We start from the raw sequence: 57671 nt of genomic DNA, 5'->3' as shown, positions 1-57671 counted from the left end.
AATAAAAATGGCACATGGTACACCCCTTTTGATCCTACCGAAATTAATAAAAATTATACCGAAGGTAATGCCTGGCAATACACGTTTGCAGTACCACACGATATACAAGAGTTGATCATGAACATGGGTGGAAAAGCCAATTTTGAAAATAAACTAAATGAGCTATTTACCACTACCGCCAAAGTGTCTGGAAAAAAAATTGAAGATGTAGCAGGATTGATTGGTCAGTATGCACATGGTAATGAACCCAGCCACCACATGGCGTACCTGTTTAATTTCACAGACGAGCCTGATAAAACCCAATATTATATTCATAAGATAAGGAATGAAATGTACAGTGCTAACCCCGATGGTTTATCAGGTAATGAAGACTGCGGGCAAATGTCGGCATGGTATGTGATGAGCGCGTTGGGTATATATAATATCGCACCAGGTCAGCAGCAATATTTAATTGGGCTACCTCAATTCGCAAAAGCAGTAGTTAATTTAGAGAACGGTAAGAAATTTACCATCCTTAATTCGGGTGCCACAATAAGCCGTGATAATATTTATCTACAAGGCATCAACCTTAATAAAAAGGCTTACAATAAACTTTATATCAACCATAACAACATTGAAAATGGCGGCGAATTTGAAGTATTTACAGGTAGGTTAGCTAATAAATTATTCACCCAGGAATTGGAAAAACCCACATCAGAAATTACCGATAACTTAATAGTAGCTAATCCTTATTTTACAGTACTGCAAACCTTTGCACCTCCGGTGGCGGTAGAGATACATAGCAGTGATGCCGAAGCCAAAATTTATTATACTACAGATGGCTCTACTCCTACAAAGGCATCAGCAGTTTATACAAAGCCTGTCTCCACACCGGCTAATACAATTATTAAAGCTATTGCTGTTAAAGGTGGTAAAAGTAGTTTTGTGACCGAACATAAACCTTAATTGATATGACATACAACGAAAAACTTGCAGAAAGAATACGTGAGGCTTTGGTTGATCAGCCCGATGTTGAAGAAAAGAAAATGTTTAAAGGCCTTTGCTTTATGGTAAATGGCAAAATGTGCCTTTGTGCCAGCGGTGATGAAATGTTATGCCGGATAGGCCCAGATAACTTTGAACAGGCTTTAGAGACCAATGGTTGCCGTGGTATGATACGCAATGGCAAACCCTTAAAAGATTTTGTATTTGTAGGTCCGGAAGCTATGCGCACCCAACAGCAATTTGACTATTGGATAAATGCTGCGCTGGCTTTTAACCCGCGTGCCAAGGCAACCAAAAAGAAATAGTAAAGGCGACCTATGTAATTAAATTGTTAAAACTGCGTTGATACGTAATTGTAATATGGTTTTACTTTTGAGCCAATAATTCACATCTTTACCGCATGTTCAGACGTCTGCAAAACAAGTACCTAAGATTCCTGGTCTTCTTTATATATGGTGTAATCATTCTTTTTTGTGCTATTGAATTAAACTTTTTATGGTTGTTTGGTTATTCTCCCGATATGCAGGATATTAAAAATCCACCTTTAGCTGTAGGTTCGCAGGTATATTATGCTGATGGTAAATTACTTGGCCAATACTATCGCGAAAATCGCTCACCGGTTGATTATAAAGAGATATCTCCTAACCTGATAAATGCTTTAGTAGCTACAGAAGATGTGCGTTTTTACAAGCACGGCGGGGTTGATTACCTGGGTTTTGTAGGCAGTATGATCTCTACTGCTACAGGAGATAGACGCGGAGGCAGCACTATTACCCAGCAATTGGCTAAAAATATGTTCAGCACCCGCAAGAAAAAATCGCAGGGATTGATCAGGTTTATACCATTGATACGTACCCTAATTTTTAAATGTAAAGAATGGATAACCGCCTATAAAATTGAACATGTTTATAATAAAAATGAGATACTGACCTTGTACTTTAATACTGTTCCATTTGGCAATAATACCTTCGGTATCAAAATAGCTTCGCTTAAACTTTTTAATAAAACACCTGATAAGGTTAATCCTGCCGAGGCGGCAACCTTAGTTGGTATGTTAAAGGCAACATCAACTTATAATCCTATCAATAACCCTGATAAAGCTGTTGAGCGAAGGAATGTAGTATTAGGACAAATGGAGAAGTACGAATACATCACCAAAGCCCAATTTGATGTTTATAGTAAAAAACCTATCGGACTTAATTTAGCTTATGTTGAAAAAGATTACCACGGCGATTCATATTTGCGCCAGGCAGTTGAGCGTTGGCTGAAGCAATGGTGTACAGATAATAATTATGACCTGTATGAAGATGGATTAAAAATATACACCACCATTGACTCGCGACTACAGCAATATGCCGAAGAGGCCGTTGCCGAAAAAATGAAGATGCTGCAAAAGCGCTTTAATAATCTTTGGGGTGACAAAAATCCATGGCGTGATTCAAAAGGCAATGAGATAGTAAACTTTATACAAAAAGCCGAGCAACGCTTACCTATTTATAAGTTGCTGAAAAAGAAATACAATGGCGATACTACATTAATAAACGCTTATTTTGAAAAGCCGAAAAGAATGAAGGTATTTACCTGGAATGGCGAAAAAGACACCACATTCTCCAGCGTTGATTCAATAAAATACTACGCCGGAATATTAAATACCGGTATGATGACCATTGAGCCTTCAAGCGGGAAAATTAAGGTTTGGGTAGGCGGTATTGATCATAAGTACTTTAATTATGACCATGTTAACCAATCTAAACGCCAGGCAGGCTCTACTTTTAAACCCTTTGCTTACGTAACAGCATTGGATAATGGCTACACCCCTTGTGATAAGTTTACAGATAAACGGGTAACTATTAAATATACCGATGGCGGCCGCGAACAGGTTTGGGAGCCTAACAATGCCGATTGGAATTTTACGGGTTATGAAATGTCCTTACGCTGGGCAATGGGTAAATCAGTAAATTCCATTACAGCTCAAGTAACAGAGAAAGTGGGCTGGGATAAGGTAGTTGAATATGCACATAAAATAGGCATTGAAAGTCCGCTCAAAGCAGTGCCTTCTGTGTCATTAGGTTCAAATGATGTATCGGTTTATGAAATGGTGCGCGCCTATAGTACGTTTTTAAATAAAGGCGAAAAAATAGACCCATTACTGGTTACTAAAATAACCGATCAGGATGGCAACATCTTGGAAGAATTTAGTTTGAAAACCGAGCGTGTACTAAGTGAGGAAACCGCATGGCTAATGCTTTATATGTTTAGAGGCGGTATGGAAGAACCGGGTGGTACATCACAAGCTTTATGGGAATATGATCTGTGGAAAAAAAACAACCAGATAGGTGGCAAAACAGGTACATCATCTGATTATGTGGATGGCTGGTATATGGGCATTACTAAAGATTTGGTAACAGGCGTTTGGGTTGGTGCCGATGACCGGAGTGTACACTTTACTACGTCCGAAACCGGCGAAGGCTCACATACCGCATTGCCCATATTTGGCAGGTTTATGGAAAAAGTTTATAACGACCCTAAATCCGGTTATACGTATGGGCCTTTCCCTAAACCGTGGTCAAAAATAACTAAGCAATATGATTGCCCAACGCCACGATTAGCAAGAGATACGCTGGAAAACGATAGTTTGTATCTGATAGAAAATGATAGTTTAATGATATCGCCGCCTCCGTTGGGCACAGAGCCTAAAATTGCACCACAGTTATAGCATAATAGGTTATTATAAAGGTATTTTTATAAATTAGCTTTCTAATCTTCTTATCACCCAAATATGAGTAAACTCTACCCTATTATTACTAAAGCCATAAAAAGCGTTGTCTTTTTTATAGGTGTTTTAATAATATTTAGTCTGTCTGCACAGGCGCAATATTTTGGGCAAAATAAGGTAAGGTATAAAAAACTTGATTTTAAGGTTTACAAAACTCCACACTTTGAAATATATCATTACCTGAAGAATGACAGCGCTATAAAACGCTTCGCACAGGAAAGCGAGCTTTGGTACACCCTGCATCAGCAGGTTTTTCAAGATACTTTTAGTAAGCCTAATCCTATTATTTTATATGCCAATCATCCCGATTTTCAGCAAACTACGGTATTGGATGGCAGCATTGAAGTAGGTACAGGCGGCGTAACCGAAGGTATGAAAAACCGGGTTATTATGCCATTTATGGAAAATAACCAAATGACCCGACACGTATTGGGACATGAATTGGTACACGCTTTTCAATACCATATATTGTTGGGTAATGCTGATAATCCATATGAAAATATAAATAACCTACCCTTATGGATGATTGAGGGTATGGCCGAATACCTATCATTAGGAAAAAAAGACGCGTACACCGCCATGTGGATAAGGGATGCTTATTTAAATAATGATATACCTACAGTTAAGGAGTTGAGCGAAAGTAATAAATACTTTCCTTATCGTTATGGGCAGGCATTTTGGTCGTTCATTGGTTCAACATATGGCGATACGGTTATTATGCCTTTCTTTAAAAATACCGCGCGTTTTGGTTTACAATACGGCACAAGGCGTACATTTGGCTATGATGATAAAACCTTATCAACCTTATGGAAAAACTCTATTGAAGCCACTTATAAACCATTTTTAAAAGATACTGTACAAAAACCAATAGGACAAGTTATTATAAATGATAAAAACTCGGGTAAAATGAATTTGGCGCCATCATTAAGCCCTGATGGTAAATACCTGGCTTTTTTATCCGAAAAGAGTTTATTCGCTATAGACTTATTCCTTGCAGATGCCAAAACGGGGAAAATACTCAAGAAGCTTACGAGTAAAATATCCAATACACATATTGACGAGTTTAACTTCCTTGAATCGGCGGGTGCATGGTCGCCGGATGGAAAGCGGTTTGCCTTTAGTGTATTTAACAAAGGCCGCAACCGTATGGTGGTGGTTGATGTAGCCAGCAGCCGCGTAGTTGATGATGTATCTATGGGTAAAGCCGAGCAGTTCAGTAATTTATCGTGGTCACCTAACGGGAAGGATATCGTTTTTCAGGGCTTGGCAGAGGGACAAGGCGATCTGTATTTATACAACTTCGATACTAAAAAGGTTACCCAATTAACTAATGACAAGTTTTCTGATTATCAGCCCAGCTTTTCAAGAGATGGTAAAAAGATAATCTTTACAAGTGACCGCACTACCTATGATACTAAACTTTCACAGGATATCACTTTTAACTTAGCCGAGTATGATTTAGTAACAAAAAAGATAACAGATATTAAAATATTCAATGGTGCTAATAACTTAAACCCTCAGTACTCATCAGATGGTAAACAGGTATATTTTTTATCCAATCGCGATGGGTTCCGTAATATGTACCGTTACACACTAAGCGATGGTAAGGTTGAACAAATGACCGACTTTTTTACCGGAATTTGCGGTATCACCGAGTTTTCTCCCGCTATAAGCATATCAAATAATGATGATATTGCTTATTCCTATTATCGCGCACAAAAATATTCCTTATATAATGCCAAGGCAAGCGAGTTTACCCCCATTGTTGTTGATGCACAGGTAACCAATTTTGATGCGGCTATGCTGCCGCCGGCTAAGGCTACCGGTGTTGACCTGATCAACTCTAACCTGAATAACTTCCTGGCGTATAAAAAAATACCAACCTCATCCATAACCGAGATACCTTATAAACCCCAATTTAAAATGGACTATTTATCAAGCACCGGGGTTGGCGTGGGTGTAAACAGCACTTTTGGTGCCGGTTTAGCCAGCGGTGTACAGGGTATATTTAGCGATATTTTGGGCCGTAACCAGATAATTGGCGGGTTAGCAGTAAATGGGCAGATATATGATTTTGGCGGACAAATACAATATATTAAACAGGAAAGCCGATGGAACTTTGGCGCAGGTATATCACATATCCCCTACCAGTTTGCTACCTATAAAAATGTACCGGCTACATTTACTAACAGTAGTAATCAAAACATCCCGGCTATAGAAACGCGGCTTGATCTGATACGAATATTTCAGGATCAGGTGGCTTTGTTTACCTCCTATCCTATCTCGCGTACTACACGCCTGCAATTTGGTGGTGGCGCGGCTATGTATTATTACCGTATAGATCGTTATAGCACTTATTATGATAGTAGTGGTAACCTATTATCATACCAACGGAATAATATTAAAAATGATGCCTATAACAATGATCCGTACAATGCAGGTACGTTATTAAGGCCTTTTACTATTTACCAGGGCAGCGCTGCCTTAGTTGGTGACGATTCTTTTTCGGGAGTGGCTGCCCCATTGGGTGGTTACCGCTACCGTTTACAGGCAGAGTATAATTTCGGCTCCTATAATTTTTTTGCCCCAACAGTTGATGTACGTAAATATGTGCGCGCAGCTCCGGTTACTTTCGCGGCACGTATATACGGATATGGCCGTTTTGGAAATGCAAGCGGGTTATATCCAATATTCTTAGGCTATCCTTTTTTAATACGCGGTTATGAAGCACAAACGTTTTATAACAATACAACTAAACCCGGTAATGGATTCACTATAGATCAATTATCAGGCAGCCGTACCGCGGTAGCTAATTTTGAGGTGCGTTTACCTTTTACCGGCCCCGAAAAATTATCTCAAATTAAATCAGGCTTTCTTTTCTCAGACCTGAACTTGTTTTTTGATGCTGGCTTAGCCTGGAGCGGTGGTAATCAGGTGAAATTCCAATCGGCCCCCGACCGTATTGGTACTGATTCAAACGGAAATGCTATATATAATACCAACCAGCGTGTGCCTGCTTTGAGTGCGGGTATATCCCTACGAGTAAATTTGTTTGGATATTTTGTATTGGAACCTTACTTCGCTATTCCGTTTAACCGTACTGATGTTAATAAACCTGTATTTGGTTTAGGGTTTACGCCTGGATGGTAATATTACTAAAACTATTGCTTTATATGATAGTTATAGGTTCTATATAACAACATGAACAAACTGCTTTTAATTATATTTATATTTTTTTCTGGTAATTTGCTAGCTCAATCGCCCAACGCCCCTATTACGCCGTTGGATACCACCAAAAGAGATCCTATAAAACCACCGCAATCAAAAGATATTGACCCGGCTACGGGCTTAAACACCGGGTATTATATTGCCGATAACCTAACCATGGTTAAAAATTTTAGCAAATTTTATAAATTAATGGATGCTGCCGGTTTAACAGAAACTTTCAGGAGTCGTGGGCCTATAACTGTTTTTGTACCGGATAACCAGGCATTTACTAAACTATCAGCAGGCAGGATCGATAGTTTATTAATGAAAGATAATTTACCACAACTAATTGCGTTGGTAACCTACCATGCTATACCCGGCAAACTAACTGTAGGAGACATGGCTAAGCAGATTGATGATAAAACAGGTTTGGCCACTTTTACCACCTTATCCGGCGGTAGGTTATATGCCAAATATGATAATAATAGATTAGTATTGCTTGATGAAACAGGCCACCAAATTATAATAACCAGGGATGGAATTAAACAAAACAATGGTTTATTTAACATTATAGATACGGTATTGCAACCTAAAAAACGGCTGTAAAGCAGACTGATTGATGACAAACCAATAACATATTATTTACGTAATTTGAGTTATAATAATAATGGTATAAAAATGAAAAGATCAATTTTAGCAATAATAGTACTATGTACAATTACCTTTTTGGGTTGCGAAAACAGTAACGGGCAAGCCAACGAAAAAAGGTTAAGTAAACCCGCTAAGGAGTGGAAAAAAATATTAAGTGCTAATGCCTACCATATAATGGTAGAAAGTGGCACCGAACCACCGTTCCAGAATGCATATTATGACAACCACCAAAAAGGTGTATATGTAAGCGCAGCCACCGGCGAGGTGTTGTTTAGCTCGGAAGATAAATTTGATAGCGGTACGGGATGGCCAAGCTTTGTTAAACCCGTAGACATGAAAAAAATAAAAATAGTAAAAGACTATAGCTACGGTGTGCGCGACGAAGTAATCGAGGCCAGTACAGGCTTACACCTGGGCCATGTATTTGATGACGGCCCTGAAAACCGGGGCGGCAAACGATACTGCATGAATTCGGGCGCGTTAAAATTTATTAAGCAGCCTTAACTGCCCTGCGCATAGTAGCTATTGATGGCCTTAATTGCGGGCGCATCCTTACGTTACTTTCATAATTTAAGCCAATGGTCAGGTCTACCCAATCAGGGTTAACAGATCTGATCATTTTTTCTTTTTGGGGACGTGTGTAAGTACTCACCATTTTAAAACGCTCCATAGCCTGCTCCTCGGTATTTATCTCTTCAAAATAAACCAAACGGTTTAATTGTTGCGCGCTGTCAAAAAATAAGGTTGGCATTTCGCTATAAAATTTTAAGGTTTTTAATAGGTCCGAGCATAATCCCACATGTAGGGTATTCCTGTTTCTGTCTGTAATTAAGTATATAAAGCGTTTCATTTTAAATAAATTTCGTTGGTTAAAAAATAATTACTAATTTTATGAGCATAAAAATACTAATAATTTTAGCAATTCCAAATTTTTATGTCAAAAATTCCATCAAATATTAAATATCTTCGAAAAAAGAAGGGTTTAACCCAGCAACAGTTTGCTGATCAATTAGGTATAAAAAGGTCGCTTGTAGGGGCTTATGAAGAAGAACGTGCTGACCCCAAATACGATTTGCTAAAAAAAATAGCAGCCTTTTTTGATGTATCTGTTGATGATTTTATTAACGAGAACATTAACGATAAATGGGTACCGAAGCCAAAAGGAAGCGGTGATAACCTGCGTATCTTATCTATATCTGTAGATAAAGACGATAACGAGAATATTGAGTTAGTACCAATGAAGGCCAGTGCGGGTTACTTAAATGGTTATGCCGACCCTGAATTTGTGGCACAGTTACCCAAGTTTTATTTACCCATGTTTAAACAAGGTACCTACCGTGCTTTTGAAATAAAAGGCGATTCGATGCTGCCGCTGGTATCGGGCACTACTATAATAGCAGAATATGTAGAGAACTGGGCAGATATTAAACAAAACGAAACCTATGTAATATTATCACAAAGCGAGGGCGTAGTATATAAGCGTATTGGTAATAAATATAAGGACAACAAAAAGCTTAAACTGGTATCAGATAACCCCATATATGATGCTTATGAAATAGATGGAACTGATATTTTAGAGGTATGGAAAGCCAAAGCTTACATATCTACCAACCTGCCTACACCGCCACCCGAGCCAACCATGGAAAGTTTAACTGCTATGATGACACAAATGCAGCGATCAATAGCCAATTTGCAGCAAGGCAACAATTAAGTTACATGTTACCTAGTTAAACCTTTAGCATATATCTTTATCCTACTTAAAAAACACCAAACAAATAACTTAAGATGAAAAAATTATTATTAGTGTGCTTGTTCGTAGTTGGAGCAAGTGCAATTAGTTTTGCTCAAGGTGGCCCGGGTGGCGGCGGTATGCGCGGCGGCGGTACTCCTGAGCAACAAATTGAGCGTTTAAAAACTCAAGTAACCGGCATTACTGATGCACAGTCTGCAAAGTTGAAAACTATTTACGAAGCTCAAGCAAAAAGCAGAGACAGTTTGATGACAGCCTTAGGTGACGATCGTGGCGCTATGAGAGAAAAAATGGCCCCTATTACTGCTGCATACCAGGCAAAAATTAAAGCAGTTTTAACAGCTGAACAAGCAACAGCTTGGCAAAAAGCATTAGATGAGCAACGTGCAAGATTTGGTGGTGGCCCAGGTGGTGGTGCTCCACGTAACTAATTTTTAATAAAAACCCTGAATAATCAGGGTTTTTATTGTTATCTTCATCATACATATTATAAAACCAAACATAAATTTAAAACAATGAAAAAAATTTTACTAGTGTGCTTATTAGCACTTGGCACAAGTGCAATGAGCTTTGCTCAAGGTGGCCCGGGCGGCGGTGGCGCAGGAAGAACTCCTGAAGCTCAATTAGAGCGTTTAAAAGGTGCTGTTACAGGTATCACTGCTGACCAGGAAACTAAAATTAAAGCTATTTATGCTGTACAGGCTAAAAAACAAGATAGCTTAAGGACTGCAGCTAATGGCGATTTTCAAGCAATGGGTCCGGCAATGCAAACCATGAGAACTGAAACCAGTGCGAAAATAAAAGCATTATTAACTGCTGACCAACAAAAACAATTTGATGCAATCCCACAACGGGGCTTTGGTGGCGGTGGTCCTGGTGGTCCAGGCGGTGGCGCTCCTCGTAACTAATTAAATTTTTACAAAAAAGAACCCCGATTTATCGGGGTTTCTTTTTTTATTTAATTTTTTTTTATAATTTCAAGCTATAAACTTAATAACCCCTAAAAACAATCTTAAAAAAATGAAAAAAGTATTATTAGTAGCCTTATTGGCTATCGGCGTAAGCGCAGCAAGTTATGCACAAGGTGGCCCGGGTGGTTTTGGCAGAACTCCGGCTGAACAAGCAGAGGCTTTAAAAACCTCATTATCATTATCAGCTGACCAGGTAACAAAAGTTACAGCTATTTTTGCTGCTCAAGCTAAAACCAGAGATAGCTTAATGGCTGCCGGTGGCGGTATGCAAGGTGGTGGCGATATGTCTGCTATGATGGCCTCATTTACTAAAATGCAAAACGATCAAGCCACTAAAATTAAAGCAATATTAACTGCTGATCAGGCTAAAATTTATCAAAAACAATTGGATGAAAGAGCCGAGAGAATGAAACAATTCCAACAAGGTCAGAATTAATATTTTAAAATCATGAAAAAAATATTAATAGCAGCCTTATTGACTATTGGCGTAAGCACTGTAACCTTAGCACAAGGCCCTCCGAGCCCTGAAGAACAAGTAGCGGCATTAAAAACGTCATTAACTTTAACTGATGCACAAGTAGCTAAGGTAAAAACAATTATTACTGCTCAGTCAAAAAGTGCAGATAGTTTATTTCAGTCAGGAGACATGCAAAATGCATTTCCTAAATTTATGGCTTTAAGAACTGCAAATAATGCAAAAATCAAAGCATTATTAACTGCTGATCAAGCTAAAATTTATCAAAAGCAATTGGATGAAGAGGCAGAAAGAATGAAACAATTTATGCCACAGAATTAATAAAAATTCTACTTTTTAAAAAAAGCCTCCCGAAACCGGGAGGCTTTTTTTTGTATATATAATTAATAATTGCTAACTTAAAAAATAAACCAACTAAATACCGCCAGATTATGAAAAGATTAATATTAATAGCCTTATTGGCTATAGGCGTAAGTGCAGTTAGCTTTGCGCAAGGCCCTATGAAAACCCCCGAAGAACAAGTAGCGGCTTTAAAAACCCAATTAACTTTAAATGATGACCAGGCTGCTAAGGTTACAGTTATATACCAGGCTCGTGCTAAAACAATTGATAGCATAAGGATGAATGCGAAAAGTACCGATAGGCTAGCCCTATTAAAAAAGATAATACCTATTTACACAATAGCTAATGATAAAATTAAAAAAGTATTAACCCCTGAACAGGCTGCTATTTTTCAAAAAGACGTTGATGCACAGAACGAGAGATTTAAGCAAATTCAACAGGCACAGAATTAATAAAATTCCACTTTCATTAAAAGCCTCCCAAAATCCGGGAGGCTTTTTTTATTTTAGCCAAAATTGATGAGTTCAGCAAAAACATATATCGAAAAAAAACTGGCAGAACGACAAGCATCTGGTGCCTACCGTACGCTAAAGCCGGAGAATAACCTAGTGGATCTCTGTTCAAATGATTATTTGGGTTTTGCACGATCAATCAATTTAAAAAACACTACAGATAAGGAAATTTTAAGATATCATCAAGTTTTAAATGGCTCAACAGGTTCAAGGTTGATATCGGGTAATTTAGCTTATACCGAAGATCTGGAAAAACAAATAGCTGCCTATCATAATAGCGAAGCCGGGTTAATTTTCAACTCGGGCTATGATGCCAATTTGGGTTTATTTTCTTCCTTACCCCAACGTGGGGATACAATAATTACCGACGAGCTGATACATGCCTCAATAATTGACGGTACCCGCTTAAGCTATGCTAACCGATATACTTTTAGGCATAATGATTTGGCGAGCTTAGAAGCCAAATTAATGCAGGCTAAAGGCATTTGTTATGTAGCCGTAGAGAGTATTTACTCTATGGATGGGGACACACCTTCCCTTTTAGATATAATTACCCTGACTGAAAAATATAACGCTCACTTAATAGTAGATGAGGCACATGCTGTGGGTTTATATAAACACGGGTTAATTAATCGTTTGAACTTACAGGAAAGAGTATTTGCCCGGGTTGTCACTTTTGGCAAAGCTTTAGGCTGTCACGGTGCTATAGTTTTAGGTAGTAATTTGTTAAGGGAATATTTGATCAATTTTTCAAGATCGTTTATTTATACCACGGCCGCTCCTTTTCATCAACTGGCTTCGGTAAAAATGGCTTATGAACTGTTAAAGCACTCTGATAAAGTAATAGAGCAATTAAAAAGCAATATCAGCTTGTTTAAAATCTTAATAGCTAATAATGTTGAGTTGATAGGAAGTGATAGCTCTATCCAGTGCATCCTGCTAAAAAGCAATGAAAAAGCCCGGGGAATGGCTGCAGAATTGCAAAACAAAGGATTAGATGTGCGCGCTATACTAAGCCCTACCGTTCCGCAGGGATTGGAAAGGATAAGGATTTGCCTGCATGCTTATAACACAGCTGAAGAAATAGCGTTGTTAGCTAGTACCATCAATCAATATCATAATGGCTAAAAGAAATTTATTTGTTACAGGAATTGGTACAGGGATTGGTAAAACCATAGTATCGGCTATTTTAACCGAAAAACTAAAAGCCGATTACTGGAAACCGGTGCAGTCTGGTGAATTGGATAATAGCGATACCTTAAAAGTAAAAAACCTGGTAAGCAATACGGTTTCTGTATTTCATGCCGAAACCTACAAGCTAACCCAACCTTATTCGCCCCATAAATCTGCTGCGTTGGATGAATTAGAGATACATCCGACGCAATTTGTATTACCACAAACAAATAATAACTTAATTATTGAAGGTGCAGGCGGCTTAATGGTTCCCTTAAATAATAGCTTTTTGATAATAGACCTTATAAAACAATTAAATGCCGAAGTGGTGCTGGTATCACAAAACTACTTAGGTAGCATAAATCACACGCTACTTTCGGCACAAGCATTAAAACAGTACCAAATACCAGTAGCGGGTATTATTTTTAATGGCGATAAGGATGCTTATTCAGAAGATTTTATTTTACAGTATACCGGATTTAAGCTTTTAGGTCATATTCCACAATATACTGCGCTTAATAAAGTAAGTATAATAACTGCGGGCGATTATATAACGCTTTAAAGCTTACATTCTCTCCGGCACATTAATCCCTAATAAACCCATACCATTGCTGATAACTTTTGCTGCTGCCGCAGATAGTTGTAACCTGAATTGTTTGGTCTGTTCATCCTCAGCCTGAAGGATAGATTTTTCGTGATAAAACTTGTTATAAACCTTGGCTACCTCATATACATAATTGGCGATAATGCCAGGGTTATGCCCTTCAGCCGCTTGTGTTATTGTACCCGGATATTGAGTTAAAGTAACGATCAGATCGCGCTCAACATCAGCCAGTAATGATGCTGTAATATTAGTATTATTTATATACTCTGCCCTGCTTAGTACCGACTTAATACGCGCGTGTGTATACTGTATAAAAGGTCCGGTATGCCCCTGAAAATCCACCGATTCATTAGGGTCAAATAGCAAACGTTTTTTTGGATCAACCTTTAGTAAAAAGTATTTCAAGGCACCCATACCAATGGTATGGTACAGTTCGTTTTTATCCGCTTCGCTAAAGCCATCAACCTTGCCTAAAGCTTCGGTTTGTTGTTTGGCGGTTTGCTCCATTTCATTGATCAGGTCATCGGCATCAACCACCGTACCCTCGCGCGATTTCATTTTACCCGATGGCAGATCAACCATACCATAAGATAAATGGTATAAGCCTTTGGCCCATGACTTGCCCAGTTTATCCAGTATCAAAAACAGCACTTTAAAGTGATAGTCCTGCTCGTTACCCACTACATAAATGGATTGGTCTACTTTATACTCATCATATTTTAATTGTGCCGTGCCCAAATCCTGGGTAATATATACCGAAGTACCATCGCCACGCAATACCAGTTTCTCATCCAACCCATCAGCAGTCAAATCAATCCAAACAGAACCATCTTCCTTTTTAAAGAAAACTCCGTTTTGCAGGCCCTCGTCAATAATATCCTTACCTAATAAATAAGTGTCCGATTCATAGTAGAACTTATCAAAGTCAACACCCAGTTTTTTGTATGTTGTGTTAAATCCTTCATAAACCCAGCTATTCATGGTTTTCCAAAGGTTGATTACTTCGGCATCGCCTGTCTCCCACTTTTGCAGCATTTCCTGGGCTTCTTTAATAAAGGGCGCGTTCTTTTTAGCTTCATCCTCGGTTTGTCCGGCCGCTTTTAGCTCGTCAATTTGCTTTTTATATTCTTTATCAAACAGCACATAATATTTACCCACCAAATGGTCGCCTTTTTCGCCGGTTGATTGTGGGGTTTCGCCATTACCAAATTTTTGCCAGGCCAGCATTGATTTACAGATGTGTATACCCCTATCGTTCACCAAATTGGCCTTTATAACCTCGTATCCCGCTGCTTTCAAAATTTCGGATACTGAATAACCTAACAGATTATTACGCACATGGCCCAGGTGTAAAGGCTTGTTGGTGTTAGGCGAAGAATACTCCACCATTACTTTTTTGCCATTGGGTTTGGCTACGGCAAAATCGTCGGTTAAAATGTCGGTATATAATTGATTTAGCCAATAACTATCAGCTAATGATATATTTAAAAAGCCTTTAATTACGTTAAAATCGGCAACCTCTTTAAGTTCATTTTTAAGGTATTCGCCTATATCTGCCGCGGTTTGCTCGGGCGATTTTTTTGAAAACCTGGTAAACGGAAAAGTAACTATAGTAACCTGCCCTTCAAATTCTTTACGTGTTTCCTGCAGGCCCACAACATCTGCTGTTATATCAGTTTGGTATAAATGTTTAACCGCTTTAACGGTAGCATCAACAATAAAATTCATCCGTCAAAATTAATCAAAATGCCGATAGTTTTTTAGGGGATAATTGACAGTTGATGGTTATTAGTAATCAGCTTATTAAACAAATTACATTACAGCTATAATTTTTCGTTAATAAATAGCTGTTTATTCCGTTTTAAAATCACATTTTTGCCAAAAAATTATTAAATTTTAATTAATGCAGAGTTACCAGGAATTTCTTGATCTGAGTGTTGGCTTCCCGCAGGAAGGCTTTGAGATTATTGAGGACGAATTATACTTTCATGATCTGAACCTGATGGAGATGATCGAGACGTATGGCACTCCATTGCGTTTTACGTATTTGCCTATTATTTCAAAAAAAATACAGCAGGCAAAACTGTTATTTCAGCAGGCTATAATTAAAAACAATTATCGCGGCAGCTATAAGTACTGTTATTGTACAAAAAGCTCGCACTTTAAACATATTGTGGAGGAAGCGTTGAAAAACGAGATCCACCTGGAAACATCATCAGCTTTTGATATGCCGATGATTGATGCTTTAGAGAAAAAAGGCGCGGTATCAAAAGATGTGACTGTAATTTGCAATGGGTTTAAAACCTTTCAATACAAACAGTATATTATTGATATGCTGCATGATGGCTTTAAAAACATCATACCGGTATTAGATAATAAAGAGGAATTTAACCTGTATGATGATGAAGTTGAACTATCTACCCCATGTAACCTGGGTATCCGCATAGCGGCAGAAGAGCAACCGGATTCGCAGTTCTACACCTCACGTTTAGGTGTGCGTATGGAAGATGTGATTGATTTTTACCATAACAAGGTGGAGAAGAACCCCAACTTCCAGGTAAAACTATTACATTTCTTTATCAACTCGGGTATTTCTGATACACCATACTACTGGAACGAGTTAGAAAAATACGTAACCCTATACTGTAAATTCAAAAAGGTTAATCCGGCTTTAGATACATTGGATATTGGTGGCGGAATGCCGTTTAAAGACTCATTAGTGTTTGATTTTGATTATGAATACATGATCAACGAGATAGTGAGCCGTATAAAAGAAATTTGTGCCGAAAACGATACCATTGAACCGGATATTATCACCGAGTTTGGTAAATACACCGTTGCTGAAGCATCAGGTATACTTTATAAGGTTTTGGGCCGTAAACAGCAAAATGACCGTGAAAAATGGTTAATGTTGGACGGATCATTCATTACCAACCTGCCTGATGTTTGGGCGTTAAATCAAAAATACATTTTGTTACCTGTTAACAACTGGGATGCCGAATATGAGCGTGTAAACTTGGGTGGTATTACCTGCGATGGTCAGGATTATTACAATCAGGAAGCACATATGAACAGTGTGTTTATGCCTAAAACCCGTAAGGTACAGTACCTGGGCTTTTTTAATACAGGTGCTTACCAGGAAGTATTAAGCGGATATGGTGGTATACACCATTGCCTGCTGCCATCTCCTAAGCATGTTATTATTCGCCGCAACCGCGATGAGACTTTCAATTTTGAAGTTTTTGGCGAAGAGCAGAATAGTAAGCAGGTATTGAAGATATTAGGGTATACGACTTAATCTCGCCTTTGTCATTCTGAGCGTAGCGAAGAATCTATACACACGCTAGTAATACAATGTATAGATTTCTCTCTACGTTCGAAATGACAAGGTTTATAACTATATTGCATGTAAACGCTTACATTAATGCTTGAAAGTTACGACCTGCATAATATAATGGTAATTGACATTGAAACTGTACCTCAATACAGTGATCATGAGCAATTGCCGGATAACCTTAAAAAGCTGTGGGATCTCAAAACCGTTAATCAGCGTAAAGAAGAAACTGCCGAAAATTTTTACGAGCGTGCGGGTATATGGGCCGAGTTTGGTAAGATCATCTGTATATCTGTTGGCATATTTACGGGCGTAAACCATATTGGCCTGCGTATTAAATCCTTCGCCTCGCATAATGAAAAGGAATTATTAGAAGGCTTTGCAAAATTGCTTAGTCAGCAGTCGCCAAACCTGATTTTATGCGCCCATAATGGTAAGGAGTTTGATTTCCCTTACATTTGCCGCCGTATGCTGATACATGGCATGAAATTTCCGCCTCAATTACAAATTACAGGTAAAAAGCCATGGGAAGTAAACCATTTAGATACCATGGAACTATGGAAATTTGGCGATTACAAAAACTTCACCTCGTTAAATTTGCTAACCGCCATATTTGATATCCCTACTCCTAAAGATGATATTGACGGCAGCATGGTGGGTTCGGTATATTGGAAAGATAACCAGCTTGACCGTATATGCACCTATTGCCAAAAAGATGTGGTAGCTACTGCACAATTATTAAGGCGCTACCGTGGCGAAGAATTAATAGATGAAGAAGATGTTGTAATAGTGGGATCCTGATGCTGCAAATTACTAACCTGCATATCCAGTTTAAAACACCAAATGGTTTATTTGATGCAGTTAAAAACAGTTCATTTACTTTAAGCAAAGGCCAAACCATTGGTATAGTAGGCGAATCAGGTTCGGGCAAGTCTGTCACTTCATTAGCCATTATGCGTTTGTTAGATGAAAAACAAACGATTATTACCGGCAATATTAATTTAGAAGACACTCCACTCCTAACTCTTTCTGAAGACGAGATGAGGCGGGTACGTGGTAACCGTATCGCCATGATATTCCAGGAACCCATGACCTCATTAAATCCGGTACTAACCTGTGGTTTTCAAGTGACGGAGGCGATACAATTGCATTTAGGATTAAGTAAAGACGAGGCAAAAGAACATACCATCAAGCTATTTAACGAGGTGCAACTACCACGCCCTGAAGCCATATTTGATAGCTACCCTCACCAAATATCAGGTGGGCAAAAGCAACGGGTAATGATAGCAATGGCATTATCCTGTAATCCCGAAATATTGATTGCAGATGAGCCAACAACAGCTTTAGATGTAACTGTACAAAAGACTATAATAGAGTTACTTATACGAATAAAGGCAGAACGCGGAATGAGCCTGATATTCATTTCGCACGACCTGGGTGTTATACGTGAGGTAGCCGATCATGTATTGGTGATGTATGGTGGAGATATAGTAGAATCGGCAAGTATTGATACGCTTTTTTTAAAACCGCAGCACCCTTATACCAAGGGCTTGTTAGCCTGCCGTCCATCGCCCGAACATCATTTAAAAAAATTGCCAATAATAGCTGACTTTATGAATGGCAATGCCACGGCAGATGTTGAACAGATCAGAACAAAATACCATTACCCTGCATCAGAAATATCGGAACGGAAGAAAAAACTATATAAACAGCAACCTATTTTAACGGTAGATGGTTTATCAACATGGTTCCCTATAAGTTCCGGCATATTAGGAAATACAACCCAGGTAGTTAAAGCCGTAAACAACGCAAGCTTTGATGTATACCCTGGTGAAACCTTGGGCTTAGTTGGCGAATCAGGAAGTGGCAAAACTACTTTAGGGCGAAGTATATTGCGTTTAATAGAGCCCAATGCAGGCAATATATATTTTGAGGGAACTAATCTTTGCAAGGTTAACAAAAGCCAAATGCGCGATATAAGGCGAGATATACAAATTATTTTCCAAGACCCCTATTCCGCTTTAAATCCACGCTTAACGGTTGGCGAATCCATTATGGAACCATTACAAGTGCATAAACTTTATAATAATAATATAGGTCGTAAGCAAAGGGTAATGGATTTATTGGAACGAGTGAATTTATTACCTGAGCATTTTAACCGTTATCCTCATGAGTTTTCGGGTGGTCAACGGCAGCGTATTGTTATTGCCCGTGCGCTGGCCCTGCAACCAAAGTTTATTATTTGCGATGAATCCGTTTCGGCGCTTGATGTTTCTGTGCAGGCACAGGTACTTAATTTAATTCGCAAGTTACAGCAGGAGTTTAATTTAACCTATATATTCATATCGCATGATCTGGCTGTTATTAAGCATATATCGGATCGTATAATGGTAATGAACCAGGGAGAAATTGTGGAGATAGCTGATGCTGATGAAGTGTACAATAACCCACAAAATGAGTATACTAAAAAACTTATTGATGCCATTCCGCGTTTATAAGATAGTTGTCTTAATCTTCACATAACAACTCAACATATCTAACTTAATACATTATAGCTATCTTTAGCATAAATACTATTTTACTACATGTCAAAAAAGAAACACGGTTCAACTATAGATCAGGTACTTACTCAAATGGTACTTGATGTTTTTGAACAAAATGGAAATACCCCACTCAATTATAAACAGGTTACGGCCAAACTTAATATCCGCGACCCTGAAGCAAAATATACCATACACGATATATTAAAGGAAGAGACTTTTAAACAGGTTTTAAAAGAGGTTTCACCCGGTAAATATCAATTATTAGAGTTAAAAACATTTGTTGAAGGTAAAGTAGATTTGACTAATGACGGCTCGGCGTTTATAATTACCGATGATGAAAACGAAACAGATATTTTTGTTGCCCCGCGCAAATTACGTAATGCTTTAAACGGGGACCGTGTTAAGGTTTATGTATATGCCAAAAGCCGTGGCCGCAACAAAGAAGGCGAGGTAATTGAAATACTGCAAAGGGCAAAAATGGAGTTTACAGGTATTGTAAAATTATCAGACCGTTATGCCTTTTTTATTCCGGATGACCGGAAAATGATGCATGATATTTTTATCCCTATTAGCGAATTAAACGGTGCTAAAAACGGCATAAAAGCCGTAGCCGAAATTACCGATTGGCCTGCAGGTGCTAAAAACCCGGTGGGGCGAATTAAACACGTTTTAGGCCAGCAGGGCGATAATGATACCGAAATGAACGCCATTCTGGCTGAATACGGTTTTCCTCTATCCTTCCCGGCTGAAGTTGAAAAAGATGCCGAAGACATCCCGGCAGATATTACCCCGCAGGAAATAGCTAAAAGACGTGATTTTAGAGACGTTATCACATTTACCATTGATCCATTTGATGCTAAAGATTTTGATGATGCCATATCCTTTAAAATACTGGATAACGGCAACTTTGAAGTTGGTGTACATATAGCCGATGTTTCGCATTATATCATTCCCGATTCACCTTTGGATAAAGAAGCTTTTGACCGTGGCACATCCGTTTATTTGGTAGACAGGGTTATACCGATGCTGCCCGAGCGTCTATCAAACGGATTATGTTCATTGCGACCTAAAGAAGATAAATTATGCTTTGCGGCTGTATTTGAGTTAGATGATAATGCCAATATTATGACCGAATGGTTTGGCCGTACAGTTATCCACTCTGACAGGCGTTTCACTTATGAGGAAGTACAGGAAGTTATTGAAACCCAACAAGGTGATTTTGTTAGTGAAATTTTAAAGCTAAACGAGCTTGCTCATATACTGCGCGACCGCAAGTTTAAAAATGGCGCCATCAGCTTTGAAACCACCGAGGTTAAGTTTCATTTGGATGAAAAGGGTAAACCAACAGGTGTTTACGTTAAAGAGCGAAAAGACGCACATAAATTGATTGAAGATTTTATGTTGCTGGCCAATAAAAAGGTGGCTGAATTTATTAGTAAAAAGGGCAAAGGAAAGCATAAATATACTTTTGTATACCGTGCGCATGATTCGCCTAAACCTGAAGCATTGGCTAGTTTTGCACAATTTGCTTCAAGATTTGGCTATAAGATCAATACCAAATCAGATAAAGAAATTGCCCGTTCGCTTAATTTTTTAATGGAGGATGTAGAAGGTAAAAAGGAGCAGAACGTGTTAACGCACCTGGCTATTCGCTCAATGGCCAAAGCTATTTATACCACTAAAAGCAGTAGCCATTATGGTTTGGCGTTTGATCATTATACCCACTTCACCTCCCCTATACGCCGTTACCCGGATGTGATGGTGCATCGTTTATTGCAGCATTACTTAGATGGTGGTCAATCTGTAAATGCAGATCATTATGAAAAACTGAGCCAGCATAGTTCGCAAATGGAGAAACGTGCGGCTGACGCTGAGCGTGCATCAATAAAATATAAACAGGCCGAATTTTTAAAAGACCAGGTGGGACAAATTTATGATGGTGTAATATCCGGGGTTACGGAATGGGGAATGTATGTAGAGATCATTGAAAATAAATGCGAAGGGATGATACGCCTGCGTGATATTGCCGATGATTTTTATACTTTAGACGAAAAAAATTATGCGATAATCGGTCAGAAGAAAAAGAAGGTTTACCAGTTGGGTGATGAAGTACAGATACGGGTAAAAACAGTTGACCTTACTAAAAAGCAGATCGATTTTTCGTTAGTACAAGGATAGAGTTGATTAAGTTAGATTAGGTTAATTAAGTGAATAGTTTATAACCGCTCACTTTATCAACCCAATCAACTACTCACTAAATAAAACATGAGAAAACTTGAAGATTTACAGGGCGTTATAAGTGAAGCAATTAATAAACTTACATTTCCTACGCACCCTGCCGAACTATATGAACCATTAACCTACATCTTATCTATTGGCGGTAAACGTATGAGGCCTGCTTTGCTATTGATGGCATGCGACTTGTTTGGGGGTGATATTGATGAAGCATTATCACCGGCATTAGCTATTGAAGTATTTCACAACTTTACGCTGATGCATGATGATATTATGGATAACGCCCCGCTACGACGTGGCCGCGTTACCGTACATGAGCGTTGGAACAAAAATGTAGCTATTTTATCCGGCGACGTGATGCATATGGAAGGCTACAAGTTAATGATGAAGGTACCAGATCATTTATTAAGACAAATCCTCGAAATTTTTAATGAAACAGCAGTAGGTGTATGTGAGGGGCAGCAGATAGATATGGAATTTGAGCAACGCGGTGATGTTGCCATTGATGAATATATTGAAATGATACGCCTTAAAACCGCGGTGGTATTAGGTGGCGCTTTAAAAATAGGAGCGTTGATTGGTGGGGCTGATAAAAAGGATGCTGACCTCTTATGCAGCTTTGGTGAAAATTTGGGTATAGCATTCCAGTTACAGGATGATATATTGGATGTATATGGTGATCCGGCAAAATTTGGCAAGCAAGTAGGCGGCGATATCATATCAAACAAAAAGACATATTTGCTGATAAAAGCATTGGAATTGGCCGAAGGCGAAACAGCTGAACTTTTAACACACATATTGGATAATAAGGATTTTATAAGCGAGGATAAGGTAAAAGCCGTAACCGCCATATATAACTCGTTAGATATACGCCAGTATGCCGACAACGAGATGCAGGCGTATGCTGATAAAGCATTTGCTGCACTTGATGCTATTAACCTACCCGACGACCATAAACAATACCTGCGCGATTTTGCAGACGGGTTGATGGTAAGGGAGAATTAAAACCATAAAAAAAGCGACCAGTTTAGGCTGGTCGCTTTTTTAATTATAACAGGTTTTGATTTAAAGTGCTAATTCGTGGTTAGTACATAATACCCGGTATTTGCTTTTGGCTAACTCAAATCCACCAAATAATAACGTGCAGAATAAAGCATCGCCCAACACCATATTTTTCTCAAAAGGAATAGCTGCTATTAATGACTCACCGTAACCTACAAAGGTATTTGGATATATAGTGCCATAAAAAATTGGCAGATCCATAATTAACCAATGTACAATAACACCGGCTAAAGAGCCTAAAAATATGTTTACAAAATTTGCTTTTTTAATAAATGTGCCAATAAATACCATTAATGCAAAACACACATACATACCTAATGAATAGGTGTTCCAAAAAGGCTGATTATACAGTTGGTTAATAATAATATCGCTCGCAAACATAGTGGTTAATACCACCAGGTATGCTTTCCATTTATCAGTAAAGTAAGCACCGCCAAATAAAGCAATAGCGCCAACCGGGGTAAAATTGCTTAGTAAGTTTTGATATTCATAGCTAACTAAACGCATTGCTGCTGCTGCAACAATAAGTAGTATTAAAACAACAGTACGGGTATTGATCTTTTGTAAACTCATTTTATTAATTGTGTGATGTAAAATTACGTATTAATTTCTTACTTATCAATCAGCGTAATTTTACCCGGGTTTATGCCAACGGTAATTGAATACTCTTTTTTTCCGTTTTTATCAAAGGCGTACACCGTTCCGTTTGAAGAGTAATCTTTTGCATCAGCAATAAACACCTCACCTGTCCTGATATCGGTAGTTATAGCATAAGGCTCGCTGATTGTTGTGCCATCAGTAATAAAATTAGCTGATGTTATAGTTTGCGTTTTAGTATTATACACCGCTATTTTTTTATCACCTGTTGGATAATATAAAAAGTCGCCGTTTATAGCCATAGGTATATTATAGTATAATGACGGGTTAGTTGTAGTTTTTACCACATCAGTAACATTATTTATAACAGTCATACCTCCTTCAATATTGCCATAATTACCTAATGATAATACATATACATTGCCATTATTATCGGCGGTAATAGTAACCGGATTATCAATTACCGTAATTTTCTTGGTTTCAGTCAAGGTATTAAGGTCAATTACTGATACCGTTTTATCAAAGTTAGGGTAATCCAATCCGCCTGAGTTTGCTACATACAGCTTGCCATTTGACACCACCATTTGCTCAGGTGCACGGCCAACATTTATAGTCTTGGTGATAGTTAATGTTGCAGTATCAATTACCGATACCGTATTACTGTAAGAGGTTACAAAAACATTCCCTTTATAAAAAGCTACACTGCGCGGCTGACTAAGTGTAATTTGTTTAATGAATTTGGCACCTTTGGCACTTACCACAGTAACAATATTTGAATAATTAACGGCTATATACATTTTTGAGCCTGATATAACAGCGTCATTACCTGTATCACCTAATTTATTGGCATTCGCGGCAAAAAACTGGTCTGCTGTAAGGGTTTTAGTAGCATAATCATAATAGGTTAAAGTACTGTTGTTTTTACCAATGCCTCCCTGGTTCAATACGTAAATATTAGCGTTAGGTATTCCTGCATCAGGCGTAATTTTATCCTTACGGCATGATGCCAGTACGGTTACAAGTGATAAAAGTAATAGGTAATTGAGTTTAAATTGTTTCATGGTATTATATTTTATATAGTTATTTGAAATGAAATTCGGAATGAGCGGCCCGGCATAGGGTAACTTTGTATGACTACATAATCCTTATTAAATAGGTTATTTATTTCTGCAGATAAAATAACAGGAAGCCTGTTTACAAATGATTTGTACACTACAGATAAATCACCTACAGCATAAGGTGCCAGGTAAGAATCAGGCAGATTGTTGTTGGTATAATACCTGGATGAGGATATCATCTGGTTATAATACACCCCTATCGGCCCCTTATTAATACCGGCGTTTATCGCCACCGTATGTAGCGGTATATACGGCAATTGATTAAAATAGGTAGAAGATGTAGGATCTGTTACATCAAGAGCCTGCTGGTATGAATAATTTACAGAAAGTAACCCTTTATAACTTTTAGAAATATTAGCTTGTGTTTTCACACTCACATCCAATCCCTTAATATCAACCTTGCCAAAGTTTTGTACCGACCCGTTATAGGTATTAGGTGTATATACAATTTTGTTGGTTACGTTGTTATAATAGGCGTCTGCGGTAAAACCAATATAATCTAACCACCCGGTTAAAGCTTTATTGTAACTAATCCCCAGGTCATATTGATTAGTAAACTCAGGTTTGATGTTGGTATTAGTTACAAAACCATAATACAGCTCATTAAATGTAGGCACGCGGAATATATACTTATAGTATCCCCTTACTTTAAAATTTTGGTCTGTAAATGGCCGTAGTGTAGCCATTAAAGTAGGCGAGTAGACATTACTATTGGGCACAGTTGTTCCGGTGCGTACTGTTTCGCTAATGTTGGTATTTAGCAAGCTGGCCTGCAAAGTAATTTTATTTAGCACAAGATTTGTTGCGACTACATTTAACAGCGTAGTACGGGTTGGGTATTTAAAATTAGCGCGATCAGCCCCCATATTGTTTACCGACAGATCAACCGCGTAGGATACGTCCCAATTAGGCAAAATATGATAGGATATTGCTGCCGACTGGTAATATTCGCGCTGTGTAAAGCGCTGATCTAACACACCTGCTGTATTGGGAAATTGCGGATCAAGGTAACGCAGGTTGTTTTTTGAAAATTTAGCATTCAGCAACAAATTAAAAACAGATTTCCAGCTATGCTGATAGCTTGACTGTATAAACAAATCCTGGTTCCATAAACGTTGGCCCGATGGTGGCGGTGTGTATAATACTACCGGACCCGGCAACCCCCTGTCTGAGTTATAGTAGTTAACACGCAGGTTAAACTTATTACTATCGTTTTTGGCCCAGTATATGGCACCGTCAATTTGCTGCGCACTTATAGCCGAGCTTACACGCTTTTGCTGCGTAGTAGTATTGCCATTATGAATTTTATAAGGGTACTCACCATTAGCGTATTGTGTATAACCATTTATAACAAAGGCCCACGTAGCATTTAAGCGTTGTTGCCATTGTACATAAGGGTTAAACAAACCAAAACTCCCCCCCTTTACCCCAGCTGTAATTTGATATGGCTTTGCAGCATTCAGCAAGGGCTTAATAGTTTTTATTGATAATACGCTGGCCGCTGCAAAAGATCGTGCCGACTGAAGCAGATATGGCGGCTGGCCATTGTATAAAGTAATTTCCTGTACATTATTCAGATTTAGCTTACCCAGATCAACCTGGCCATTCTCGGCATCATTAATTTGAATACCATCAAACAATACTGCTGTATGATTAGCACCTAACCCGCGCACAGATACCGTTTTTAGTCCGCCTATGCCACCGTAATCCTTAATATTTACTCCAGAGAAGTTACGGATAGCGTCAGCCACATTAAAGGCATTATAGCGAGTAAAATCGGTATTGTTAATTTGTTGTGCAGGTACAATGGTTTGCAGCACAGGGATAGTAGATGAGTTTATTTTAACCTCGTTTAGCTTTCTGGTAGTATCATTTTGTGCTAACGCGATGACAGGCAGGCATAAAAACAACGATACACCTGTTAAGACTAATAGTCTTAAATAGTTGTAAGTGTATGTAATTGTTATTTTCATGCTGTTGCTTTAGCACAGCTGCCGAAATAGAAAATATGGAAATGCGAACGCGGTCTTTCAGTGAAGAGCATTTACAATCCAAGCTTCAATCCCCGAAAGCTGTGAATAATTATATAATGCTCTGGCAGGTCTTCTGACTTACTCCCCTTTCGTCCTGCCTTCCCATCCTGAATAGATCAGGGCAGTGGCCAATAGAATGGACTGTGGTTTTGGAGCTTACAGCTGCGGGACAGTTACGGAGTTACACCGTATTCCCTTTTAATCCTTAACAATATGCCGTTAAGAAACCTAAAGCGCTGCAAACCTACAATAAGTATTTGTAAAGAGCAATACAAAGTGTCCGAATAGTTTTTAAAACTCTAATAGCTTTATTCTGTTAAACCTATATTATAAACATCTAATACTATGGCAACAAGAGCATCAACTCCTATTAAACAAAAATCGGCACACCAGGCTGATAATATAAATTTAAACTGGCCCGAGCGATATATCTCTATCGCTGCAGGCGTAAAACTAACCTTTTCGGGTTTAAAGAAATTGTTTTCAAGTCCCCTTACCAGTATTTTAAAACTTGGTGCAGGTGGATATTTAGTAAATCGTGGTATTAGCGGCCACTGTGCTTTATATTCAAAAATCGGCAAAGACACCCAAGAGCCTATTAATGTAGATATCCGTTCATCATTTACTATAGATAAACCACGCAAACAGGTTTATGATTTTTGGCGCAAATTAGATAATCTACCCTTGTTTATGAACCACCTGGAAAGCGTAGAAGTTATAGATAGTACACGTTCGCACTGGGTGTTAAAACTACCTACAGGCGTAGGCAGCGTAAGCTGGGATGCCGAAATTGTAAAAGACAAACCCAATGAAGTAATTGGGTGGAGTTCATTACCTAACTCTATCATTGACAATGCCGGTAAAGTTTACTTTAGGGATACCGAAGATGGAAAAGGAACTGTTATAGATGTTGTGATTACTTATCAGCCACCAGCAGGCGGTGTTGGTGCAAGTATTGCACATGTATTAAACCCTTTATTTAAAAATATTGTAGACACCGATGTGCGCAACTTTAAGCAATATATGGATATTGATAAAAATTTAAAACCTATTACCCACGCTACACGGTCGCATAAAATACATTCCAATTAAACATTCGCTGCCTTGTACTAAAATCATGGTTTACACAACTTAACACATTTTGGTTAATTTATTTTATAAATTATTGTAAATCAATTATTTAAATAAAAATGTATCAAAAATGTGTAAACCATGATTTTTTACCGTAGTCCAGATCTACAAGCCGGGCTAACGGCTTTATTTAATAAGGGTTGCACCTACAGAGCAATTTTCTTTTCTATGGTTCTCTTTGTCGATAAATTGTCTCATAGGGACAAAACCTTTGTAGAAAAATACAATATTTAAGTATTTGCTCCGTAGGTGCATCCCACCGCTGCCCAAGGACGAATAGCATTTTAAAACCAAAAAGGCCTCCCGGTTATCGGAAAGCCTTTTTAAATCTGTGATATCACCAACGACCGGTGAAATCTTATAAAATTATTTTACAGCATCAACGATGGCTTTAAAAGCATCCGGGTTGTTCATGGCTAAGTCAGCCAAAACTTTACGGTTTAAACCAATTTCTTTAGCGGTTAATTTACCCATTAATACGGAGTAAGATAAACCATGCTGACGGGCACCTGCGTTAATACGCTGTATCCATAAAGCTCTAAATTCTCTTTTCTTGGTTTTTCTATCGCGATATGCGTATTGTAAACCTTTTTCAACTGTGTTTTTAGCAACGGTATAAACCTTGCTGCGTGAACCCCAATAACCTTTGGCAAGGTTCATGATCCTTTTTCTACGTCTTCTCGACGCTACGGCATTTACTGAACGTGGCATTTGTTTGTCTTTTTGGTAGTGAGTGCTTCGCTTTTATTACGAAAACTTAAAACTCTAATACCTGGTTAAAAATTTGTTTAATTACTTCCCGATACAAAGCATACGTTTAACATTACCTAAATCTCCATCAGACACTAAGCTGGTGTGACCTAAGTTACGTTTACGTTTTGTCGACATCTTAGTTAAGATGTGGCTTTTGTATGCGTTCTTTCTTGTGATTTTACCGGTTCCAGTAAGCTTAAAACGCTTTTTAGCACTGGAATTGGTTTTCATTTTTGGCATAACCTGTTATATATATTAATTTAATTTATTCTGTTTAAGGTGAAAGCTAAAAGGCGAAAGCAGAAAGGTTTTAACTAATCTCTAATCACCAATAACTAATCACTATTTCTTAGCTCCTTTTGAAGCAACTGTTAAAAACATACGTTTTCCTTCCAGTTTTGGTAATTGCTCCACTTTACCCACTTCTTCTAACGCTTGTGCAAATCTAAGCAGTAATATTTCTCCCTGCTCTTTGTATACAATTGCACGGCCTTTAAAGTGAACGTATGCTCTTACTTTTTCGCCTTGCTCTAAAAACTTAGTAGCATGTTTTAGTTTAAAGTCAAAATCGTGGTCATCCGTGTTCGGTCCGAAACGGATCTCCTTAATAACTGTTTGCTTGGCGTTACTTTTTATCTCCTTCATCTTTTTCTTCTGCTCGTAAATGAACTTATTGTAGTCAGTTACTTTACAAACAGGCGGAACAGCGTTAGGAGAAATTTCAACCAGGTCCAATTCTTGTTCTTCGGCAATGGCTAAAGCATCTCTTAATGAATATACTCCCTGCTCTACATTGTCGCCTACTAAGCGTACTTCTGTAGCCCTGATGAATTGGTTGATGTTGTGTTCAGCTTCTTTTTTCTTAAAAGGAAGCCTGGGTCCTCTGTTAAAAGGTTTGTTTAATGCCAAGTTATACGGTTATTTCTTTAATTATTTGTTGTTTAAACTCTTCAATGCTCATACTCCCCAAATCACCCTGACCATGTTTACGAACAGAAACCACACCTTCGGCTTCCTCTTTTTCGCCCACTATCAGCATATAAGGGATCTTTTTAACTTCAGCATCACGGATCTTACGACCTATTTTCTCATCTCTAAAGTCAATCAGCCCGCAAATATCGGAATCTTTTAATACATCAGAAAGTTTTTTTGCATATTCTTCGTATTTTTCAGATATAGGCAGTATAATAAATTGCTCTGGTGATAACCATAATGGAAAATTACCGGCGCAATGTTCAATTAATACAGCTACAAAACGCTCTAACGAACCAAACGGTGCACGGTGTATCATAACCGGGCGGTGCTTCATATTATCACTACCGGTATATTCCAGTTCAAAACGCTCAGGCAGGTTATAATCAACCTGTATGGTACCTAATTGCCATTTACGGCCTAAGGCATCTTTCACCATAAAGTCAAGCTTAGGGCCATAAAATGCAGCCTCGCCTAACTCAACAACAGTTTTTAAACCTTTTTCTTCAGCAGCTTCAATAATTGCCGACTCGGCTAATGCCCAGTTTTCGTCAGTACCAATGTATTTAGCTTTATTTTCCGGATCGCGAAGCGATATTTGAGCTGTATAATCATCAAAGCCTAATGCTCCAAATACATATAGTACCAGGTCAATTACCTTTTTAAATTCTTCCTTAACCTGGTCAGGACGGCAAAATAAGTGCGCATCGTCCTGTGTAAAGCCACGCACACGGGTCAAGCCATGTAATTCTCCACTTTGTTCGTAACGGTAAACAGTTCCAAACTCGGCCAACCTAACAGGCAGATCTTTATATGAGCGTGGTTTAGTTTTATATATCTCGCAGTGGTGAGGGCAGTTCATCGGTTTTAAAAAGAACTCCTCTCCCTCCTGCGGTGTTTTTATGGGTTGAAATGAATCGGCACCATACTTTTCGTAGTGTCCGGAGGTTACGTACAGGTTTTTATGTCCGATATGCGGCGTGATAACCTGCTCATAACCAGACTTAACCTGTGCTTTTTGCAAAAAGTTAGTTAAACGTTCACGCAAAGCAGTTCCTTTAGGTAACCATAATGGTAAACCCATCCCCACTTTTTCAGAGAAAGCAAATAGTTCTAACTCTTTACCCAACTTACGGTGATCGCGTTTTTTTGCCTCTTCCAGTAAAACCAAATATTCGGTTAACTCACTAGCTTTAGGGAAAGTTACACCGTAAATACGGGTTAACTGTTTACGGCTTTCATCGCCGCGCCAATATGCACCGGCAACACTCATTAACTTAACGGCTTTTATAAACCCGGTATTAGGTATATGCGGTCCTCGGCACAAATCGGTAAAGTTACCTTGTGTATAAAAGGTAATAGCACCATCCGGCAGATCTTTGATCAGATCCAGCTTGTACTCATCGCCTTTTTCAGTAAAGTAAGCTATAGCATCGGCTTTGCTAATAGGTTTACGAGTAAACTCCTCTTTAGTTTTAGCCAGCTCAATTATTTTATCTTCAATTTTTTTGAACTCCTCTGATGAGAATTCCCGGTCGCCAAAATCAACATCATAATAAAAACCGGTTTCAATAGCCGGGCCTATACCAAATTTGGTACCCGGGTAAAGTGCTTCTAAAGCTTCGGCCATTAGGTGGGCAGACGAATGCCAAAAGGTTGATTTACCTTTAACATCGTTCCAGGTTAATAATTTAACATGCGAATCTTTTTCAATGGCACGGCCGGCATCCCAAACCTCGCCATCAACTTCGGCGGCTAATACATTACGGGCTAAGCCTTCGGAGATCGACAACGCGATCTGCATGGAAGTAACTCCTTGTTCGTATTCACGAACGGAGCCATCAGGAAGTGTAATACTAATCATCTACAACTATGATTTAAACGTTTATAAAATTACTTTTTACTGATCACCTACTAATGTGATCTTTTATTTGAGTGGCAAATTTAAGAATAATTGATGTGATTATAATATTTGAATGCTATAGTGCTGCAATTGCAATTCAAATAAATCCGAAATCAAACTAAACATTGCCCCACCCATGCGCCAAAACATCGGCAATATGCATGGTTTGTATAGGTAAGGTATTTTTATCAATATATCCCTGTAAATGAAGCAAGCAGGAAGCATCCGTTGATATAATATATTCAGCACCGGCAGCAATGGCATTATCAACTTTTTGCTGCGCCATAGCGCTTGATATGGCATCAAATTTAACAGCAAAGCTACCGCCAAAGCCACAGCAGGTCTCGTTTTCATTTAATGGCAATAACTCTAACCCTAAAACTTTATCTAATAACTGGCGTGGTTCGCGTTTTATGCCACACTCGCGTAATGCACCACAGCTATCGTGGTAAACAGCTTTGCCATCCAGTTCGGCACCGAAATAATCAAACTTGAGGATGTTTACCAAAAAATCAGACAACTCAAATATATTACCCTGAATATTGCGGCATTTATTATGTACCAGGGTATTATTAAACAGATCGTTATAATAGTTTTTAACCATGCCGGTGCATGAGGCAGAAGGGGTTACTATAACGCTGTCCTCAGAAAATCCCTCTAAAAATTTATTACCTACGGCTTTAGCTTCATCCCAAAAACCGGCGTTAAAAGCAGGTTGTCCGCAGCAGGTTTGGTTGGGATTATAATTAACCGTACAACCCGCTTTCTCTAAAAGTTTAACGGTATTAAAAGCGGTATCCGGGTATAACTGATCTACAAAACAGGGAACAAATAACTCAACATTCATGGATGGCTAAGTTCTGAAAAAGTTTGGAGTAATGGTAATGATTTATGCCCGTTCTTTTCTATACAAGGATATCAGTAATAACAACCCAGGTACAAAAAACACAGTTAGCATCAATGCAGAATTACGCATGCTGCCGGTTAATTCTTCCACAAAGGCAAAACTGAACATACCGCCTACTATAGCCAGCTTTTCGGTAACATCATAAAAGCTAAAAAACGAGGCAGTATCAGGGATATCCTGCGGTAAATATTTGGAATAGGTTGAGCGTGAAAGCGATTGTATACCTCCCATTACCAAACCCACCAAAGCCGCCAAGCCATAAAACTGTGTAGCGTTTTGTATAAAATAAGCACCGACGCAAACAAATATCCATATCAATACCACACCCGAAAGCACTAACGCGTTGCCATACTTATTGGATAATCCGGCCATTAAATTAGCACCTGCAATGGCTACTAACTGTATGATCAAAATGGTAGCAATTAAGTTAGGTGTAGGCAAATTCAATATTTTAGCACCAAAACCTGCGGCAACCAGCATAATGGTTTGTACACCCATAGAGTAGCAGAAGAAAGCTGCCAAAAAACGTTTTAATATGGGCATATTTTTAACCTGCTGCCAAACTTTGCCCAGCTCCATAAATCCGCCTTTAATAATATTGGCATGATGCGTTTGCGCGTTGGGGCTGCCTTTGGGTAATACTTTGAAAGGTATTTGGGCAAAGCTTATCCACCATACGCCTACCAATAAAAATGATAGTTGCGCCGAGGTCATCCCATTTAACCCAAAAGTTTCGGGTGATAGTACAAATACAAAGCAAATAATCTGTAGAATTACGCTACCCGTGTAACCAAAACTAAAACCTTTGGCACTTACGCTATCCTGCATGTCAGGTGTGGCAATCTCGGGCAGGTAGGAGTTGTAAAATACAAAACCACCGCTATAACCTATAGCCGCCAATCCGAAGCATATCATTCCAAATTCTAACCTATCGGAATTAAAAAAATACAAACCACAGCAGGCTAAGGCACCCAGCCAGGTAAAGCATTTCATGAATATTTTTTTGCTGCCGCGATAATCGGCTATAGCGGTTAATATGGGTAATAGTAAAGCGATGATGAGGTATGCCGCAGCCAGCACATAGTTAGATAAAGCGGTATTTATAAAATGCATACCAAAAAACACCACATCATCGTGCGTAGCTGCATTGGCCGTTATAGCCACATAAAATGCCGGGAATATGGTGGAAGTTATAACCAGGTTATAAGCCGAGTTGGCCCAATCAAACATGGCCCAGGCGCGTATGGTTTTCTTGTCGTTTTTAGGTTGCATATACTTGTTAAAAGTATATAATTTTTGATAGATATAAAAAACGCCAAAACAGTAAGGGCCGACTTTTTTAAGCCGACCCTCTCCTCACCACTTTGTTGCTTTATTTAAAAAGCCGTGGTAATATTATTTCATACTATCATGTATAGCATTAATATGCTCTAAATGCATTCTTAAAGTTGGTAATGTTTTATCAACAAAAGCTTTCAAATCAGCATCTTTTAAGTTTTTGCTGGCATCTTCAAACATACTAACGGTTTTTTTATGCCCATCAACCATCGCATCTACATAAGCTTTGTCAAACTCATTTCCTGATTTTTTAGAAAGGTCATTCATTTTTTCTTTATGATCTGCGTCAACAGAATCTGGCAGGGTGATATTTTTAATTTGGGCTAAGGCCATTAATTCGTCGTTAGCTTTTGAGTGGTCCATTACCATCATATTTGCAAAAGCCCTCACCTTTTCACTGCTCGCTTTAGTTTGGGCCATTTCACCTAAAGCAACTTCGGCCATACCACCGTTGGCCGCATTAACGGCAAATTCTGCATCTGCCTCGTCTACTGCCAATGCATTGGCACTGTCCCTTTCTGCGTTAATACTGTCTGCAGTTTCTGTACTGTCTTTGTTGCCACTGCAAGCCTGGAACATACAAGCCGACAGGGCTACCATCGCAATTAAACTTAATTTTTTCATGAGCTTTATTTGTTTATACATAGGTTAATTTGTTAGCTATTTAACAACATATGATATAATTAGTTTCATATATTTCACTTTTTGTAAAGTAATAGCTAACTGATTTAACAAAAACGATAACTAATTATTAAATAACTGCACCTGTTATGTTTAGTTTACTTAAAACATAATATGTTAATTTTAAAACAGTTAACATAATGATAACATTGAATTAATGTACCTTAGCTATATCTTTGCACCAAACCTAATCTAAAGGTATCTTATGAAAAAAAATAGCAACTCAAAACCAGCAGTTAAAGCAGCCAAAAAGGCCGCAAAAGAAAAAATAGAGCATAGCCTTGTTAATGAACTTAAAAAGGTATTAGGCGAATTGGGCCATACTTCAAAAGACCTGGAGAAAAAAATTGTTAAAAACTCTAAAAAGTTTGCCAAACTCATAGCAAAAGAAATAAAGGTAGTTAAGGAAGCTATTGCAGAGAAGGTAAGCCCTGCTCCTGCTAAAGCAACGCCGGCTAAAACAGTGGCAAAACCTGCAGCACCCAAACCTGTTGCTAAGCCTGCCGCCGCAAAAGCTGCACCAAAACCTGCTGCTAAAGCTGTAGCCACTAAAACGGCACCGAAGCCAGCTGCTAAAAAATAAATATAAACAAAAACACCCGGGCGACTTGTCCGGGTGTTTTTTTTTATGAGCAGCCTGATCTAAACCAGGTTTTTCTTTATACAATTAATGCTTTGTGTAATACTATCATAAGGATTACCGGGTGTACTATCTTGTTCCACAAAAAAATAATCAAGCCCTGATTTTTCAGACTGGGCAAATATTTTTTTAAAATCGATAATACCATTGCCTACTTCGGTAAAGGTTTGATTAGGAGTTTTAGCCATATCCTTTACATGCCATAGAGGGAACCTACCAGGGTGTTGGTTAATTAACGCAATAGGATCCTGGCTGGCTTTTACCATCCAGTAAATATCCATTTCCATTTTTACCAGGTTTTTATCCGTATTGTTCAATAATATCTCGTATGGATATTTCCCATCCTGCTGTACAAACTCAAAATCATGGTTATGATAAGCAAACTGTATTCCTGCTTTTTTACATTTTTCTGCGGCGATGTTAAACTGGTCGGCCAGTTTTTTGTATTTGTCCAGGTTACCGCGTTCCGGGTTTGATAAATAGGCACATACCATATATTTTATGCCTACTGTGGCGGCATCATCAATAGCCTTGTCCCAATTATGCAATATAGTACCCTGGGTATCGGCACCGTTTGTTTTTTCTTCGCCCAGGCGATAATGGCTGCTGGGCATAATTAAACCGTTTTGCTTTAATTGTTTAGCAAATGCGACAGCATCCATCCCATAAAACTTTTGCGTTCCGGTATAAGTAGCACCTTCAACCGAGTTATACCCAATTTGAGCAACTTTAGCTAAAGCAGCAACCGGATCAGCATCCATGGCATTCCTTACGGTATACAGTTGCAGGCCGATATATTTTTTATCGCGTGCAAATAAATGTGGTGCTGCCAATAACCCGGCTGATAGCATTGCCGATGTTTTGATGAACGATCGTCTGGTGGTCATATTAGATATAATTGGATAGTTCTAATATAGAAATAAATCCATTTATATATTACACTTTCCCAAACACTACCGTACCATTATGGCCGCCAAAGCCAAAAGTATTGCTCATAGCGGTATCCACTTTTTGTTCGATAGTATCTTTTAATACCAGGTTTAAATTGGTTGGTATAGCCGGGTCAACAGTAATGGTATTAATGGTTGCGGGTATTAGGCTATTTTTAATAGATAATATACTGATAATGGCTTCAACCGCACCAGCCGCGCCCAATAAATGGCCCGTCATTGATTTGGTACCACTTATTTGCAGTTTCAGTTTTTCGCCTTTGGCTAATACGTTTATGGCGTTAGTTTCTGATAAATCGCCTACCGGTGTTGAGGTGGCATGCATGTTCAGGTAATCTAATTGTTCAATAGTTATCCCCGCTTCGTCTAATGCCAATTGCATGGCCTTAGCCGCACCCAAACCTTCAGGATGGGTACTGGTCATGTGGTAGGCATCGGCGGTCATTGAGGCACCCCGTACTTCGGCATATATAGTTGCACCTCGTTTAACCGCGTGTTCGTAATCTTCTAACACTAAAGCACCAGCTCCTTCGGCCATAACAAAGCCATCACGGTCCACATCAAATGGGCGTGAAGCATGTTGCGGATCATCATTACGGGCAGACATGGCTTTCATTGAACTAAAACCACCAAATGAGGTTGGCGATATAGGTGCTTCAGATCCTCCTGTAATAATAATTTTTGCTTTGCCTAAACGGATATAATTAAACGCATCCATTATAGCGGTATTTGAGGTTGCACATGCCGAAACCGGACTGTAATTTACACCCATATAACCATGACGAAGAGATATCATCCCGGATGCCATGTTGATCAAAAATTTAGGTATCAAAAACGGGTTAAACCGTGGGTGACCATCGCCGGTGGCATAATCAGAAACTTCTTTTTCAAAAGTTTTCATACCGCCCTGTGCCGACCCCCATATTACACCCACATCAAACGGGTCCATTTTGTTTAGGTCAAATCCCGAATCCTTAATGGCCTCATCAGCTGCTATTAAGGCATATTGGGTATAAGGGTCGGTACGTTTTATATCTGCGCGGTCCAGGTAGGTGGTAGCATCAAAATCTTTCAGTTCGCAGGCAAATTGCGTGCGGAATAACGAAGCATCAAAATGAGTAACTGTTGCCGCACCGCTTTTACCGGCAACTACACTTTGCCAAAAGGTTTTTACATCATTGCCCAGCGGGGTAAGGGCGCCTATTCCGGTTACTACTACTCTATTTAGCATGGGTATTAAATTTTGCACAAATGTATAATAAGTTGAAAATATAGATTTAATAAAATGATTTATTTCATGATTTTATGACTTAGGCGTTATAAGTTAATGAGCAGCAACTGACAAGCATCATTTAACTGTGGATTTTATGATTTGAATCTCAGTTTTATTCATCTTTATATTTTTCCTGATTTTAATTATACTTGCAATACAATCTCACACATATATGAAATTAAGCAGGCTGCTTGGAACAGACTTAAAAGAAACCCTTAAAAAGATCAGGTATAAATATCAGAACCGAAATTTTGTTCCCTATATAGTTGAAAAGACTCTTTTCAAAACCGACTTTAAGTTTTATGTAGCCAACCTGGATGCTCAAAACTGGTATCTGGATGAGGAAAGCGTTAATCCTGAAACCAAAGAATGGATGTGGCCGGAACTGGAATTTGTAAAAAACAACATTACTAAAACAGGCGATATTGTATTGGAGTGTGGTGGACATCATGGCCTTACTGCCGTAGTGATTGGTAAATGGGTGGGTAAAACCGGGCATGTATATACTTTTGAACCTAACCCCGAGAACTTACAAATTATAGCTAAAAATGTTGAAATAAACGATAGCAAAAACATAACCATTGTACCTAATGCGGTAGGTTCAGAACCAGGCGAGATACTGGTGACCAATTCCAGCTCAAACTCCTACATATTAACAGGTAATGAGCATAATGGCATTAAAGTACCCATTGTTAAGGTTGATGATTTCATCGACAAAAAACCAACCGTTATTAAAATTGATGTAGAGGGTTTTGAACTGGAAGTGCTTAAAGGCGCTAAAGAAGTTTTAAAAACCTTACCAAGCCTGCATATTGAATTACACCCTGATATGATGGAACGATATGGTTACCATGTAGAAGATTTGATGGCCCTAATATCTACCGATTATAACCTGTGGATACAAACAGACCCATATAAAGCACCGGTACCTTATAACCGCGAGTTCCCTATCACGGCAAGGGTGCACTTGTATGCTGTAGCTAAATAGGAATCAAGATTCTTGAATTTTAAATCCGGGAGCCGTTAACTATCGTTAACGGCTTTTTTTATGAAAGAAGAAACCAACCCAACGCCGTAAAGCGCAGAAACCCAAAATTCAATAATTTAATGGTGTGTATTTTGCATTGATAGTATTTTATATTTTTGTATATTTAGTACAGTATGGTAAATGACAAAAAAAATACATCTAACCAGGGAAATATCGTTCAGATAACCGAAACCGAACGGTTAAAAAGGGATATTTATAGACCCGATATGGAAAAGCTGCAATTATTTACCAAAATGCTGCGAACTAACGCATTATTGAAAAAAGTAGTTATCCGCCATAAATAACTATATGGATATTTTAGATGATGAACTGCTGAAATTTTGGCGAAATCTTAATGATCGGCATGTCAGATACATCATGGTAGGTGGTTTTGCTACACGATTTCATGGCTTTAACCGTAATACGGATGATTTAGACCTTTGGCTGGATGATACTCTTGAAAATCGCAAAAACCTTAGACAAAGTTTCATTGAATTAGGATATGGTAATTTCCCATCGCTTGAAACAATGGAATTTGTGCCCGGATGGACAAGCTTTTACATAGGCAGTATGATTGAACTGGATATTATGACAACTATGAAAGGTTTAGAGAACTATTCATTTGATGAATGTTTTAATATGGCCTCCATTGCCGAGTTAGATGGTATACAAGTACCCTTTTTGCATATTAACCAATTAATTGCCAACAAAAAAGCCGTCAATCGCGCCAAAGACCAAGTTGATGTTATAGAACTGGAGAAAATTAAAAAGATTAGAGATCATAAATAACAAAAGGCTCCGAATTTTCATTCGGAGCCTTTTGTTATTATGTGCGGAAGAAGGGACTCGAACCCCCACGCCGTGAAGCGCCAGATCCTAAGTCTGGTGCGGCTACCAATTACGCCACTTCCGCAGTTAGGATTTTTTTAAGAGTGGCAAATATAGACTAAATTGACAGAATACGAAAAGTAATTTTACGTTTTTTTAACCTAAAAAAACATAAAGCTGAATATCATTCTGTTATAACACTAATATTTATTGCAGGTCATCATCCGGAAGGTGATCTTCATCTTCAGGATCTATCTCAGATTCATTTATATTGGCTTCTGCCCTTATATCGTTAAGGTCGTCTTCTACTTCCATTTTATCATCAAAATCCTCGTCGTCTTTATCATCCCAGTTGCCCTCAACAAAATCAACATCATCAGGCATGCTAAATATGGTTAAATAAGGGTTGTTAATTGCGGTGGTTCGAAATGTTTGAGCTATCATGGCGTTATTAATTAGTTACGTGTATAACACACATTTATGTATTTGGTTTATATTTGGGCTGATGAAATTTTATCAACAATTATTACAACTCAACGCCCGCAAACGCGGCTTTCATATTATTACCGGCGAAGTGGTGAACGCGCTGCCACAAATAACCGAGTTTAAGGTAGGTATGTGCCAGGTATTTATTATGCATACCTCGGCATCGTTAACCATCAACGAAAATGCCGACCCAACCGTACGCCAGGATTTTGAGATGTATTTTAACAAAACGGTGCCCGAAAATGACCCTGATTACCGTCATGATGATGAAGGGCCCGATGATATGCCGGCACATTTAAAAGCAGCTATGCTGGGTAGTTCGGTAATGATACCTATTCGCAACGGCAGGCTGGCGCTGGGTATGTGGCAGGGCATATATTTATGCGAGCACCGCGACTATGGCGATGCCCGCAAATTAATTATAACTGCCTGGGGTGAATAATTTAAAAGCTAACGTCTGTGTACGAGAGTTGAAAAGCGTCGGCAACGGCTTTATAGGTTAACAAACCATTATAAGTGTTTAATCCTTTTAAAAGAGGCACACTATCCTGAAAAGCCTTTTGATAACCTTTATTAGCAATTTGCAAAGCGTAAAACAAGGTAGCGTTGGTTAATGCTACAGTTGAAGTATTGGGTACGGCACCGGGCATATTGCCTACCGAATAATGCAATACATCGTGTTTAACATAAACCGGATCGTCATGCGTAGTAACATGATCGGCGGTTTCAAATATGCCACCCTGGTCAATAGCTACATCCACGATAACAGACCCCGGCTCCATAGCTTGTACCATAGCCTCGGTAACCAGCTTTGGTGATTTTGCTCCGGGTATTAATACGGCGCCAATCACCAGGTCGGACTTTTTCACACAATCGGCAATACTTAAGGGATTTGAAGCTAAAATAGCTATGGACGAACCAAAGATATCATCTAACTGGCGCAACCTTTCCAAACTTGTGTCCAAAATGGTTACCTCGGCACCCATACCTGATGCAAGTTTCGCCGCGTTTGTTCCGGCTACACCACCACCGATAATGGTTACTTTTCCGCGCCTTACTCCGGGTACACCACTTATTAGCACACCTTTGCCACCGTTAGGTTTCTCTAAAAAGCTGGCACCTATTTGTACTGCCATACGGCCGGCAACTTCGCTCATTGGGGTTAAAAGCGGCAAAGTACCATTAGGCAATTGTATAGTTTCGTAAGCTATAGCGGTTACTTTACTTTTTAATAATGCCTCTGTTAGTTTTTGCTCTGCTGCTAAATGCAGGTAGGTAAATAAAATTAAGCCTTCCCTGAAATATTTAAACTCGGCTTCAATGGGCTCTTTAACTTTCATCACCATATCAGCCTGCCAAACTTCTTCGGCGGTATCAACCATATTGGCTCCGGCATTTTGGTAAACTGCATTTGTAAAGCCCGACCCCTCACCTGCTCCCTTTTGAATTTTTATAGTATGTCCTGCGGCTAAAAATGCGGCTACACCGGCTGGCGTTAGCGCTACACGGTTTTCGTTGTTTTTGATCTCTTTAGGGATTCCTATCGTCATGATCTAATAATATATCAGTTAATTTATCAACAACACCAATAAACGTAATTCGTTTTATGGTGTTATGTATGTGTTTAATTAGCTTTGCAGCTTAAATAAATACACTTGACAAAAATAACGATAAGTATTGCAGGTTGCGGCTGGTACGGATTAAATTTAGCTAAAGAACTACTTAAATATGACTATACTGTTAAAGGTTCGACAACTACTGCAGATAAACTACCAATATTAGAAAGCGCGGGTATTGAACCATACCTGGTTGATTTTTCAAACGCACAAAATATACCAGCTGATTTTTTTGATTGCGATATTTTATGGATAGCCATCCCACCGAAAACCCGATCGGGTAATGGCGAGGGGTATTTAACCAGCATCAAAAATTTAATTAATGGCGCTAAACAGTATGGTATTAAGCAAGTTATATTAATAAGTTCTACTGGAGTTTATGCTGATATAAATGGTGAGGTTAACGAGCAAAGCCCCACTAATCCGGATACATTGGGTGGCAAAATTATGTTACAGGCCGAGGATTTGTTAAAAAATGAAACCGCATTTACAACTACCGTTATCCGCTTTGCGGGATTGATAGGCCCCAACCGACACCCGGGAAGATTTTTTGGCGGTAAAAAAGATGTATCTAACGGCAACGCTCCTGTCAACCTAATACACTTAAGTGATTGTATAGGCATTAGCTGCGCTATAATCGATCAGGAAGCATTTGGTTATACTTATAACGCCTGCACACCAGATCACCACACAAAGAAAGAATTTTACACCAAAGCCGCCTTGCGATTGGGTTTACAACAACCCGAATTTTTGGACGAAAAAAAAGACTGGAAAATTATCTCCAGTCTTTATGTAGATCAAGTGCTAAATTATCAATACCGGGTTAGCTCATTATTGCAATGGTTGGATGCCGCCGCGGAATAATTACTCTACTCCTTTTACCTTAGTTTGTAAAGCATATAATGCTTTTGAAGTAGTGATGTACAAAATATCTTTGTTTTTACCTGCAAAGCATACGTTTGTGGTTGCTGGTTGCGGTACTGTGATACGGCTTAATAATTTTCCTGCCGGGCTATAAATAGCCACCCCTCTGCTGGTGATATAAACGTTGCCTTTATTATCCAATGTCATGCCGTCAGCTCCCTGATCGGCAAATAGTGTTTTCTCTGAAAGCGTACCGTCTTTTTCAATTTTGTATTTATAAACTTTACCCTGGTAATCACCTACATACAAGTATTTACCATCGGGTGTCCCTACAACGCCATTAGGTTTGCGCATATCGGTTATTACCGGGATAGCTTGTTTAGCGCCTTTAGGCAGGTAATAAACTTTATCGCCACCCACATCGGTTGTTTTTTTTCGGGTCCAAAAATCACGTGGAAATAATGGGTCTGAAAAATACATTCCGCCGTCTTTATGTAAGTAAACGTCATTAGGCGAATTAAATAAATGTCCATCCATGTCATTTAGTATCACTGATACCTCGCCTTTAGGCGTAACAGATAGCAATTGATTTTTTTCTTCCGAGCAAACAATTAAATTACCTTTTTTATCCATAAACATACCATTAGGGCGGTGTGCCGGTTCTAAAAAAACGGTTAATTTTCCATCCAGGTCATATTTATAAATTTTGTCTTTGGGCATATCTGTCAAAAACAGATTTCCTTTTTTATCCGTTGTCGGCCCCTCTGCAAAACCGAATTGGTCTGATATAAGTTTCAGTTCGGTACCTGGCGCAATAATATCGGTGATGGTATCAGAAAGCACTTTGGCTTGTGTATCTGTAACGACTTTATTTATGGTAAATGACGATAGTGCAAAAAAGCCTGCACCTATAGCTATAACAGCTTTGTTAATATTTTTCATTCAGTTTTTTATTTAGTTGGATAACTGGTTTGGGATATGGTTTAATATCTATTTCCAATAATCGCTAATAAACGGCTGAATAACAAATTTAAAGCGGGTAATTTTTATGAAACAAATACCACTGCTAATAAGTCTTAAACTATTTTAATGATGCATTAATAGCTTTTGCCGAATCCAGGTGCTCCTGCAACGTAGGTAAAGTTTTGGCCGCAAAGTCCTGTATAGTTCCGCTGGTATTATTACCTACCCCTTTAAAAAGTTCAATGGCCTTTTCATGATCGGTAATCATCATTTCCATATATCCTTTATCAAACTCAACTCCTGACTTTGAAGAAAGCATGTTTAATGCGTTTTCATGTTCGGTGTTGATGATATCCCTGCTGCTAACCATTTTGTCTGCTTGTATTTTTTTCAATTCATTAACTGTTTCTGTATGATGAGTGATCATCATATTGGCAAAATCGATAATTTGGGGATTTGAAGATGTTTTCTTAGCTATTTCAGAGGCTTTTATTTCAACAAGACTACCTTCTATCCCATTTTTTATAAAATGGATAGCAGCGTCATCTGCTAAGGTTTTATCGTTATAATTTTTAGCACGGCGTTGATCGTGGCAAGACGACGAAACTAATACAAGCAATATACTTAATACTGAAAATAGCAGCTTTCTCATAGTTAAGATGTGGTTTGTTATTGGGTATAACAAACTTTAGCTAATATGGTTTACTAAAACCATTAACTCATATCTAACTTTTTAATAAAAGGTTATAATATTTATTTATGCCAGGTTGCGCCCAGCATTAACAATACCATAAACCGTACGTATAACCAGTTTTCCATAAACCTCTGCTAATTCTCCGTCCGGATTGTCATTTAAGCACTTTAAAGCATAATGTTGTACCAATACCAGTGGTAATACTATGCGCTCGCGTAGGGCAATTGAACGGCGGTCAATAGGCGAATCTTCCATTAAAACCTTTGCCCCGGTAAGTTCCAGCAGCAAAGTTTTAGTGAGTTCAAACTCATTCTTTAATTGCTTCCAAAAAGCGCCAAACTTTTCATCCTGCTCCAAATAAGCGGTCACTCTAAAATCGGACTTAGACATAGACATACCGCAGTTATCCAGCATGGTTTTAAAGAAACCGGAAGTATTGTATAAGTGCTTCACCTCTTCCCAGTTACCCTCATCTTTCATTTTTTCAAGAGCAGTACCCACCCCATAAAATCCCGGAATGTTTTGCTTTAGCTGGCTCCATGAGGTTACAAAACTTATAGCGCGCAAATCCTCTAACTTTAACGGGGCATTTGCATTACGCTTAGTTGGCCGGCTGCTGATGTTAACCTTTGATAACAATTTTAACGGACTATATTTTTCTAAATACTCTACAAATAAAGGATCTTTGCGCATAGCCATAAACAATTCATAACTGGCGCCTGCCATATCGCCTATTAAGGCTTTTTGCTGATTGCTAAGTACATCATTATCATTTGGCTTTAAAGCAGATATGACACCTGCATCTATCAATTGTTCAATATTAAACCTTGCGGTTTCAACCGAACCATACTGTGAACTTACCGTTTGTCCCTGTATGGTGAGTTGTATGTGTTCGTTGGCTATCTCCTTACCCATTGAAGCGTAAAAGCGATGTGTTTTGCCCCCACCACGTGCCGGAGGACCTCCACGACCATCAAAAAATGCCAACTTGATGCCATACTTACGTGCCATAGCAGTTAGTTCGACCTTGGCTTTGTATATAGACCAGTTGGCCATTAAATAACCACCATCCTTAGTACTGTCTGAAAACCCCAACATTATGGTTTGGAAATTTCCACGACGTTTTAAATGAGCCGCATAAAACGGATGGGTATATAAGCGTTCCATTACTTCTGCAGCAACTTTTAAATCGTTAACAGTTTCAAATAAGGGCATAAAATCAACTGTTAAAGTCTCCGTTTCCCAGCCACTCCATAAAAACAGGTCTATCAACTGCAAAATATCTGATGCTTGCTGGCAGTTGCTGATGATATAACGCTGGCATGCTTTTTCGCCATTGGACTGCTGTATTTGTTTCATTAACCTGATGGTGTTCAGCGTATCCCTGGTCATATCATCGGCATTGTCGGGACATTTAAAATCAACCGGGTTAAAGCGGATAGCCTTTAACTTGGCTTGCTCATCTAAATCATCATATCCTGTGGGTATACCAGTTTTAGTTTTACCGGTAGTATATTTAAACACATCGCGCAAAATACGGCTATCCTGCCTTATATCCAGCGTTGCAAAAAAACACCCGAATAAACGTACCTTTTGAATAAGGTCATCCACAATATTTAAAAACAAACTGTCATGGTCTTTCACCAGGGTTTCTCGTATGGCACCCAATAGATCCAGCAATTCGGTTTGTAAATCCTTCGCATTGGTATTTTGCTTATTAAAAGCGTTTTCGTAAAGCAAAGCTTCCAGCGTTTTCATGGCAGTTTCAATCCCACGGAAGGTTATCCTGCGTTTTAATACTCTAAAATCGCGGTAGTAGCATCTAAAAACAATTTGCCTTAACAGGAAGGCTACATCATAGGTAGTTTGGGTATTTACGTTAGGGTTTCCGTCCCTGTCGCCACCTGGCCAAAAACCAAGCTCCAGCATTTGCCGGCTGCGTTTCTCATCAATATCAAATTCTTCAACCAGTTTAGTTTGTATAGCCGAGATGGCGTGATAAAAAGTATTCTCTAAAAACCATATCAGGCTAACCGCCTCATCCACAGGCGTTGGCGAGGTTTTATTAAAGAAAGGAGTTTTGCCCAACTGTTGTAATAAAACATGTATTGTATTAATATCATTTATTTTCAGCGCGGCTATCAGGTCGGTAATAATACCCAAAACCGTACCCGGATAAAATTGGGTTGGGTGCGCCGTTAACACCAACCTAAGAGAGAAATCCTTTAGCTTTTCGCTAATAGTATCCCTCGCATCGTCGCTAAGTGCTGCCTGCTGTAATAATCCCTTTAATGTGCCTGATTGGTCTGACCGGCCTAATTTATTGAATGAAGAGTCTTCTATAGCATCAAACAACACCACTTGTCTTTCTATATATTGAACAAAACGAAACAGGCGATTTAATTGCTCCTGGCGATCAATGCCGGGAACATATTTTTTAAAGAAAGATTCAATTATTTCGGTAGGCGATTGCAGTTGAACAGCTCCTTTTTCGCAATGCGAACTAAAGAATGGCAGCAAAATACCCGTATCTTTAACCTGGTAAAAAGGCAGTGTTTGAAATAAACTATTATACAACTCAAAACGCGTAACAACCTCATTGTTAAATGCGGTTTCTGTTTGGCTGAGTTTTAAAGCTGACGACATAAAGCGAAGTTTAATTTTTTATACTTTTGATACGGCCGCATACACACTAACCGATGTGAATTTAATTATATTTAATCAAAAAGCCTAAACATTAAATAAATTTTAACATTTATACCGTTTTATAGTAATTTTGATAAAATATTGGTCGCACAATATAATTTCAATAATACACATACAAAACAAACGACTAATAGTAATGTTCGCACTTCCATCAACTAAAGAGATAAAAACTTATTTTTTCAGTCAATATTTTTCTGATGGCCTGCGTGTATGCATAGGCGTTTTAGTACCCGCACTGGTAATGATCTATACCGATCATTTTGATTTTGGTATTGCACTTGCCTTAGGTGCCGTATGTATTGTTGTGGTCGATAACCCGGGCCCGGTTATTCATAAACGTAACGCTATGGCAATAGCCAACGTATGTATGTTTATAGTGGCCCTTGCTACCGGTTATTCCAGGCCAGATGTTATTGCCTTAGGTATTGTAATAACTTTTTTCGCGTTTGTATTCTCCATGTTTACGGTTTATGGCAACCGGGCGGCATCTGTTGGTACAGCATCGTTGCTTATCATGATATTTATGATAGCCCGCGAAATGCCGATGTCGCATGTTTTCAGCTACAGCGCTACTATTTTTGCCGGTGGGGTATGGTACATGGTATTTAGCCTTGTATTTTTTGGCATACGCCCCTACCGTGCAGCGCAACAGGCATTAGGTGAAAATATAGCCGACATTGTGAAATTTCTGCGTATAAAAGCTGATTTTTATCTACCGGATACCGACATTGATGAGAATTATCATAAACTGGTATTACAACAAATAAAAGTAAGCCAGCACCAGGATGCCGTGCGAGAATTGCTATTTAAAAGCCGTTTAATGGTGCGCGAATCAACCAACGCCAGCCGCATACTGGTACTTACTTTTATTGATTTGGTAGATATGTTTGAATATATAATGGCCACCCATTATGATTACAACTATCTGCGCGATAAATTTAAGGATACTAATATCCTCCCCGAAATTGCCGGTTTGGTCAACAAAATGGCGGACGAGTTGGATCACATGGGTTTTGCTGTCCTATCAAATACTCGTTATAATCACCTTTATAATTTTGAGAAGGAGCTTGGGCAATTAAAGCTTAAAATTGATGAGGTGGGTAAAAACAGCCAGGAAGCCAGCAACCTTGTACTTAAAAAGATACTCATTAACCTGCGCGACTTAAATAAAGAGATTGATAATATTTACAATTATTACCGTTCCAGTTCGTCAAAAATATTGATCGAGAATAACAATGATGTGGAGTACTCTAAATTTGTAACCCACCAGGATTATGCCCCGCATATATTTTTTGATAACCTTACCAGCAAGTCGGCCGCATTTAAACACGCATTTAGGGTAGCTTTTGTATGCTTAGTTGGCTTTATTGTAGCTAAAAGCTTGCCGCTTGGCCACCACAGCTATTGGATATTACTTACTATCATAGTAATACTTAAACCCGGTTTCAGCTTATCTAAACAACGCAATTATCAACGGTTAATAGGCACTATAGTGGGCGGTGCCATAGGGGTACTTATCCTATTATTTATCAAAAACCATAATGCTCAATTTGCATTTATGGTAGTATTTATGATAGGTGCTTATAGCTTTATTCGCACCAACTACGTAGTAAGTATAACTTTTATGACACCCTATGTGCTTATTATGCTTAAGTTTTTGGGTGTAGGCCAAATGAATATTGTTGAAGAGCGCATTTTAGATACAGTAATAGGCTCAACCATAGCATTTTTAGCCAGTTACCTTATATTCCCGACATGGGAATTTGAGAAAATAAGAAAAACCATGGCTGATGTTATTTATGCTAATATAAACTACCTGTTTAAAATAGCCGAAAGTGTTACCGGCAAAGGCATAGATATCACCGCTTATAAACTCGCACGTAAGGACGTGTTTATTAAATCGGCCAACTTATCCGCAGCTTTTGAGCGAATGACATCTGAACCTAAAAGTAAGCAACGCAACATAACTGATATACATAAGTTTGTGGTACTGAACCATATATTGTCGTCATATATAGCAACAATAGCATCCGAAGTAGCTATTAAAGGCATCCACCAGGCACAACCGGATAGCTTAAAACTGATCAAAAAAAGCTTTGCTTTATTAAATGAAAGCTCTACTAAACTGGGAGGTAAAAAAATAGAGTTTATTAGCGAAAAAACTGATGCCGTAACGGTGGAGGTTGATGCGTCTTCCCTATCAACAGCTGATGTTTTATTAAAGGATCAGTTAGGGTTTATTAATAAAATAAGTAGTGACATTGCCAAGGTTACAGATAATATGGTGGGGAAAGAGGAGGCAATTCAGCATCACTCCACTTTATTACAACAACTCCGTAGCCAAATTAGCTAACTCGCTCCGCTCCCCTTTTTGCAGGGTGATGTGCGCATAAAGCGGGTGTTCTTTAGCCTTATCTATCAGGTAGGATAAGCCGTTACTTTCGGCATCCAGGTATGGGGTGTCTATCTGGTAAATATCACCGGTAAATACAAACTTGCTATCCTCGCCTGCGCGGGATATGATAGTCTTTATTTCGTGTGGAGTTAGATTTTGGGCCTCATCTACAATAAAAAATATCTTGCTCAGCGTACGCCCGCGTATAAAGGCTAACGGCGCTATAGATATTTTTTCATTAGTCACCAGTTCATCCAGTTTACTTTGCATTTTCTCATCATCTGCAAACTGATCTTTAATAAACTTTAAATTATCCCAAATAGGCGCCATATAAGGGTCTATTTTTGATTTGATATCACCCGGCAAAAAGCCAATATCCTTATTGCTTAACGGCACAATTGGGCGCGTTACATATATCTGGCGGTAATGCTTGCGCTGCTCTAATGCACCGGCTAAGGCCAATAAGGTTTTACCCGTACCCGCATTACCCTGTATAGTAACTAATTTTATATCCGGGTTAAGTAAGGCGTGTATGGCAAAAGCCTGCTCTAAGTTTTTTGGATGGATATTTAATACCGGTTGCTCGGTAACTTTCTCTAACTGCCGGGTTTGACTATTGTAAAATCCCGATGTAGTTTTTTTACCTTTTAATATATAAAAGTGGTTATTACTATGTGGTTTAATATCAAATTCGTCAGCAGTTAGGCTGTCTTTTTTAATTAACTGGGAAATAAGGTCATCATTAACCTTAGTTAGAATGGTTTTGCCGGTATATAGTTCATCCAGGTTTTTGATCTTACCCGTTTCGTAATCCTCCGCATGCAGGTTAAGCGATTTAGCTTTAAGGCGCAGGCATATATCTTTTGATACCAGTACGATCTTTTTATCAGGGTATTGCCCTTGCAGGGCTAAAGCGGTATTTAAAATACGGTGGTCGGTTTTATCTGATCCAAACAGTACAGTGGCATCTGCATGATTGGTTTGATCATCAACAATCACTTTAAAATGCCCTTTATCCTTTCCGTTGAGTGGCTGCCATTGGCTAACCAGGTTATTGCGGGAAAGATCGTCCATTAACCGAATAAAGCTGCGTGCCTCAAAATTGCGGGTATCATTACCGCTCTTCATGTTATCCAGTTCTTCCAGTACCTGTATGGGTATGGCTACGTCATGTTCATGAAAATTCTCAAAAGCATTATGGTCATATAGTATAACCGAGGTATCCAATACAAATATTTTCTTCCTGCCATTCGGCTTGCCTTTATCTCCCTTTTCCATAAGGCACTAAATTAAGCATTCTAAAGGATGGCAGAAAATGAATACCTGACAAAAATTCATAAAAAACAAAAACGGGAGCCGCCTCTTTCGATTTGAATCTCCCGTTTTCTACCTCTGCGCAGCCATAGCCACCCAGAAGAACCAAGTTTTGTGTAAAATTAACCGACCTGATTACTCAGTGTTATTAATGCTAACTCCAGTCTCTGCCATAATTGTCTGTGAGTCTTGATTTATCCATGTTGTATGCGGTTCGATCTTGTCCACTATCCTTGCGGATAGTAACACCCCGTTTTCGCTCAACTCCGATATCTATCTTTCTTCAGTAGAAATGATGACGACCATTGTTTTGCTAACGCTGATTGCTTCAAGGTCATTATTTTGTTTGCTATTCTCCGTAAAAAATAGACAAACTCCATAATGCCTTTTTAGTTAACACGCATTTTCAATTCTCTCGAATTTTCTTTTTTGTGTAACTCAGGCTTTCCAGTGATCTTTAGCGCTTCCGAAGATTTGCCCGATTCACTTTCTGTTTTTCCTGTAAGGCTGTCAAAGTACGTCGTTCTTGATGATTTCAATATCGGGACAAAAGCTATTTTTTGCAAATTTATTTTATAGTTTTTATTAACCTGTTATTAACAAAAAAAGCAGAGTTATTAACATATTAAAACTATCCTTTATGGTTCATAATGTAACCTATAAGAAGTGCTCGTCAGTTTATTCACAATCTCCCCTATTCACAATTACCTCAAAATTTAGATTACGATACAAATTAAAAATCTTCCCAAAATCTACTCATTATCAACTTTTTTCTATTAAGTGGCGCATTATTTTACTCACCATCGCCCCTTCTTTAATGCCAATGAGAGAAAAAAATGCACAAAGTCCATCCAAACATTATAGCAATTGGGCGGTTAAATTGAAAACTACCATTATGAAAAAATTATATACTGCCGTTGTTACTGCCAAAGGCGGACGCGATGGCCACATCAAATCTGATGACGGAGTTATTGACCTTGATCTGAAAGCGCCTAAAGCTATGGGCGGCACCGAAGATGGTTATGCCAATCCGGAGTTATTATTTGCAGGTGCCTGGGGAAGTTGTTATTTAGGCGCTTTAGGGTCAGTTGGTAAACGTGATAATGTAGATGTGAGCGAAGCTACGGTTGATGTTCATGTAAGTTTTAACCAGGAGGGCGAAACAACTTACGCTTTATCTGCTGAGCTGCATGTATTTATACCAGATGTTGACAAAGCCGTAGCGCAAAAGTTGGCTGATGCGGCCCATAAAGGTTGCCCATATTCAAAAGCTACCCGCGGTAATATTGATGTAAAAGTTATCGCCGTATAAATAATATATAGACGAAACTTTGCGTATTGGTGATATTATATCACCTCATTAATACTCATCTCTTTTATAGCCTTAACTTCGGGCCTGCCGTTTTTAAAGGCTTTACGTGGGGTTAAACCCAACAATTCAAACATGGCCATATCCTCATCAAACGATGGGTTTGGTGTAGTTAATAGTTTCTCGCCCGCGAAAATAGAGTTAGCTCCTGCCATAAAACATAATGCCTGTTCAACGGTACTCATTTCGGTACGGCCTGCAGATAAACGTACTACAGTTTTTGGCATGATGATACGGGTAGTAGCTATCATACGCACCATATCCCAAACAGAAACTCGTGGCTGCTCGGCTAATGGTGTTCCGGCTACCGGTACTAAAGCGTTGATGGGTACCGATTCGGGGTGCTGTGGTAAATTAGACAGCGTTTTAAGCATTGATATCCTATCCTCTACTGTTTCACCTAAGCCGATGATACCACCACTACAAACGCTTATTTTGGCTTTACGTACGTTATGTAGTGTTTCTAAACGCTCATCATAAGTACGTGTTGTAATAATTCTTTTATAGTCTTCTTCTGATGTATCTAAATTGTGGTTGTAAGCATATAACCCTGCATCGGCTAAACGTTGTGCCTGGCTCTCGGTAAGCATACCTAATGTACAGCAAACCTCCATATCCAGTTCATTAACGGCCTTTACCATATCAATCACCTTATCAAAATCGCGGTTATCACGTACTTCGCGCCATGCGGCACCCATACATAACCTTGAAGCGCCGCCTGCTTTAGCTTTTTGAGCAACAGCCACCACCTCTTCCTTAGGCATAATAGCATGCACATCAACGCCTGTATTATAACGAGCCGCCTGCGGGCAATAAGCACAATCTTCCGGACAACCACCAGTTTTGATAGATATCAACGAGCTGATCTGCACCTCGGCATAATCTTTATTTTCGCGGTGAATAGTTGCAGCCTGGTAAATCAGGTCCAATAATGGGGTATTATATATTTGGGTAATTTCTTCTTTTGTCCAGTTGTATCTTACTTCCGTCATAGCGTTCTGTTTTGAAAGTTCAAATTTATAATAAAACTCGGTTCAATTTATTGTAATAATAGATTTGTTGCCAGCCAAAGCGGTAATAAAAATCCAACACAATCTGTAAATGTTGTTATTATAATGGATGATGCCACCGCAGGATCTATCCCTATTCGTTTCAAAATTAATGGTATGCCTGCACCTGACAAACCAGCTATGATTAAATTACCTGTCATAGCTAAAAAAAGCACCAGTCCTAACATAGGGTTACCATCATACAAAAATGCAAACGCACCTACAATAAGCCCATTTACGGCTCCATTTATTAATCCTACTGATACTTCTTTTAAAACCGTTCTGTAAGCCTGATTATCTGTCAGATCACTTAACGATATACGTCTTACAGTAACCGCTAAAGCCTGTGTAGCAGCATTGCCACCCATCCCACTTACAATAGTCATGTAGGCAATAATAGCAGGTATGGCTACCTGCACATCAGGAAAATGCCTTACTACACCTGCGGCCAAAAACCCGGTAACTAAGTTAATAACCAACCACGGCAAACGGCTTTTTACCGCGTCCTGCCAATTACCGCTTAATTCCTCATCTTCTGATACCCCGGATATTTTTAATATATCCTCGGTACTCTCCTCCTCCATTACATCGATGATATCATCAACGGTAATGCGGCCAAGCAGCTTCATATTATCATCTACAACAGGTATTGCTGTCAAATTATATTGCGAAATCAGTTTGGCAACTTCTTCCTGATCCAAATTAGCCTTAACGTATACAGGATCGGCATTGAGCAGATTCTTTATCTTAACATCGGCATGAGCCTTTATTATATTTTTGATTGAGATTATACCTTTAAGTGTATTAGCATCATCTACTACATAAATGGTATAAAACTCCTCCATTTCTTCCGACTGGCGAATAATTTCGTCCAACGCAGCCTTCTTATCCAGTTTAATGTTTACCTTAATAAGGTCGGAGTTCATCAAACCACCAGCTGTATTTTCGTCGTAACTTAATAACGCACGTATACTTGTAGCATCTTTCTGGTTAATATCCTTTAATATCTCCTGCTGCTCGTGCTCCTCTAACTGCGAAATAATGTCCGTGGCATCATCATAGTCCAGTTCCGCAACTATTTCAGATCTTTTATCAGGATGTAAATTGATAAGCAGTTCGCCCGGACGATGCTCTTCATCCATTTCGGATATTACCTCAGATGCAAAATCTGCAGGAAGAATATTGATGATTCGTTCTTTTGCTTCCTGAGGTAATTTTTCAAATAATATAGCAATCTCTGATGCATGATATTCTTTCAGAACACTTTGCAATTCCGCGTCTTCACCATCCAGCGCTATTTTAATTCGCTGTAGGTCGGTTTTATCTATTTCAAAAGACTGCATATCCGACTAAAATAAGCATTTATAGATGGAAACCGGGAATATTTGTTTGTTAATTAAGCACTATACTCGTACTTAACCACAACACCATCTAACTTATGCAATTTATCCAAAACGGCGTTTACCTGCATTTTTCGTACAGACACCTGCAAGGTACAATTATTATCAAATTGCTGATATATTGTACTTATATTTTCGTCTTTAACTAATCGCATTACATCATTCATTTGCAAATAGTTGAAATTGATAGTATAGATATCATTTACCGTTTTTTCTATTACAGTTGCGTGGTTAATTGCATCTTCTGTAGCTTGCTTGTAGGCGTTAATTAGCCCGGGCACACCCAATAATGTCCCGCCAAAATAGCGTACAACCACTACCAATACATTGGTCAAATCGCGGGACAGAAGTATATTTAATATAGGGCGGCCTGCAGTACCTGAAGGTTCGCCGTCATCATTTAATTTAAAAACTGATCGATCAGGAGTTAAGCGCATGGCCCAGCAATGGTGGTTAGCCTTGGGGTGTTCGTCTTTTAGTTTTGCTATAATTGGCTTTATGTCCGCTTCGGCAGTTATAGGATAAGCAAAAGCTAAAAATTTACTTCCCTTATCCTTAAACAAACCTTCGGAAGGGTGTCTTATGGTTCGGTAAGTATCATCAAAAAGCATTTACTATGTTTGTATTTGCGATAATAATTATAGCCACCAAGGCTAAAAATATTCCTATTTTATTCAATTTGGTTAACCGTTCGTTAAATATAAACAAACCAACCATCATAGCTAAAGTAATGATACCCACATTAAGTGAAGAGAACGCAGCCCTCGGTTGTGTAGCCATCGCATAATGTATTTGCAAATTAAAGGTGATGTACCCAAAAAATGCAAAACCCATTATCCAGCCAATTAATATATGCGGCCATGAAAAGCGTGTTTTTCTACGAGCAATATGTATCCCTAAAAATATCAGCGAAACTATAAATGCCAAAACAAATACAATTAACAGGGATGTGGTATTTGGTATGGCATTTTTTGCTACATGCCTAAACAAAGTGAGGATTATGCCCATGATTATAAAAATAGTAACGAGGTAAATCCAACCACCCGACGATCTTTTGGCAGTACGTTTCCAGGGAATAAAAAAGAATATAGAAGTAATACATAAAGCAATTCCTGCTAATTCAAAATTATTTAATGATCTATTAAATAATAAATAGGCTATTACCAACGGAATAAACAGAGCCAAACGTTCTATAATAGCAGTAAGTACTATTCCGTTAATACGAATAGATGCCGCTATCATTAAAAATAATACCGGCAACAATATGCCTAAACCAACATAGGGATATATGGAAATTAATGAAAAGGTTTGTAAGGTTATCAGCGGCTTATTAATAATTACTAATAATATAATAGCAACTGTAAAATTCCAGGTAATGGCTTGCAAAACATCAATGTGGTACCGTTTGGCCAGCTTAAATAACACCGAAACCATTACACTACAACAAATACATAAAAAAACGTACAGCATTAGCTATTATATAAAATTTTCAAGTCGTCCCTCCCTGATAAATATTCAGTGGCCGTAATGCCTTTAATCTCCGGTGCTTTAAGGCCCTTTTTCAAAATCGCTTCACCTGTAAAAACACGTGCCTCGTCCCATAAACCGGCATCAATAAATTGAGTAAGTGTATTTGCGCCCCCCTCAATTAATACTGATTGTACATCCTGCAAGTATAGTTGGTATAAAATGTATTGCGGTACAAAACGGTCAAAATCCTCTAACGCAATATATTTATTTTTTCCGTTGATATCTGTTATACGTTCATTAAAGATCAATGTTTCAACAGATCCATCAAATACATTTAAAGCAGGGTCTAATTCCAGTTTACGGTCAATAACTACCCGCTTAGGATTTTTTCCCTCGCCGTAGCGTACATTTAGTTGGGGATTATCAATTGCGACTGTATTTTTTCCTACAAGCACCGCATCTTCTTCGCTGCGCCATTGGTGAACTAATTTGCGCGATTCCAAACCTGTTATCCAAAATTGCGTACCATCAGCCGGAGCGAAAAAACCATCAGCTGTTTGTGCCCATTTTAGTATAATATATGGTCGATGTTTTTGCACGCGGGTAAAAAACCTGCGGTTAAGCCATTTACAATCTTCTTCTAACACATCGGTAATTACCTCAATACCGGCATCTTGTAGCTTTTCAATACCCTTACCATCTACCTGGTCAAATGGATCACGGCAGCCAATGACTACTATTGGTATACGATATTTAATGATCAGATCTGCACATGGTGGTGTTTTACCGTAATGAGCACAAGGCTCCAAAGAAACATAAATTGTGGATTGCTTTAATATTTCAGCATGGTCGGCATAAGCTTCAATTACCTGGTTAATGGCATTTACTTCAGCATGTGCCTTACCATATTGTTGATGATATCCCTCGCCTATTATTTTATCCCGAAATACAACAACAGCACCTACCATAGGGTTAGGACTCACATTGCCTATTCCTAAAGCTGCCAGTTCCAAACAGCGGCGCATATATATTTCGTGCTGATGCATACTACAAAAGTAGCTTTTATGTTACTTTGTTACGTGAAAACTATAAATGAAGTATTTCTGGCTTTTAGGCATGAGTTAAAAGATCTGTACAATTATAAGGAAACAGAGACACTTACCTTGTGGGTTGTTAGCGAAATCATGGAATTATCAAAAGCCAATATTAAGGCTTTTCCAGAAAAAGAACTGAGCATAATACAGCAAAAATTATCAATATCCATTTTAACAGAACTAAAAACCGGCAAGCCACTGCAATATATTTTAGGATATACGGAGTTTTATGGGTTAAAGTTTGTGGTAAACCCGGCTGTGCTCATACCACGCCCCGAAACCGAAGAATTGGTGGAATGGATATTGAATAGCGTGGATAAAATTGAAAAACTTTCCATTTTAGATATTGGTACGGGCAGTGGATGCATACCTATCAGCCTTAAAAAAAACTTACCTCATGCTCATGTTAGCGCTATAGATATCTCGCCCGAAGCACTGCAAACTGCTAAAATAAATGCGCAATTAAATGAGGTAGAGGTAGATTTTATAGAAGCCGATATACTGAAAGAAATACAACCTATAAACCACAAACCACAACTCATAGTAAGCAATCCACCTTATGTTACCCCTGCTGATAAGGCCCAAATGCATCTGAATGTGGTTGGTTTTGAGCCACATACCGCGCTTTTTGTACCCCAGGAAGACCCATTATTGTTTTACAATGCCATTGCCAATTTTGCTTTGGCTAATTTAACGACCGGTGGCCTGTTGTTTTTAGAGATAAATGAAAGCTACGGACAAGAAACCGTTGGTTTGTTAAAAAGTAAAGGCTTTAAAAATATCGAACTAAAAAAGGACATGAGTGGCAGGGACCGGATGATAAAAGCAAGTCTATAATCATTCTATTTGCGCCCCTTTAAGTTTATATACACTTTGCTGGATTGAGGCATACCCAAAGTACTGCCGGGAGTAACATCCATATTGGGTTTTAAATAGCCATCAATGAGCGCTTGAATAACATCGGTATTATTCAAATTGGCTACTAGTAATTTATGAAAGCGGATATCCCCTTTTCCATCAACCACCGCTGTAAATGAATAATCAAAATCTTTATAGGCTTTATTGATAACGATGTTATATTCAGGGCGTAGGTAAGAATCTGTGGTACTAAAGCGGTTGTTTTCGTCAGGAATTACCTCTGTTTTGTTTACTTTAATATTGGGGGTTTTGCTTTTAAACACCACCGGATTACGCGCGGCAAATAAGCTATCGGGATTTTTATTAGGATGTGTTACCATATACCGAACATATAGGCTATCGCCACGATCAGGCTGCCGTAACTTTTCAGGCGTGGTTTTTAATACATTTTTGATGTAATCATCCGAGTATAAAGTTGAGAATAAGGTTGATTGTGATACATATATTACATTGCTTTGCACCTTCATTACCTGGAGCACCAAGCTATCCTTAGTCAGTTTTATAGCACGAAACCATGACCGGGCAATATAAAAAATGGAATCATGATCATTAGTGATGCGAAA

55 protein-coding genes, 1 tRNA gene and 1 riboswitch (2 of these 57 cut by a window edge) are annotated in these 57671 nt (G+C 38.7%); of the genes, 29 read left to right on the top strand and 27 right to left on the bottom strand.

The window, feature by feature from the left end:
• The 6 genes from ACYVJ6_RS07590 to msrB all read left to right on the top strand — a co-directional run.
• A protein-coding gene (locus tag ACYVJ6_RS07590) for a GH92 family glycosyl hydrolase (RefSeq protein WP_460693450.1) crosses the window boundary here: on the top strand, positions 1-945 show its 3' end. 1611 nt of this gene lie to the left of the window's left edge; 945 of the gene's 2556 nt are visible here — the last part of the coding sequence; the start codon falls outside the window, past its left edge; it ends in the stop codon at positions 943-945.
• Between the two features lie 5 nt (positions 946-950).
• The gene (locus tag ACYVJ6_RS07585) at positions 951-1289 is read left to right on the top strand and encodes a TfoX/Sxy family protein (RefSeq protein ID WP_460693449.1); all 339 of its coding nucleotides are present in this window, start codon (positions 951-953) and stop codon (positions 1287-1289) included.
• Positions 1290-1384: 95 nt separating this feature from the next.
• Positions 1385-3700, top strand: coding sequence for a penicillin-binding protein 1A (locus ACYVJ6_RS07580; RefSeq protein ID WP_460693448.1), 2316 nt, complete (start codon positions 1385-1387; stop codon positions 3698-3700).
• A gap of 63 nt (positions 3701-3763) precedes the next feature.
• Entirely contained in the window at positions 3764-6910 is a 3147-nt protein-coding gene (locus ACYVJ6_RS07575; protein WP_460693447.1) for a tolB protein precursor, read from the top strand.
• Positions 6911-6961: 51 nt separating this feature from the next.
• Positions 6962-7573, top strand: a complete 612-nt coding sequence (locus ACYVJ6_RS07570; protein WP_460693446.1) for a fasciclin domain-containing protein — start codon at positions 6962-6964, stop codon at positions 7571-7573.
• A gap of 72 nt (positions 7574-7645) precedes the next feature.
• Positions 7646-8122: a peptide-methionine (R)-S-oxide reductase MsrB gene (gene msrB / locus ACYVJ6_RS07565; RefSeq protein ID WP_460693445.1), complete on the top strand. Its 477-nt coding sequence runs from the start codon at positions 7646-7648 to the stop codon at positions 8120-8122.
• Here msrB and ACYVJ6_RS07560 read toward each other — a convergent pair.
• Complete coding sequence (locus ACYVJ6_RS07560; RefSeq protein ID WP_460693444.1) at positions 8109-8468, bottom strand: GIY-YIG nuclease family protein; 360 nt, start codon at positions 8466-8468, stop codon at positions 8109-8111. The two genes, msrB and ACYVJ6_RS07560, sit on opposite strands and share 14 nt — an antisense overlap.
• Positions 8469-8552: 84 nt before the next feature.
• On the opposite strand from ACYVJ6_RS07560, the gene ACYVJ6_RS07555 reads away from it, so the two are divergent.
• The 8 genes from ACYVJ6_RS07555 to bioD all read left to right on the top strand — a co-directional run bounded on the left by ACYVJ6_RS07555 (position 8553) and on the right by bioD (position 13403).
• Positions 8553-9329 carry an XRE family transcriptional regulator gene (locus tag ACYVJ6_RS07555; RefSeq protein WP_460693443.1) on the top strand — a complete coding sequence of 259 codons (777 nt, stop codon included), beginning with the start codon at positions 8553-8555 and terminating at the stop codon, positions 9327-9329.
• 74 nt (positions 9330-9403) lie between these two features.
• Positions 9404-9799 (top strand): periplasmic heavy metal sensor, encoded by a 396-nt coding sequence (locus tag ACYVJ6_RS07550; protein WP_460693442.1) that lies wholly within the window; start codon positions 9404-9406, stop codon positions 9797-9799.
• Between the two features lie 132 nt (positions 9800-9931).
• Positions 9932-10276: a hypothetical protein gene (locus ACYVJ6_RS07545; protein ID WP_460693441.1), complete on the top strand. Its 345-nt coding sequence runs from the start codon at positions 9932-9934 to the stop codon at positions 10274-10276.
• Positions 10277-10388: 112 nt separating this feature from the next.
• Complete coding sequence (locus ACYVJ6_RS07540; protein WP_460693440.1) at positions 10389-10775, top strand: hypothetical protein; 387 nt, start codon at positions 10389-10391, stop codon at positions 10773-10775.
• A 12-nt stretch (positions 10776-10787) separates the two neighbouring features.
• Positions 10788-11135: a hypothetical protein gene (locus ACYVJ6_RS07535; protein WP_460693439.1), complete on the top strand. Its 348-nt coding sequence runs from the start codon at positions 10788-10790 to the stop codon at positions 11133-11135.
• Positions 11136-11245: 110 nt separating this feature from the next.
• Entirely contained in the window at positions 11246-11608 is a 363-nt protein-coding gene (locus ACYVJ6_RS07530; RefSeq protein WP_460693438.1) for a hypothetical protein, read from the top strand.
• Positions 11609-11674: 66 nt separating this feature from the next.
• The gene (locus ACYVJ6_RS07525; protein ID WP_460693437.1) at positions 11675-12796 is read left to right on the top strand and encodes an aminotransferase class I/II-fold pyridoxal phosphate-dependent enzyme; all 1122 of its coding nucleotides are present in this window, start codon (positions 11675-11677) and stop codon (positions 12794-12796) included.
• On the top strand, positions 12789-13403 hold the full coding sequence (gene bioD / locus ACYVJ6_RS07520; RefSeq protein WP_460693436.1) for a dethiobiotin synthase: 615 nt from the start codon (positions 12789-12791) through the stop codon (positions 13401-13403). Before ACYVJ6_RS07525 ends, bioD begins: the two co-directional genes overlap by 8 nt.
• Positions 13404-13406: 3 nt before the next feature.
• Here the strand turns inward: bioD and argS are convergent, their stop codons facing one another.
• On the bottom strand, positions 13407-15173 hold the full coding sequence (gene argS, locus ACYVJ6_RS07515; RefSeq protein ID WP_460693435.1) for an arginine--tRNA ligase: 1767 nt from the start codon (positions 15171-15173) through the stop codon (positions 13407-13409).
• A 175-nt stretch (positions 15174-15348) separates the two neighbouring features.
• On the opposite strand from argS, the gene ACYVJ6_RS07510 reads away from it, so the two are divergent.
• The 5 genes from ACYVJ6_RS07510 to ACYVJ6_RS07490 all read left to right on the top strand — a co-directional run bounded on the left by ACYVJ6_RS07510 (position 15349) and on the right by ACYVJ6_RS07490 (position 22562).
• The gene (locus tag ACYVJ6_RS07510; RefSeq protein ID WP_460693434.1) at positions 15349-16743 is read left to right on the top strand and encodes an arginine decarboxylase; all 1395 of its coding nucleotides are present in this window, start codon (positions 15349-15351) and stop codon (positions 16741-16743) included.
• 126 nt (positions 16744-16869) lie between these two features.
• Positions 16870-17580, top strand: coding sequence for a 3'-5' exonuclease (locus tag ACYVJ6_RS07505; protein ID WP_460693433.1), 711 nt, complete (start codon positions 16870-16872; stop codon positions 17578-17580).
• Positions 17580-19277, top strand: a complete 1698-nt coding sequence (locus ACYVJ6_RS07500; protein WP_460693432.1) for an ABC transporter ATP-binding protein — start codon at positions 17580-17582, stop codon at positions 19275-19277. The genes ACYVJ6_RS07505 and ACYVJ6_RS07500 overlap by 1 nt, the downstream gene beginning before the upstream one ends.
• Positions 19278-19364: 87 nt before the next feature.
• Positions 19365-21500 (top strand): ribonuclease R, encoded by a 2136-nt coding sequence (gene rnr / locus ACYVJ6_RS07495; RefSeq protein WP_460693431.1) that lies wholly within the window; start codon positions 19365-19367, stop codon positions 21498-21500.
• A gap of 87 nt (positions 21501-21587) precedes the next feature.
• The gene (locus ACYVJ6_RS07490; RefSeq protein ID WP_460693430.1) at positions 21588-22562 is read left to right on the top strand and encodes a polyprenyl synthetase family protein; all 975 of its coding nucleotides are present in this window, start codon (positions 21588-21590) and stop codon (positions 22560-22562) included.
• A 60-nt stretch (positions 22563-22622) separates the two neighbouring features.
• On the opposite strand, the gene ACYVJ6_RS07485 is transcribed toward ACYVJ6_RS07490, so the two are convergent.
• Genes ACYVJ6_RS07485 through ACYVJ6_RS07475 form a run of 3 tightly spaced genes read right to left on the bottom strand, consistent with a single transcriptional unit; the run spans position 22623 to position 26307 of the window.
• The gene (locus ACYVJ6_RS07485; RefSeq protein ID WP_460693429.1) at positions 22623-23192 is read right to left on the bottom strand and encodes a DUF6580 family putative transport protein; all 570 of its coding nucleotides are present in this window, start codon (positions 23190-23192) and stop codon (positions 22623-22625) included.
• Positions 23193-23230: 38 nt separating this feature from the next.
• Complete coding sequence (locus tag ACYVJ6_RS07480) at positions 23231-24277, bottom strand: DUF5074 domain-containing protein (protein ID WP_460693428.1); 1047 nt, start codon at positions 24275-24277, stop codon at positions 23231-23233.
• 11 nt (positions 24278-24288) lie between these two features.
• Positions 24289-26307, bottom strand: coding sequence for a TonB-dependent receptor plug domain-containing protein (locus ACYVJ6_RS07475; RefSeq protein WP_460693427.1), 2019 nt, complete (start codon positions 26305-26307; stop codon positions 24289-24291).
• 106 nt (positions 26308-26413) lie between these two features.
• A riboswitch (cobalamin riboswitch) is annotated at positions 26414-26615 on the bottom strand.
• A 97-nt stretch (positions 26616-26712) separates the two neighbouring features.
• Between ACYVJ6_RS07475 and ACYVJ6_RS07470 the strand changes: the two genes are divergently transcribed.
• Entirely contained in the window at positions 26713-27459 is a 747-nt protein-coding gene (locus ACYVJ6_RS07470) for an SRPBCC family protein (protein WP_460693426.1), read from the top strand.
• A 405-nt stretch (positions 27460-27864) separates the two neighbouring features.
• On the opposite strand, the gene rplT is transcribed toward ACYVJ6_RS07470, so the two are convergent.
• The 7 genes from rplT to ACYVJ6_RS07435 form a co-directional block, all read right to left on the bottom strand.
• Positions 27865-28209: a 50S ribosomal protein L20 gene (gene rplT, locus ACYVJ6_RS07465; protein ID WP_460693425.1), complete on the bottom strand. Its 345-nt coding sequence runs from the start codon at positions 28207-28209 to the stop codon at positions 27865-27867.
• An 81-nt stretch (positions 28210-28290) separates the two neighbouring features.
• Positions 28291-28491, bottom strand: a complete 201-nt coding sequence (gene rpmI, locus ACYVJ6_RS07460; RefSeq protein WP_460693424.1) for a 50S ribosomal protein L35 — start codon at positions 28489-28491, stop codon at positions 28291-28293.
• A gap of 102 nt (positions 28492-28593) precedes the next feature.
• Positions 28594-29160, bottom strand: a complete 567-nt coding sequence (gene infC, locus ACYVJ6_RS07455) for a translation initiation factor IF-3 (RefSeq protein ID WP_460693423.1) — start codon at positions 29158-29160, stop codon at positions 28594-28596.
• A gap of 1 nt (position 29161) precedes the next feature.
• Positions 29162-31087 (bottom strand): threonine--tRNA ligase, encoded by a 1926-nt coding sequence (gene thrS, locus ACYVJ6_RS07450; protein WP_460693422.1) that lies wholly within the window; start codon positions 31085-31087, stop codon positions 29162-29164.
• Positions 31088-31244: 157 nt separating this feature from the next.
• On the bottom strand, positions 31245-31973 hold the full coding sequence (locus tag ACYVJ6_RS07445) for a (Fe-S)-binding protein (RefSeq protein ID WP_460693421.1): 729 nt from the start codon (positions 31971-31973) through the stop codon (positions 31245-31247).
• Positions 31974-32015: 42 nt separating this feature from the next.
• The gene (locus ACYVJ6_RS07440; protein WP_460693420.1) at positions 32016-33305 is read right to left on the bottom strand and encodes an MFS transporter; all 1290 of its coding nucleotides are present in this window, start codon (positions 33303-33305) and stop codon (positions 32016-32018) included.
• A gap of 123 nt (positions 33306-33428) precedes the next feature.
• On the bottom strand, positions 33429-33995 hold the full coding sequence (locus ACYVJ6_RS07435) for a DUF4142 domain-containing protein (RefSeq protein ID WP_460693419.1): 567 nt from the start codon (positions 33993-33995) through the stop codon (positions 33429-33431).
• A 262-nt stretch (positions 33996-34257) separates the two neighbouring features.
• On the opposite strand from ACYVJ6_RS07435, the gene ACYVJ6_RS07430 reads away from it, so the two are divergent.
• Entirely contained in the window at positions 34258-34635 is a 378-nt protein-coding gene (locus tag ACYVJ6_RS07430) for a hypothetical protein (RefSeq protein WP_460693418.1), read from the top strand.
• Positions 34636-34694: 59 nt separating this feature from the next.
• Here ACYVJ6_RS07430 and ACYVJ6_RS07425 read toward each other — a convergent pair whose 3' ends face one another.
• Both ACYVJ6_RS07425 and fabF read right to left on the bottom strand, forming a co-directional pair.
• On the bottom strand, positions 34695-35579 hold the full coding sequence (locus ACYVJ6_RS07425; RefSeq protein ID WP_460693417.1) for a sugar phosphate isomerase/epimerase family protein: 885 nt from the start codon (positions 35577-35579) through the stop codon (positions 34695-34697).
• A 49-nt stretch (positions 35580-35628) separates the two neighbouring features.
• Entirely contained in the window at positions 35629-36873 is a 1245-nt protein-coding gene (gene fabF / locus ACYVJ6_RS07420; protein ID WP_460693416.1) for a beta-ketoacyl-ACP synthase II, read from the bottom strand.
• 214 nt (positions 36874-37087) lie between these two features.
• Here fabF and ACYVJ6_RS07415 point away from each other — a divergent pair, with 214 nt between their 5' ends.
• The 3 genes from ACYVJ6_RS07415 (at position 37088) to ACYVJ6_RS07405 (ending at position 38731) form a co-directional block, all read left to right on the top strand.
• On the top strand, positions 37088-37903 hold the full coding sequence (locus tag ACYVJ6_RS07415; RefSeq protein ID WP_460693415.1) for an FkbM family methyltransferase: 816 nt from the start codon (positions 37088-37090) through the stop codon (positions 37901-37903).
• Between the two features lie 173 nt (positions 37904-38076).
• Positions 38077-38247 carry a hypothetical protein gene (locus ACYVJ6_RS07410; protein ID WP_460693414.1) on the top strand — a complete coding sequence of 57 codons (171 nt, stop codon included), beginning with the start codon at positions 38077-38079 and terminating at the stop codon, positions 38245-38247.
• Between the two features lie 4 nt (positions 38248-38251).
• Positions 38252-38731, top strand: coding sequence for a hypothetical protein (locus ACYVJ6_RS07405; RefSeq protein ID WP_460693413.1), 480 nt, complete (start codon positions 38252-38254; stop codon positions 38729-38731).
• A 42-nt stretch (positions 38732-38773) separates the two neighbouring features.
• On the opposite strand, the gene ACYVJ6_RS07400 is transcribed toward ACYVJ6_RS07405, so the two are convergent.
• Both ACYVJ6_RS07400 and ACYVJ6_RS07395 read right to left on the bottom strand, forming a co-directional pair.
• Positions 38774-38855 (bottom strand) — tRNA-Leu (locus ACYVJ6_RS07400).
• A 122-nt stretch (positions 38856-38977) separates the two neighbouring features.
• Positions 38978-39214: a hypothetical protein gene (locus ACYVJ6_RS07395; protein ID WP_460693412.1), complete on the bottom strand. Its 237-nt coding sequence runs from the start codon at positions 39212-39214 to the stop codon at positions 38978-38980.
• Positions 39215-39275: 61 nt separating this feature from the next.
• Between ACYVJ6_RS07395 and ACYVJ6_RS07390 the strand changes: the two genes are divergently transcribed.
• Positions 39276-39698: a secondary thiamine-phosphate synthase enzyme YjbQ gene (locus tag ACYVJ6_RS07390; RefSeq protein WP_460693411.1), complete on the top strand. Its 423-nt coding sequence runs from the start codon at positions 39276-39278 to the stop codon at positions 39696-39698.
• Between the two features lies 1 nt (position 39699).
• Here ACYVJ6_RS07390 and ald read toward each other — a convergent pair whose 3' ends face one another.
• A complete protein-coding gene (gene ald / locus ACYVJ6_RS07385; protein ID WP_460693410.1) occupies positions 39700-40806 on the bottom strand; it encodes an alanine dehydrogenase in 1107 nt (368 codons plus the stop codon).
• Between the two features lie 105 nt (positions 40807-40911).
• Here ald and ACYVJ6_RS07380 point away from each other — a divergent pair, with 105 nt between their 5' ends.
• Entirely contained in the window at positions 40912-41736 is an 825-nt protein-coding gene (locus ACYVJ6_RS07380) for an SDR family oxidoreductase (RefSeq protein ID WP_460693409.1), read from the top strand.
• On the opposite strand, the gene ACYVJ6_RS07375 is transcribed toward ACYVJ6_RS07380, so the two are convergent.
• The 3 genes from ACYVJ6_RS07375 to ACYVJ6_RS07365 form a co-directional block, all read right to left on the bottom strand.
• Positions 41737-42678: an SMP-30/gluconolactonase/LRE family protein gene (locus ACYVJ6_RS07375; RefSeq protein WP_460693408.1), complete on the bottom strand. Its 942-nt coding sequence runs from the start codon at positions 42676-42678 to the stop codon at positions 41737-41739.
• Between the two features lie 139 nt (positions 42679-42817).
• Positions 42818-43351: a DUF4142 domain-containing protein gene (locus ACYVJ6_RS07370; protein ID WP_460693407.1), complete on the bottom strand. Its 534-nt coding sequence runs from the start codon at positions 43349-43351 to the stop codon at positions 42818-42820.
• Between the two features lie 105 nt (positions 43352-43456).
• On the bottom strand, positions 43457-46039 hold the full coding sequence (locus ACYVJ6_RS07365) for a phosphoenolpyruvate carboxylase (protein ID WP_460693406.1): 2583 nt from the start codon (positions 46037-46039) through the stop codon (positions 43457-43459).
• A gap of 196 nt (positions 46040-46235) precedes the next feature.
• Between ACYVJ6_RS07365 and ACYVJ6_RS07360 the strand changes: the two genes are divergently transcribed.
• Positions 46236-48452 (top strand): FUSC family protein, encoded by a 2217-nt coding sequence (locus ACYVJ6_RS07360; RefSeq protein WP_460693405.1) that lies wholly within the window; start codon positions 46236-46238, stop codon positions 48450-48452.
• On the opposite strand, the gene ACYVJ6_RS07355 is transcribed toward ACYVJ6_RS07360, so the two are convergent.
• A complete protein-coding gene (locus tag ACYVJ6_RS07355) occupies positions 48423-49772 on the bottom strand; it encodes a PhoH family protein (protein ID WP_460693404.1) in 1350 nt (449 codons plus the stop codon). The two genes, ACYVJ6_RS07360 and ACYVJ6_RS07355, sit on opposite strands and share 30 nt — an antisense overlap.
• Positions 49773-50703: 931 nt before the next feature.
• Between ACYVJ6_RS07355 and ACYVJ6_RS07350 the strand changes: the two genes are divergently transcribed.
• Complete coding sequence (locus ACYVJ6_RS07350) at positions 50704-51120, top strand: organic hydroperoxide resistance protein (protein WP_460693403.1); 417 nt, start codon at positions 50704-50706, stop codon at positions 51118-51120.
• A gap of 35 nt (positions 51121-51155) precedes the next feature.
• On the opposite strand, the gene bioB is transcribed toward ACYVJ6_RS07350, so the two are convergent.
• Genes bioB through ribD form a run of 5 tightly spaced genes read right to left on the bottom strand, consistent with a single transcriptional unit; the run spans position 51156 to position 56142 of the window.
• On the bottom strand, positions 51156-52169 hold the full coding sequence (gene bioB / locus ACYVJ6_RS07345; RefSeq protein ID WP_460693402.1) for a biotin synthase BioB: 1014 nt from the start codon (positions 52167-52169) through the stop codon (positions 51156-51158).
• A gap of 47 nt (positions 52170-52216) precedes the next feature.
• The gene (gene mgtE, locus ACYVJ6_RS07340) at positions 52217-53569 is read right to left on the bottom strand and encodes a magnesium transporter (RefSeq protein ID WP_460693401.1); all 1353 of its coding nucleotides are present in this window, start codon (positions 53567-53569) and stop codon (positions 52217-52219) included.
• 53 nt (positions 53570-53622) lie between these two features.
• On the bottom strand, positions 53623-54237 hold the full coding sequence (locus ACYVJ6_RS07335; RefSeq protein ID WP_460693400.1) for an IMPACT family protein: 615 nt from the start codon (positions 54235-54237) through the stop codon (positions 53623-53625).
• Entirely contained in the window at positions 54227-55096 is an 870-nt protein-coding gene (locus ACYVJ6_RS07330) for an EamA/RhaT family transporter (protein WP_460693399.1), read from the bottom strand. The genes ACYVJ6_RS07335 and ACYVJ6_RS07330 overlap by 11 nt, the downstream gene beginning before the upstream one ends.
• Positions 55096-56142, bottom strand: coding sequence for a bifunctional diaminohydroxyphosphoribosylaminopyrimidine deaminase/5-amino-6-(5-phosphoribosylamino)uracil reductase RibD (gene ribD, locus ACYVJ6_RS07325; RefSeq protein WP_460693398.1), 1047 nt, complete (start codon positions 56140-56142; stop codon positions 55096-55098). Before ribD ends, ACYVJ6_RS07330 begins: the two co-directional genes overlap by 1 nt.
• A 33-nt stretch (positions 56143-56175) precedes the next feature.
• Here ribD and prmC point away from each other — a divergent pair, with 33 nt between their 5' ends.
• Positions 56176-57027 (top strand): peptide chain release factor N(5)-glutamine methyltransferase, encoded by an 852-nt coding sequence (gene prmC, locus ACYVJ6_RS07320; RefSeq protein ID WP_460693397.1) that lies wholly within the window; start codon positions 56176-56178, stop codon positions 57025-57027.
• A 5-nt stretch (positions 57028-57032) separates the two neighbouring features.
• Here the strand turns inward: prmC and ACYVJ6_RS07315 are convergent, their stop codons facing one another.
• Positions 57033-57671: the 3' portion of a hypothetical protein gene (locus ACYVJ6_RS07315; RefSeq protein WP_460693396.1), read on the bottom strand. 285 nt of this gene lie beyond the right edge of the window; only the last 639 of its 924 coding nucleotides appear in the window; its start codon lies beyond the right edge, outside the window; the stop codon is at positions 57033-57035.

It is taken from the genome of Mucilaginibacter puniceus, assembly GCF_054783175.1.
The sequence above is the reverse complement of the archived record's forward strand: the minus strand, read 5'-3'. Positions and strand labels throughout refer to the sequence as shown.

Bases quoted from the DNA above. Each gene is read 5' to 3' on its own strand.
- ACYVJ6_RS07585 (WP_460693449.1), top strand. From the start codon at position 951: ATGACATACAACGAAAAACTTGCAGAAAGAATACGTGAGGCTTTGGTT.
- ACYVJ6_RS07580 (WP_460693448.1), top strand. From the start codon at position 1,385: ATGTTCAGACGTCTGCAAAACAAGTACCTAAGATTCCTGGTCTTCTTT.
- ACYVJ6_RS07575 (WP_460693447.1), top strand. From the start codon at position 3,764: ATGAGTAAACTCTACCCTATTATTACTAAAGCCATAAAAAGCGTTGTC.
- ACYVJ6_RS07570 (WP_460693446.1), top strand. From the start codon at position 6,962: ATGAACAAACTGCTTTTAATTATATTTATATTTTTTTCTGGTAATTTG.
- msrB (WP_460693445.1), top strand. From the start codon at position 7,646: ATGAAAAGATCAATTTTAGCAATAATAGTACTATGTACAATTACCTTT.
- ACYVJ6_RS07560 (WP_460693444.1), bottom strand. From the start codon at position 8,468: ATGAAACGCTTTATATACTTAATTACAGACAGAAACAGGAATACCCTA.
- ACYVJ6_RS07555 (WP_460693443.1), top strand. From the start codon at position 8,553: ATGTCAAAAATTCCATCAAATATTAAATATCTTCGAAAAAAGAAGGGT.
- ACYVJ6_RS07550 (WP_460693442.1), top strand. From the start codon at position 9,404: ATGAAAAAATTATTATTAGTGTGCTTGTTCGTAGTTGGAGCAAGTGCA.
- ACYVJ6_RS07545 (WP_460693441.1), top strand. From the start codon at position 9,932: ATGAGCTTTGCTCAAGGTGGCCCGGGCGGCGGTGGCGCAGGAAGAACT.
- ACYVJ6_RS07540 (WP_460693440.1), top strand. From the start codon at position 10,389: ATGAAAAAAGTATTATTAGTAGCCTTATTGGCTATCGGCGTAAGCGCA.
- ACYVJ6_RS07535 (WP_460693439.1), top strand. From the start codon at position 10,788: ATGAAAAAAATATTAATAGCAGCCTTATTGACTATTGGCGTAAGCACT.
- ACYVJ6_RS07530 (WP_460693438.1), top strand. From the start codon at position 11,246: ATGAAAAGATTAATATTAATAGCCTTATTGGCTATAGGCGTAAGTGCA.
- ACYVJ6_RS07525 (WP_460693437.1), top strand. From the start codon at position 11,675: ATGAGTTCAGCAAAAACATATATCGAAAAAAAACTGGCAGAACGACAA.
- bioD (WP_460693436.1), top strand. From the start codon at position 12,789: ATGGCTAAAAGAAATTTATTTGTTACAGGAATTGGTACAGGGATTGGT.
- argS (WP_460693435.1), bottom strand. From the start codon at position 15,173: ATGAATTTTATTGTTGATGCTACCGTTAAAGCGGTTAAACATTTATAC.
- ACYVJ6_RS07510 (WP_460693434.1), top strand. From the start codon at position 15,349: ATGCAGAGTTACCAGGAATTTCTTGATCTGAGTGTTGGCTTCCCGCAG.
- ACYVJ6_RS07505 (WP_460693433.1), top strand. From the start codon at position 16,870: ATGCTTGAAAGTTACGACCTGCATAATATAATGGTAATTGACATTGAA.
- ACYVJ6_RS07500 (WP_460693432.1), top strand. From the start codon at position 17,580: ATGCTGCAAATTACTAACCTGCATATCCAGTTTAAAACACCAAATGGT.
- rnr (WP_460693431.1), top strand. From the start codon at position 19,365: ATGTCAAAAAAGAAACACGGTTCAACTATAGATCAGGTACTTACTCAA.
- ACYVJ6_RS07490 (WP_460693430.1), top strand. From the start codon at position 21,588: ATGAGAAAACTTGAAGATTTACAGGGCGTTATAAGTGAAGCAATTAAT.
- ACYVJ6_RS07485 (WP_460693429.1), bottom strand. From the start codon at position 23,192: ATGAGTTTACAAAAGATCAATACCCGTACTGTTGTTTTAATACTACTT.
- ACYVJ6_RS07480 (WP_460693428.1), bottom strand. From the start codon at position 24,277: ATGAAACAATTTAAACTCAATTACCTATTACTTTTATCACTTGTAACC.
- ACYVJ6_RS07475 (WP_460693427.1), bottom strand. From the start codon at position 26,307: ATGAAAATAACAATTACATACACTTACAACTATTTAAGACTATTAGTC.
- ACYVJ6_RS07470 (WP_460693426.1), top strand. From the start codon at position 26,713: ATGGCAACAAGAGCATCAACTCCTATTAAACAAAAATCGGCACACCAG.
- rplT (WP_460693425.1), bottom strand. From the start codon at position 28,209: ATGCCACGTTCAGTAAATGCCGTAGCGTCGAGAAGACGTAGAAAAAGG.
- rpmI (WP_460693424.1), bottom strand. From the start codon at position 28,491: ATGCCAAAAATGAAAACCAATTCCAGTGCTAAAAAGCGTTTTAAGCTT.
- thrS (WP_460693422.1), bottom strand. From the start codon at position 31,087: ATGATTAGTATTACACTTCCTGATGGCTCCGTTCGTGAATACGAACAA.
- ACYVJ6_RS07445 (WP_460693421.1), bottom strand. From the start codon at position 31,973: ATGAATGTTGAGTTATTTGTTCCCTGTTTTGTAGATCAGTTATACCCG.
- ACYVJ6_RS07440 (WP_460693420.1), bottom strand. From the start codon at position 33,305: ATGCAACCTAAAAACGACAAGAAAACCATACGCGCCTGGGCCATGTTT.
- ACYVJ6_RS07435 (WP_460693419.1), bottom strand. From the start codon at position 33,995: ATGAAAAAATTAAGTTTAATTGCGATGGTAGCCCTGTCGGCTTGTATG.
- ACYVJ6_RS07430 (WP_460693418.1), top strand. From the start codon at position 34,258: ATGAAAAAAAATAGCAACTCAAAACCAGCAGTTAAAGCAGCCAAAAAG.
- ACYVJ6_RS07425 (WP_460693417.1), bottom strand. From the start codon at position 35,579: ATGACCACCAGACGATCGTTCATCAAAACATCGGCAATGCTATCAGCC.
- fabF (WP_460693416.1), bottom strand. From the start codon at position 36,873: ATGCTAAATAGAGTAGTAGTAACCGGAATAGGCGCCCTTACCCCGCTG.
- ACYVJ6_RS07415 (WP_460693415.1), top strand. From the start codon at position 37,088: ATGAAATTAAGCAGGCTGCTTGGAACAGACTTAAAAGAAACCCTTAAA.
- ACYVJ6_RS07410 (WP_460693414.1), top strand. From the start codon at position 38,077: ATGGTAAATGACAAAAAAAATACATCTAACCAGGGAAATATCGTTCAG.
- ACYVJ6_RS07405 (WP_460693413.1), top strand. From the start codon at position 38,252: ATGGATATTTTAGATGATGAACTGCTGAAATTTTGGCGAAATCTTAAT.
- ACYVJ6_RS07395 (WP_460693412.1), bottom strand. From the start codon at position 39,214: ATGATAGCTCAAACATTTCGAACCACCGCAATTAACAACCCTTATTTA.
- ACYVJ6_RS07390 (WP_460693411.1), top strand. From the start codon at position 39,276: ATGAAATTTTATCAACAATTATTACAACTCAACGCCCGCAAACGCGGC.
- ald (WP_460693410.1), bottom strand. From the start codon at position 40,806: ATGACGATAGGAATCCCTAAAGAGATCAAAAACAACGAAAACCGTGTA.
- ACYVJ6_RS07375 (WP_460693408.1), bottom strand. From the start codon at position 42,678: ATGAAAAATATTAACAAAGCTGTTATAGCTATAGGTGCAGGCTTTTTT.
- ACYVJ6_RS07370 (WP_460693407.1), bottom strand. From the start codon at position 43,351: ATGAGAAAGCTGCTATTTTCAGTATTAAGTATATTGCTTGTATTAGTT.
- ACYVJ6_RS07365 (WP_460693406.1), bottom strand. From the start codon at position 46,039: ATGTCGTCAGCTTTAAAACTCAGCCAAACAGAAACCGCATTTAACAAT.
- ACYVJ6_RS07360 (WP_460693405.1), top strand. From the start codon at position 46,236: ATGTTCGCACTTCCATCAACTAAAGAGATAAAAACTTATTTTTTCAGT.
- ACYVJ6_RS07355 (WP_460693404.1), bottom strand. From the start codon at position 49,772: ATGGAAAAGGGAGATAAAGGCAAGCCGAATGGCAGGAAGAAAATATTT.
- ACYVJ6_RS07350 (WP_460693403.1), top strand. From the start codon at position 50,704: ATGAAAAAATTATATACTGCCGTTGTTACTGCCAAAGGCGGACGCGAT.
- bioB (WP_460693402.1), bottom strand. From the start codon at position 52,169: ATGACGGAAGTAAGATACAACTGGACAAAAGAAGAAATTACCCAAATA.
- mgtE (WP_460693401.1), bottom strand. From the start codon at position 53,569: ATGCAGTCTTTTGAAATAGATAAAACCGACCTACAGCGAATTAAAATA.
- ACYVJ6_RS07335 (WP_460693400.1), bottom strand. From the start codon at position 54,237: ATGCTTTTTGATGATACTTACCGAACCATAAGACACCCTTCCGAAGGT.
- ACYVJ6_RS07330 (WP_460693399.1), bottom strand. From the start codon at position 55,096: ATGCTGTACGTTTTTTTATGTATTTGTTGTAGTGTAATGGTTTCGGTG.
- ribD (WP_460693398.1), bottom strand. From the start codon at position 56,142: ATGCATCAGCACGAAATATATATGCGCCGCTGTTTGGAACTGGCAGCT.